This window comes from Pseudoalteromonas sp. Z9A6, assembly GCF_011378805.1.
GTDB classification, from domain to species: Bacteria; Pseudomonadota; Gammaproteobacteria; order Enterobacterales; family Alteromonadaceae; genus Pseudoalteromonas; species Pseudoalteromonas distincta.
This window is the reverse complement of record NZ_WTKZ01000035.1, coordinates 1-45095: the sequence shown is the minus strand read 5'-3', so window position 1 is coordinate 45095 and position 45095 is coordinate 1. Positions and strand designations below refer to the sequence as shown.

The 45095-nt window shown below is 40.3% G+C and carries 41 protein-coding genes; 17 read left to right on the top strand and 24 right to left on the bottom strand.

Annotation, left to right across the window (positions count from 1 at the left end; genetic code table 11):
- The first annotated feature begins 328 nt into the window (after positions 1-328).
- From GQR53_RS13485 to GQR53_RS13460, 6 genes are all read left to right on the top strand, one after another.
- Entirely contained in the window at positions 329-814 is a 486-nt protein-coding gene (locus tag GQR53_RS13485) for a hypothetical protein (protein ID WP_165744185.1), read from the top strand.
- 2 nt (positions 815-816) lie between these two features.
- Positions 817-1950, top strand: coding sequence for a DUF1570 domain-containing protein (locus tag GQR53_RS13480; protein WP_165744184.1), 1134 nt, complete (start codon positions 817-819; stop codon positions 1948-1950).
- A 270-nt stretch (positions 1951-2220) separates the two neighbouring features.
- A complete protein-coding gene (locus GQR53_RS13475; protein WP_165744183.1) occupies positions 2221-2547 on the top strand; it encodes a helix-turn-helix transcriptional regulator in 327 nt (108 codons plus the stop codon).
- Entirely contained in the window at positions 2531-2914 is a 384-nt protein-coding gene (locus tag GQR53_RS13470) for a HipA N-terminal domain-containing protein (protein ID WP_240917477.1), read from the top strand. Before GQR53_RS13475 ends, GQR53_RS13470 begins: the two co-directional genes overlap by 17 nt.
- 196 nt (positions 2915-3110) lie before the next feature.
- Complete coding sequence (locus tag GQR53_RS13465; RefSeq protein WP_240917476.1) at positions 3111-4196, top strand: HipA domain-containing protein; 1086 nt, start codon at positions 3111-3113, stop codon at positions 4194-4196.
- Positions 4197-4590: 394 nt separating this feature from the next.
- Positions 4591-5685, top strand: a complete 1095-nt coding sequence (locus tag GQR53_RS13460) for a Fic family protein (RefSeq protein WP_165744186.1) — start codon at positions 4591-4593, stop codon at positions 5683-5685.
- A gap of 173 nt (positions 5686-5858) precedes the next feature.
- Here the strand turns inward: GQR53_RS13460 and GQR53_RS13455 are convergent, their stop codons facing one another.
- The 6 genes from GQR53_RS13455 to GQR53_RS13435 form a co-directional block, all read right to left on the bottom strand.
- Complete coding sequence (locus GQR53_RS13455; protein WP_002962076.1) at positions 5859-6284, bottom strand: DUF86 domain-containing protein; 426 nt, start codon at positions 6282-6284, stop codon at positions 5859-5861.
- Positions 6277-6666 carry a nucleotidyltransferase domain-containing protein gene (locus GQR53_RS13450; protein WP_165744182.1) on the bottom strand — a complete coding sequence of 130 codons (390 nt, stop codon included), beginning with the start codon at positions 6664-6666 and terminating at the stop codon, positions 6277-6279. The genes GQR53_RS13455 and GQR53_RS13450 overlap by 8 nt, the downstream gene beginning before the upstream one ends.
- Positions 6667-6938: 272 nt before the next feature.
- Positions 6939-8438, bottom strand: a complete 1500-nt coding sequence (locus GQR53_RS13445; protein ID WP_165744181.1) for a DUF2235 domain-containing protein — start codon at positions 8436-8438, stop codon at positions 6939-6941.
- A gap of 95 nt (positions 8439-8533) precedes the next feature.
- A complete protein-coding gene (locus tag GQR53_RS13440; protein ID WP_240917475.1) occupies positions 8534-9955 on the bottom strand; it encodes a hypothetical protein in 1422 nt (473 codons plus the stop codon).
- A 163-nt stretch (positions 9956-10118) separates the two neighbouring features.
- A complete protein-coding gene (locus tag GQR53_RS21155) occupies positions 10119-10622 on the bottom strand; it encodes a hypothetical protein (RefSeq protein WP_240917474.1) in 504 nt (167 codons plus the stop codon).
- 137 nt (positions 10623-10759) lie between these two features.
- Complete coding sequence (locus GQR53_RS13435; RefSeq protein WP_002962796.1) at positions 10760-12064, bottom strand: NAD(P)/FAD-dependent oxidoreductase; 1305 nt, start codon at positions 12062-12064, stop codon at positions 10760-10762.
- Between the two features lie 249 nt (positions 12065-12313).
- Between GQR53_RS13435 and GQR53_RS13430 the strand changes: the two genes are divergently transcribed.
- Together GQR53_RS13430 and GQR53_RS13425 are read left to right on the top strand one after the other, a co-directional pair.
- Positions 12314-14242 (top strand): RecQ family ATP-dependent DNA helicase, encoded by a 1929-nt coding sequence (locus GQR53_RS13430; RefSeq protein WP_165744180.1) that lies wholly within the window; start codon positions 12314-12316, stop codon positions 14240-14242.
- Positions 14243-14287: 45 nt separating this feature from the next.
- Complete coding sequence (locus tag GQR53_RS13425; protein WP_002962790.1) at positions 14288-14596, top strand: YkgJ family cysteine cluster protein; 309 nt, start codon at positions 14288-14290, stop codon at positions 14594-14596.
- Between the two features lie 120 nt (positions 14597-14716).
- On the opposite strand, the gene GQR53_RS13420 is transcribed toward GQR53_RS13425, so the two are convergent.
- The 3 genes from GQR53_RS13420 to GQR53_RS13410 form a co-directional block, all read right to left on the bottom strand.
- Entirely contained in the window at positions 14717-15334 is a 618-nt protein-coding gene (locus GQR53_RS13420; protein ID WP_165744179.1) for a glutathione S-transferase, read from the bottom strand.
- A gap of 50 nt (positions 15335-15384) precedes the next feature.
- Entirely contained in the window at positions 15385-16413 is a 1029-nt protein-coding gene (locus GQR53_RS13415; RefSeq protein WP_165744178.1) for an NADP-dependent oxidoreductase, read from the bottom strand.
- A gap of 173 nt (positions 16414-16586) precedes the next feature.
- Positions 16587-17087: a GNAT family protein gene (locus GQR53_RS13410; RefSeq protein ID WP_165744177.1), complete on the bottom strand. Its 501-nt coding sequence runs from the start codon at positions 17085-17087 to the stop codon at positions 16587-16589.
- Between the two features lie 149 nt (positions 17088-17236).
- On the opposite strand from GQR53_RS13410, the gene GQR53_RS13405 reads away from it, so the two are divergent.
- On the top strand, positions 17237-18442 hold the full coding sequence (locus GQR53_RS13405) for an anhydro-N-acetylmuramic acid kinase (RefSeq protein WP_165744176.1): 1206 nt from the start codon (positions 17237-17239) through the stop codon (positions 18440-18442).
- Positions 18443-18478: 36 nt separating this feature from the next.
- On the opposite strand, the gene GQR53_RS13400 is transcribed toward GQR53_RS13405, so the two are convergent.
- The 3 genes from GQR53_RS13400 to GQR53_RS13390 all read right to left on the bottom strand — a co-directional run bounded on the left by GQR53_RS13400 (position 18479) and on the right by GQR53_RS13390 (position 21399).
- The gene (locus GQR53_RS13400; protein WP_165722883.1) at positions 18479-18964 is read right to left on the bottom strand and encodes a hypothetical protein; all 486 of its coding nucleotides are present in this window, start codon (positions 18962-18964) and stop codon (positions 18479-18481) included.
- Between the two features lie 523 nt (positions 18965-19487).
- Positions 19488-20615, bottom strand: a complete 1128-nt coding sequence (locus tag GQR53_RS13395) for a zinc-binding dehydrogenase (protein ID WP_165744175.1) — start codon at positions 20613-20615, stop codon at positions 19488-19490.
- A 106-nt stretch (positions 20616-20721) separates the two neighbouring features.
- Positions 20722-21399, bottom strand: a complete 678-nt coding sequence (locus GQR53_RS13390; protein WP_165744174.1) for a glutathione S-transferase family protein — start codon at positions 21397-21399, stop codon at positions 20722-20724.
- Positions 21400-21573: 174 nt separating this feature from the next.
- Between GQR53_RS13390 and GQR53_RS13385 the strand changes: the two genes are divergently transcribed.
- The 4 genes from GQR53_RS13385 to GQR53_RS13370 all read left to right on the top strand — a co-directional run bounded on the left by GQR53_RS13385 (position 21574) and on the right by GQR53_RS13370 (position 26031).
- Complete coding sequence (locus GQR53_RS13385; protein WP_165744173.1) at positions 21574-22500, top strand: LysR family transcriptional regulator; 927 nt, start codon at positions 21574-21576, stop codon at positions 22498-22500.
- Positions 22501-22680: 180 nt separating this feature from the next.
- Entirely contained in the window at positions 22681-24648 is a 1968-nt protein-coding gene (locus GQR53_RS13380; RefSeq protein ID WP_165744172.1) for a hypothetical protein, read from the top strand.
- 83 nt (positions 24649-24731) lie between these two features.
- Positions 24732-25187, top strand: coding sequence for a thioredoxin family protein (locus GQR53_RS13375; RefSeq protein WP_165744171.1), 456 nt, complete (start codon positions 24732-24734; stop codon positions 25185-25187).
- 436 nt (positions 25188-25623) lie between these two features.
- On the top strand, positions 25624-26031 hold the full coding sequence (locus GQR53_RS13370; protein WP_231619979.1) for a hypothetical protein: 408 nt from the start codon (positions 25624-25626) through the stop codon (positions 26029-26031).
- A 136-nt stretch (positions 26032-26167) separates the two neighbouring features.
- Here the strand turns inward: GQR53_RS13370 and GQR53_RS13365 are convergent, their stop codons facing one another.
- The gene (locus GQR53_RS13365) at positions 26168-27055 is read right to left on the bottom strand and encodes a LysR substrate-binding domain-containing protein (RefSeq protein ID WP_165744170.1); all 888 of its coding nucleotides are present in this window, start codon (positions 27053-27055) and stop codon (positions 26168-26170) included.
- Positions 27056-27176: 121 nt separating this feature from the next.
- Between GQR53_RS13365 and GQR53_RS13360 the strand changes: the two genes are divergently transcribed.
- Positions 27177-28247 carry a YeiH family protein gene (locus tag GQR53_RS13360; RefSeq protein WP_165744169.1) on the top strand — a complete coding sequence of 357 codons (1071 nt, stop codon included), beginning with the start codon at positions 27177-27179 and terminating at the stop codon, positions 28245-28247.
- Positions 28248-28276: 29 nt separating this feature from the next.
- Here GQR53_RS13360 and GQR53_RS13355 read toward each other — a convergent pair whose 3' ends face one another.
- On the bottom strand, positions 28277-29584 hold the full coding sequence (locus GQR53_RS13355) for a DASH family cryptochrome (protein WP_165744168.1): 1308 nt from the start codon (positions 29582-29584) through the stop codon (positions 28277-28279).
- A 119-nt stretch (positions 29585-29703) separates the two neighbouring features.
- The gene (locus GQR53_RS13350) at positions 29704-31431 is read right to left on the bottom strand and encodes a DUF885 domain-containing protein (RefSeq protein WP_165744167.1); all 1728 of its coding nucleotides are present in this window, start codon (positions 31429-31431) and stop codon (positions 29704-29706) included.
- A gap of 227 nt (positions 31432-31658) precedes the next feature.
- Between GQR53_RS13350 and GQR53_RS13345 the strand changes: the two genes are divergently transcribed.
- Together GQR53_RS13345 and GQR53_RS13340 are read left to right on the top strand one after the other, a co-directional pair.
- Positions 31659-32246, top strand: a complete 588-nt coding sequence (locus GQR53_RS13345) for a DUF4202 domain-containing protein (protein WP_165744166.1) — start codon at positions 31659-31661, stop codon at positions 32244-32246.
- Between the two features lie 27 nt (positions 32247-32273).
- Positions 32274-32774 carry a zf-TFIIB domain-containing protein gene (locus tag GQR53_RS13340; RefSeq protein WP_165744165.1) on the top strand — a complete coding sequence of 167 codons (501 nt, stop codon included), beginning with the start codon at positions 32274-32276 and terminating at the stop codon, positions 32772-32774.
- A gap of 63 nt (positions 32775-32837) precedes the next feature.
- Here the strand turns inward: GQR53_RS13340 and der are convergent, their stop codons facing one another.
- The 9 genes from der to ndk form a co-directional block, all read right to left on the bottom strand.
- Entirely contained in the window at positions 32838-34304 is a 1467-nt protein-coding gene (der, locus tag GQR53_RS13335) for a ribosome biogenesis GTPase Der (RefSeq protein WP_024597862.1), read from the bottom strand.
- Between the two features lie 93 nt (positions 34305-34397).
- A complete protein-coding gene (gene bamB, locus GQR53_RS13330) occupies positions 34398-35576 on the bottom strand; it encodes an outer membrane protein assembly factor BamB (RefSeq protein ID WP_165744164.1) in 1179 nt (392 codons plus the stop codon).
- 10 nt (positions 35577-35586) lie between these two features.
- Complete coding sequence (locus tag GQR53_RS13325; protein WP_002961300.1) at positions 35587-36207, bottom strand: tetratricopeptide repeat protein; 621 nt, start codon at positions 36205-36207, stop codon at positions 35587-35589.
- 19 nt (positions 36208-36226) lie between these two features.
- Entirely contained in the window at positions 36227-37507 is a 1281-nt protein-coding gene (hisS, locus tag GQR53_RS13320; RefSeq protein ID WP_008168943.1) for a histidine--tRNA ligase, read from the bottom strand.
- Positions 37508-37643: 136 nt separating this feature from the next.
- Positions 37644-38762, bottom strand: a complete 1119-nt coding sequence (gene ispG, locus GQR53_RS13315; protein ID WP_165744163.1) for a flavodoxin-dependent (E)-4-hydroxy-3-methylbut-2-enyl-diphosphate synthase — start codon at positions 38760-38762, stop codon at positions 37644-37646.
- A 5-nt stretch (positions 38763-38767) separates the two neighbouring features.
- Positions 38768-39634 carry a RodZ domain-containing protein gene (locus tag GQR53_RS13310; protein ID WP_165744162.1) on the bottom strand — a complete coding sequence of 289 codons (867 nt, stop codon included), beginning with the start codon at positions 39632-39634 and terminating at the stop codon, positions 38768-38770.
- Positions 39631-41469 carry a type IV pilus biogenesis/stability protein PilW gene (pilW, locus tag GQR53_RS13305; protein ID WP_165744161.1) on the bottom strand — a complete coding sequence of 613 codons (1839 nt, stop codon included), beginning with the start codon at positions 41467-41469 and terminating at the stop codon, positions 39631-39633. The genes GQR53_RS13310 and pilW overlap by 4 nt, the downstream gene beginning before the upstream one ends.
- A 126-nt stretch (positions 41470-41595) precedes the next feature.
- Positions 41596-42726, bottom strand: coding sequence for a bifunctional tRNA (adenosine(37)-C2)-methyltransferase TrmG/ribosomal RNA large subunit methyltransferase RlmN (locus GQR53_RS13300; protein WP_165744160.1), 1131 nt, complete (start codon positions 42724-42726; stop codon positions 41596-41598).
- Between the two features lie 167 nt (positions 42727-42893).
- A complete protein-coding gene (gene ndk, locus GQR53_RS13295) occupies positions 42894-43325 on the bottom strand; it encodes a nucleoside-diphosphate kinase (RefSeq protein WP_002961288.1) in 432 nt (143 codons plus the stop codon).
- 275 nt (positions 43326-43600) lie between these two features.
- Between ndk and yegQ the strand changes: the two genes are divergently transcribed.
- A complete protein-coding gene (gene yegQ / locus GQR53_RS13290) occupies positions 43601-44986 on the top strand; it encodes a tRNA 5-hydroxyuridine modification protein YegQ (RefSeq protein ID WP_165744159.1) in 1386 nt (461 codons plus the stop codon).
- The last annotated feature ends 109 nt before the right edge of the window (positions 44987-45095 follow it).

Genomic DNA, 45095 nt, shown 5'->3' with positions numbered 1-45095 from the left:
GTGTAATAAAAAACCAAGAAGCGTTTAAGCTCCAAGAAAGTTAAATACGGCCTTGAAGCTTAAAATGAGAGATGGTATCTACAGGTGTTTAGGTGAGCCTTATTTAAAAGCCAAAGCGCGATGTAAAATCGCACCTAAGCTTTTGTTGAGTGCGGTGGTTTAATTATTGTAGGTGAGGTTTTATACCTCGCGGGTGCTTTATAAAAACCAGACACAAGGTGCACTCCCATCCACAGCTTTAATTTTTGCTTTTTGGATTAGTAATGTTGATGTGTTTTTTCACATTTATAGGTACACTCTTTTAAAGCTTTAATTCAGGGAATGAATAATGATTAAATGGATTTTACTGGTATTTATTAGCGTATTTACAACTTTTCCTCAAGCTGGTGAGGCTTACACACAAGCTCAATGCGATAGCATTAAAAAGCAGCGCGAAGCTATTCGCTCTCAATTTAGAAGTGGCTACAGTAATAAAGAAGGTGAGCGTTTAACTGCGCGCGATAAAACGCTATTTACTTTACTTGCTAATCACTGCAGTAAGCCTAAAAAGAGTGGTAGCGCTTATCAGGCTTCTTCTTCTACTCCAACTCGTACGCCTAATAGCAATTGGTTACTCAATCAAAAAGTATCAAACATGTCTTTGCACAGCGATAGCTATAAAGATGCCGCTAAGCTTGATGCTTGGTCAAAATTTTATAAATTGCCCAAACGTTGCCGTAAAAAAGGGATGGAGTCGGCCGACTTTGTATGGTGTAGTGAGTATCGGGGTAAGCAAAAAGAGTTGTTTGAAGCACAGTGGCAAGGGCGCCCATAAAGATGTTTAAAACAAAATTGCGCGTGGTGTTTATATTTTTTGTGCTGCTAATTGCATCGGCGCTCATTGCTAATCATTTTACTGGACGGGTATTTAATTATCACGATCCTATAGGCGAGGTTAAACGAATTTATAATAGTTTATCGTCGCAGGTAACTACTGAACCGTTAGCAACTAAACAACTCAAAAATGTAAGCACGGCAACTTTACAAAATGTATCAGTATCTGCCGATAATCACTTATCGCAAGCTAACAATACGCGCTGCGTGGATGTGTCGTTGGGTAAGGTTAAATATAAACGAAGTGGCGATATATTTACGTGGACAGACAGTGACGGTGTGCCGCATTTTAGTGATAAAAAACCGGACTTCGCAGTAGCAACTTACGATACTGGTTTTATTGAACCGTTAGATTACTTTGACCTCACTTTAAATACGCCTAATTTACCTTCGTCATTTAACCAAGAGTTACGCATAAAACTCAATACTGTATTTAAAGTATATGGACAGATTATTGGCGTACATGCACTTAAAAAGGTAAAGCTTAATTTAACGGTATTGCCTACGCGCCGCACTTATGAGGCTGCAATAAAGCAACGCGGTGGTAACCCTACAAACACTGCGGGTATGTATTTTCACGCGAGTAATTCTGCTTTTATTCATTATGATAATGCACACAGTGCAATGCGAACTGCGGTACATGAAGCAGTGCACGCCATTAATAAAGCAGTTTTAGGTTACACCCCGAGATGGTTTAATGAGGGGGTTGCTGAATACTTTGAGCTTACTAAAAATAATATGCAAACAGCTATTGTTGAGCCGAATAGTTCATGGACGAAAAATAACAATATTACTAAAAGTGTATTTTCGATTGATTCGTTAGTGGGTTTGGATGACTCATGGAAAAAAGGTGACATCAGTAAGTTGTATGCAAGCAGTTGGGCTGCAATTTACTTTTTAATGGATACTCAAGCAGGGAGAGCGTTACTTAAGAATATAATGCTTGCTGAGCTAGAATTCCTCTGTAATAAGCTATCTGAAAGGCAATTAAAAACGATGATGTATAAGCAATTTCCTAATCTTAATCGTGAATATTCTCAGAGGTTAAAAAAGCCTTTAAAAGCGCATATATTTTAAATAAGGTAAAAATTTAAAAGCTTCGCTTTTCGCGAGCAAGCTTCGCGCCTACAGGTGTTTAGCTTGGCTATTAAGCTCAAAATGTCATTAACTTTCCATAAGTAACTTATGCTTTACTTATGGGGTTGTGTTTTATTTTACTTCCTATAAGTAAGGTAAGGTTTACTTATAGGCAGTAAATATATGTTCAAACTTAAAAGTAAGTTATATTTGACTTTTGGGTTGGCTACCCTAAAATAAATTGTATAAGTAAACTATAGTTGACCTTTCATGAGTGAATTACCAGCAAAAAAAACACTTGGAAGAGTTGTTAAACGCACTGAAATGCCTGATCTATCAAAGCCGTTTTCGTCGGTGCGGCTCGCTAAAGCGATTACTTCAAAGCGAACTGGCATGAAGCTTACGCTGGTTGATGTATCGCAAGCACTTAATATTTCAAAGCCTACGCTGATAAAAATAGAAAAAGGTGATGTGAATGTGCAGTTTTTTAATGTACTCAAAGTGATGGAATACTTGGGGCTGTCGTTTAGACTTGTCAGTGATGACGAGTCGCACCACAATAACAAGGATGAGGTGAGCGATGAGCAGTGGTATTAAAAAAAATAGCTTAGATGTATTTATTGGGCATACGCAGAAGATAGGTGCGATAACTCTTGATATAGGCTCTGAAAATGAAATTGCATTTACCTATGAGCCTGAGTGGATTAATAAGGGTTTTGCTATTTCACCACACTTACCGCTCAATGGTGATTTTGACTCACGTGATGTGCGTAATTATTTACAAAACTTATTACCCGAGGGCAAAGGTCTTGATGAAATTATAAGTAGTACTACTATCTCTAAAAATAATACGTTTGGTTTGATTAAAGTAATTGGCGAGGAAACGTCAGGCGCTTTGTCGTTTAGAGCAAGTAACAATACTTTAAAGCAAACATTTTTTCGTGAAGTAACTAGGGTCTGTTGATCTTTGCGGATTAAAATTTGTCCAAACTAGGAGCTATTTAATCGCGGCGCGAGATTTGCAACCTAGTGGGCTAAGTAAAAACCGAGCAACAAAGAGTAAATAGCTCCTAGGAAGAACCCTTTGGGCAGCGCCTGTTTGGCATTAATGCTACGTTATCGCCCATTTATGGGGAATACCACACTGCATAGGCTCTGCCTTGCCTAAATACCAAACAGGCTGCTGCAAATTTAACCTTGAAAGAACAACAGACCCTAGTGACGAGCTAAGCCAAAAACTTAAACGCTTTGTACAAGTTGGAGAGCCAATTACTCATTGGGATGGCCGAACTCGGCTCTCTGTTGCTGGCGTTCAAGACAAACTAAACCTACTCGAAATCAATAATAAATTAGGATTTGGTGAAGGGGAGCTATGTTCTAATAAAATTTTTAAATTCGAAACAGGTACCGCGCCTTTCATTGCAGTAAATGAACTTTTTACCATGCTTTTGGCAAAAGAGTCGGGGCTCAATGTTCCCCATGTTGAGTTGCGTACTTACGCAGATGTAAGAGTATTTGTAATAGATCGTTTTGATAGGCGCGTTACACAAGATCAAAGCCGTGTATTACGTCGTCATATTATTGATGGTTGCCAAGCCACTAATTTACCTCCTTCTTATAAATATGAGCGTCAGCATGGTGATGATGGGGATGGTATTTATATTCGAGATGGCGTTTCTTTTGCAAAACTCTTTAGTGTTAAAACAACGAATGTACAAGCGTATGAGGCTCAGCTTATTCGTTGGATGACATTTAATATTTTAGTACGTAATTACGATGCTCATGGCAAAAACATTAGTTTTTTTGTTGGTAAAAATGGTTTAGAGCTTACGCCGTTTTACGACTTGGTAAATATAGAGGCTATTATTGAGCAGGGAAGCATTGACCGTGATATGGGCTATTTACAGCCTAAAATATCAAGGTGTTATGCTATGTCAGTGGGGGAGCATAATTCGCAAAGTGCGGGCAATTTTACTAATGAGATTACAGCTTACATGTTAGCTGATTTTGCTGATGAATTTGCTATTTCACTACCACGGATGCAACTACTTATGAGTCAAACCGTTGATTCTGTATTAGCCGCAATTGATACGGCTAAAGTTTCTGCTGTTAAAAATAACTTATCTTCTGCTGAATTAGCACACATTGATTTGTGCATAAAAATAATTAATAAAGCTGCAAATAAGCTGAGTGAGCAAATAATACAACTACCAAATATGGATGCATTTATAAATTTCAGAAAATAAATACACGCATTTTGAGTGATAAATTCATATATTGGTTGCCATCGCCAACGCGATATAAGTAAATTAAAAGCGCGAGATAAATTCCGGCTTACAATTTAAAAGCTACGCTTTTCGCGCGAGCAAGCTTCGCGCCTACAGGTGTTTAGCTTGGCCTTATTAAAAAGCCAAAGCGCGATATAAAATCGCACCTACGCTTTTGTTAAGAGTGGTGTTTACATTAATGTAGGTGAGGTTTTATACCTCGCTTAAAAATACATTTTTTACCACAGGAAAGTGAATTACTGTTCAATGTAACGCTTAAAAGTAATGAGGCAATTAACTCTACTATTCGCCTCATTGAATGAGGCAAATAAATAACATAGACTGAAGCTAATTACCTTTAGGACTAATGATTATGTGGATATGGCAACTGCAAAACTGGCCAAACTTTACGTGGGATGCTGCAGCGCTTGCTCCTTTACTAAGGGATCTTTCATATAATCAAGGTTTATTAGTAGGGCGTATGGGCGTGCAAAGTGCTCAACAAAAGCAGCAAGCCCTTGATACTTTACTTGCAAATATTATTCACTCCAGTGCGATTGAGGGTGAAAAGCTTAATGCATTTTCGGTTCGCTCTTCTCTTGCTAAAAAGCTCAATATTAATGAGCAACCTTACCCAACAACAGTGCAAAGCGATAATCTTGCAGAGATTATGCTTGATGCAATAAATAACACAGACTCACCGCTTAATTTAGAGCGAGTGCTTAATTGGCATCGCTTATTGTTTGCTGGTGAGCAAAGCTTATTTACTAAAATTGAGGGCGGGCAATTGCGTGGTGACCAGCCAATGCAAGTTGTGTCGGGGCGTTTAGATAAACCGGTATTACATTTTACGGCGCCTCCTAAAGAGCGAGTAAATAAAGAGCTTTCGCTATTTTTTAACTGGTTTAACAAAATGCAAAACGAACCTCAAATAGATCCTTTTATTCGGGCAGCTATCGCACACTTATGGTTTGTAACAATACATCCACTTGAGGATGGTAATGGGCGTATTACACGCCTTATAACCGACCTGGCATTAGCGCAAGAACATGCTGAGTCAATTCGGTTTTACGCTATGTCGGTGGCTATTTTAGAAGACAGAAAAAGCTACTACGAGGTGCTTGAAGCCACTCAACGTGGAGAGCTTTGTATTACCCAATGGGTTAAATGGTTTTTATGTACGCTTAATAATGCGATACACCATACGCTTAATAATATTGAGCAAACAATTTTTAAAACCAATTACTGGGCAAGTAAAGATCAAACAAAGCTAGGTGAGCAGCAAGTAAAAGTGCTTAATAAGTTACTTGATGGCCAATTTGAACAGGGTATTAGTGCGAGTCAGTATCAAAAGGTAGCTAAGGTTAGCCGTGCAACCGCAACACGCCATTTATCGGACTTGCAAACGCTTGGATTTTTAACGAAAACCGCCGCAGGTGGGCGTAGTACACGTTACAAAATTGCCTAATGAGGCAATTACACATATTATTCGCCTCATTGTGTGAGGCGAATAGGTGTTTGAATTGTTGTAGGGGAGGTTTTATACCTCGCGGGTGTTTTTATAAGAACAAAGCGCGATGTAAAATCGCACCTACGGTTTTGTTCAGTGCAGTGGTTTAATTATTGTAGGTGAGGTTTTATCTATGAATCTTTGTTTAGCTCTGTAATCGCTTTAATACTAAATGCGTGCATAGTTGTGTAGTGTTGCTTTTTAATGATTGTTTTAACGATACTTTGGTCAATATTTAAGTAATCGTGAACAAGAGCATTTCGTAAGCCTATAATTTTACGCCATGACAGTAGTTCTGCCTCGCTCAAAAAGCCCAAATTAGTAAGTTCGCTAAATGTTTGATAGGCGTTGCTACTGGTACTACTTTTGTGCTGCTTTAGCCAATGCTTTGATAAACCAATACACACCTCGGTCATTAACTGTAGTAATCGCTCTGCAGCTCGGTAGTCTCTACTATTAAGTGAATCGATTTGACTGAGTTCGTCGAGTTCTTGCATATATTCGTCAATATGGCGTGTTACTTCACTTAAATAAAGTGTAATTCCGGTATCAGTCATGTTTACTCGCTATGGTTTCAAATTCGAACTGGCTATATATACGCTGCTGCTCTCTCATCGCTCTAACACTATTATTGCTTATAATTATTTTTCCATATTCAATAACGTTGAAAGCTAAATAACTTGGAATAATATTTATATCAACAATCGAAATAAGTTGTTCGTTAAGATTAAGTGCATTACTTATTTCAAGCTCAAGCTCTTTTGGCCTAAGGCGCTTATCGAACGATTCCAGATCAAAGTTTTTAAATGCTATGGCTAAGTCAATGTCACTATGAGGCTGAGCTGTCCCTTTTGCATGGGAGCCATATAGCCAAACTACATCAATGTCGGTGTTTTGATGTAAATACTCAATTATTTTTTGTATAACTTCATTTGCCACGAAAAAGTAACCATTGATAAAAACAGTAATAATAACCTATCAGTTTTATAGTGAACATTAAAACTGATATTTGTTTTATTTAATTTAAAAGCTTCGCTTTTCGCGCGAGCAAGCTGTGCGCCTTGTATCTACAGGTGTTTAGGCGGGCTTTGTAGTGTTGATTGTGGTGTTTGAATTATTGTAGGTGAGGTTTTATACCTCGCATGGTGTTTTTTATAATGCCAAAGCGCGATGTAAATTCCAGCCTACAATTTAAAAGCCTCGGTTTCCTCTTATTTCAACCGCGTTACTTTCACTTTTATTTTTCCGGCATTAGCGCCATAAAAGCGGCTTAGGTCGTTTGCGAATGGGCAAAACTCGCCAGATTTATCCATTTTAATGTCAGCGCCGTTGGCTATTTCAAAAAGGTGGTCGTCGTTTTTATTTATAGCACCAATAAGTGAAAACCATTGTGCGCGAGGAAACCGTCTAAATGGTTCAAGCACGGCCATGGGGATTTCTTTTACGCCAAGTTGTACGTTGTCGCGGTTCCAGCCTAATGGCGTGCACTTTATGCCATCGTCAAACCAGTATTGATTTGGGTATGGGGTAAAGCGGTACGTAGCGCCTTGCTCTAGCATAAGGCCGGTTGCATTGTATTGCTCAGAGGCAAATACCATTACATCTTGGCTTTGGTTAATGCTCAGCACACTCATGTTTTGATTAGCCAGTTCTATATGTTGGCTTAAACCAATAAAACTGAGCGTGGTGTTGTCGTTGTAGCTAATTTTGTAATGCAGTTTTTTAAGCGATTCAGGGCGATAACTGGTTAGCTTATTAATACGTTCGGCTACGCTGTAGTGCACTAAAGGCTCAAGGTTGCTGGCTTCGTCATCAATTAATACATAACACTGCCTATCTACTAATTTAAAAAATGGGTTAAACCAAAAGTAATTTTGTTGATGGCTTAATGCGAGCGGATCGGGCGTTACGGTTACGTCATCTTGTGCTACTAAGTTGCTATCGGGGAGTAGGGTTTCGTAATCTATATCGTGGCTAGTGAGTAACGAAATATTAAGCGGTTGTTCTATTAACCACTCAAGTGCATAGCGCAAGCAAATATCGGCTAGGCCATCGCGGTAGTAACCGCCGCCAATGTCTGAATGCGCACCTGCAAACCATAGCTCGGTAATATTGCTTTGATGGTTCATGAGTGTGGGTTCAAAGGCGCGGCGTTTTTCGTCAAGGGCTACGCAGTGCAGCGCGTGAGTAATGTTGTTGGCAATGGTGTGGTTTTCAAAAATAACGTGCTCTGCGCCGCGTGTGGCTTTACTTACTTTTGATAAGCCAATAGAGGCGACGGTATCAAACACACATACGTAAACATTATCAGCAATTAAAGGCTCTAGGATTTTGGCAAAACGCCTAGCAAGTGCACCGCCTCGGCTAAAACCCGTTAGCAGTATGGCATCGCCTATTAGGTAGTGAGCTTTAAAGTCGCTTAATGCTTGATTTAAAATACTGGCTACGTCGTCACCACGAGGTGCAAGGGTTTGGTTTAAAATGCGTTTAAGGCGGCTGCCTTTAGTGCCAATACCTTGATAATAAAAACTGAGTTGGTTAGCAAAAGGAGTAATGGGGGAGTCTTCTAATTTACCGCCAAGCAGTAAATGCAATTTTAGAATGTTGGTAATATTAGAGTCTTCTTTAAAATGCTCTGAGCTAAATTGCTCTGCATCACGGGGCTCGTTTCCTGTGCCGTCAAAATTAAAAATTAGCGTTTTACCCGTCATAACCCAATTTCCTTAGTTGTTTTAAATACTCTACACAGACAATGTTAAAAATTAAAGACAATATTCATCAAGTAATGGCTCGCCTGTTATGTAGATCAGTGATTATTAAAAATATAGTGATTTAGCTCTGTGCCCTCAGCGGGTTTTAGTGCAGGGTTAAGTTGTACTAACTGCTGATAAACTTCAGGATAAAATGTTTTTAATCGGGCAACGCGAGAAAGGTGATTCGGTTCAATTTTTTCAACAAGCTGCAGGGCTAAAGGAATCATTGGGCTTAACTCCCCTTGGGTGTAGCTTTGCTCAAGCGCTAAGTCGAGTATATCTACGCCAAGTTTACTGGGAACAGTCGGTATTTTATTATCAATTAGAAATTGGACTACTTCGACAGAAGATGATGCAGCTTGTATATAAACGTCGCGTCCACGTATATCGGTAATCGAAAAATCAAAACCAAGTTGTGCAAGTTCTTGCCATTTTTTTAGTGGAAACCAGCTTAGTCTAACCAAATCCTTTGGAGGGACGGGTAGTGTTCGGCTATTCCAAATAGGAACTAAGTCATATGGATTTTCAAGTAACCTAATAAATAGCACGTTTGTTTCTGTTTGGTTTAGTGGAGTTGTTTGGCTGTATTCAAGTGCTTTTTTAAATTCTTTTTTAGCTAAATACTCACGAAATACATTATCGCTTCTATCTGAAGAGGTACGACCGGCAAGAGTGTTCCACCAATAATTCACTAAAACAGGGTCTATATCTTGTAATACGTCTTCAAAGTTGCTGCCATATTCTTTTTCAATTTCGCGAACTTTTGCGTAAGCGTCTCTATCTTGTATGAGCTTTTGGGCTGCAAATAGCTCCTTTGGTAGTTGACTACAATTGCTTGAGTATGAATCTAGTTCTTCTTTTTTAAGTTGTATTTCTTGTAAAAATTGAGATATTTCAGAACTATCTGGCTCAGTTACTTGTGGCAATGTGGCGTTGTCTATTTTACCAATAGGGCTAAAGTAAGCATATTGCTCAGGGTTTTCCTGCCCATTAATATAGGCGCCTTGCTGGTAAATAAAATCACTTACAAAAGAAACGCCTTTGCCATTTAGGTCGTCATTAGCATTGCCGCTATGAGCTTTATAGCCCTGCTCTGTGAGGTAGTCCAACATTTGAGTATGCTTTGCATCTAAAGGGGCTGGCGTTAAGTTACCACTTCTAGGCAGGTTTACTATTGCAACATCTAAACCAGTAAATAAGCCAGGCCGATTGGTTGGTGTTACGCCTAGTTGTTGTAGTGCTTTTACAAGCGGTAAATTAAACTGGCTTACGGCAATATCAGCCATGTTATATAAAACAGAATTTTCTTCGTACAGCGGCATAGCATCCAGTGCCGGCACCTGCTTCATAAGCGCAAAAATATACTCATTAGGAATGTTGTTTTTAATCGCAGTAGCCACTTCATTTACTGTAAATTGATTAGATGAAATTGCCTGCTCAAACTCTTTTGGCGTAAATTTATTTGCATTAAGCACAAACAATGTAGCCGGAGAAATAACCTCACTGCCTTCAAGTTTAATAAACGTTTTAGAATAAGTGGTAAATGTATCTGTGTTGTTTAATAAAGCATAAAGGGTTTCTTTTTGTACATTTTCATCAAGGGGTACACTCAGAGTAAGTCCTGGAGGGCTATGCTTATTATCTCCAAGCTGTTGAATCTTCTTTTACTTTATCATTGGTGAAGCCTTTAATTGCCTCAATGCCTTGCCAATTAGCTAATTCGTTTAAAGAGCTAGTAATATTAAGCTGCTGTTTTTGCTCAGTAACTATGGCATCTCTTAAAAAGGCAATGTATTGACGTTTATTGATTTCTGATAGGTTTGCATACTTTAAAATCGTAGGGACCGACGTCCCTTTTTTAAGCTCACTCACAAAAAATGAAACAAGCGATTGGTTTAAATTATTTATTTTTATATGTTGTTGCTGTGATTGATCTCTGCAAAGGCGAATATCTTTTTTTAGATCTGTGACTATTCGTAGCGGGGTGCCTTCTGCAGGCTGCTTTTTATTAGCTAAGTTAGGCTCAGTGGCATTTGGTGCAGCCACGTTGGGCTGCTCTACAGCGGCTGTGTTAGGCTGGGTTTTAAATAGATATACTGCCAAAGCCGCTATAATTATAAGTCCGAGAAGTCGCTTTTTCATAACCGCCAATCCTTTGATGTTATTAAAATATTCTCACATCGTACTACTTTAGGTACGCAAAGTGCAAAAAAGCTTTAAGAGATAATACTTATTAACTCTTAAAGCTTTTTTGTGGTTTTGTGAGCGTACTTAATTTATTAGTGCAACTTCATTTTAGGGCGCACTACCCGCAGCACTTTTTCGCTTATCCATAATGCAAAGGTTTTTGCGCTGCCATGTATGGCGCGTTGGTGCATACGGTATAAAGATATATACATAAAACGGGCAATTTTACCTTCAATAAAAAAGGTATTACTGGTTAGGTTACCCATTAAGTTACCCACGGTGCTGTAGCTTGATAAGTTAACAAGTGAGCCATGGTCGCTGTATTTAAAGCCGCGCAGTGGTTGCTGCTTTAGCGTTGCGATTAGATTTTTTTCGACGCACTGCGCCATTTGATGCGCCGATTGTGCGCGTGGTGGTACTTGCTTGCCGTCGGCTTGGGTAAATGCGCAGCAATCGCCTAATACAAAAATGCTTTCGTCTACGGTGCTTTGTAAAAACTCGTTTACTTGAATTTGGTTGCTGCGTGTCAGCTCAAAAATACCTAAGTCTTTAATAAAATCTGGTGCTTTTACGCCTGCTGCCCACACCATAATATCGGCATCAATGTGTTCTTCGTCTTTGGTGATAAAGCCTTGTGCGGTGCCTTCTTTTACTTGTGTTTGCTCGCGCACGTTTACGCCAAGTTTTAATAGCTCACGTTTTGCACTTACGGCAATACGCTCAGGTAATGCTGGTAAAATACGTGGTCCGGCTTCTATTAAATGAATATGCAAACGCTTAGACGACATATTTGTTAAGCCATAAAGCTTTAATAGTTCAGACACATGATAAAGCTCAGCTGAGAGTTCAACACCGGTAGCACCGCCGCCTACAATAGCAATATTAAGTGATTGCTGTTGGTTGTCGTCTTGGTGAAGGCGTGTAAAGCTGTCGAGTAATGAATGCTGAAAGCGCTCTGCTTGTTGGTTTGAATCTAAAAAGTAGCAGTGATCTTTTATACCTGGGGTATTAAAGTCGTTACTTACGCTGCCAATGGCAATGACTAGGTGGTCGTAGCGCACGGTGCGCTCGGGTAAAATTGTGTGGCCTAGCTCATCTAAAAGTGGTGCAAGGGTAACTGTTTTATTGCTTTGATCTATATTGCAAAAAGTACCAAGTTGAAAGTTATAGTGGTGTTTTGCAGCATGGGCTGAATACACAACGCCATCTAAATCGGGGTCAATAGAGCCTGTCGCTACTTCGTGCAGTAACGGCTTCCATATGTGAGTACGGTTTTTGTCTATTAGTAGAATTTCAGCTTGTTTTTTCTTTCCTAATTTATGACCTAATTGCGTTGCGAGTTCTAATCCGCCAGCACCACCGCCAATAACGACGATTTTAGGTGTAGTAATATTCATAACGTTGCCCTCAAAAATAATATACCCAAGTGATCTGTATTTTTATTAGTTTTTTAAGATGACTTGGGTATCAATAAATTATTTTGGCAACAAGCAGTTACTACTCATTTTATAGTGCTCTAGTTTGCGCTTAAATAAAGATGATGTCAGCAATAAATAATGTTATTTGTTGTATACTGAGTTGCAAATATTTCATCTACACCGCATTTTTATAAGCATGACTATTGTTTAGCCATCAAAAGGACATTTATGACCACGCCACTAATTCAATCACTTGAGCAGCACTTTGGTTTTAGCCAATTTAGAACAGGGCAACAACAAACTATAGAGCAGCTTTTAAATGGTCAATCGTCGTTGGCTATATTTCCGACCGGCTCGGGTAAATCGTTGTGCTATCAATTAACTGCGTTGCATTTACCAAATTTAACGTTAGTGGTTTCGCCTTTACTAGCATTGATGAAAGATCAAATTAGCTTTTTAAATAGCAAAGGTATTTATGCGGCTAGCCTTGATTCGAGCCAAGATCAAATGCAAAGCAGCACCGTAATGAACGATGTGCGAAATGGTAAAATTAAAGTATTAATGGTGTCGGTTGAGCGTTTTAAAAACGAGCGTTTTAGAGAGTTTATAAGCCAGGTGGCGCTTTCGATGTTAGTGGTAGACGAAGCGCACTGTATATCTGAGTGGGGCCATAACTTTAGACCCGACTACCTTAAACTGCCACGTTACCGCGAAGAGCTTAATATTCCTTTAGTATTGCTGCTTACGGCAACGGCGACTAAAAAAGTTAAACGCGATATGGCAGAGCGATTTGCTATATCACCCGAGTGCATTGTGCAAACGGGCTTTTACCGCGCTAATTTAGATTTAAGTGTGTTGAGCGTTAAAACCGCCGATAAAAATACCGAGCTTACCAACATTGTGCGCGCGCAAAATGGCCCTGGTATTGTGTATGTAACGCTACAGCAAAGCGCCGAGCAAGTTGCTAATGTGCTAAGTGCACAAGGTGTGCACGCGGTGGCGTATCATGCGGGGCTTGAAGATACGCTACGCTGGCAAATTCAAGATGACTTTATGGCGGGTAAAATTAACGTAGTGGTGGCAACCATTGCCTTTGGTATGGGCGTTGATAAATCGGATATTCGCTTTGTTATACATTATGATTTACCAAAATCGATTGAAAACTACAGCCAAGAAATTGGCCGAGCAGGGCGCGATGGCAATCCATCAAACTGCTACACCCTTGCCAATTTAGATGGGCTAAATACGGTTGAAAACTTTGTATATGGCGACACCCCTGAGCTTAGCGGTATTGAATACGTAATTAACGATATTCGCCAAAGCCACCAGCAATGGGAAATGCAAGAATACAGTCTTTCAAGTGAAAGTAATATTAGGCAACTGGCACTTAAAACCTTACTTGTACAGCTTGAAATGGAAGGCGCTATAACGCCGCAATATGCCTACTACGCTGATTTTAAATATAAATTTTTGGTTGATAAAAACGAGCTACTAAGTCAGTTTGACCAGCAGCGCCAAGCATTTTTAACACAAATATTTAGCCATACCGATTTTAAAAAAATATGGGGCACGCTAAATTTTGACTCCCTTACGCAAGCCGCGCAGGTTGATCGAAAACGCGTAGTGGCAGCCCTTGATTACCTAGCCGAAAAAAACCTAATAACGCTCGAAACCAAACGTATTACCCAAGTATACAAAGTGCATAGCGAGGTTATAAATAACCCAGAACTTGCCCAGCAACTACACGACTACTTTAGTGATAAAGAACAAGCCGAAATTAAACGTATTGCTGCACTGGTACGCTTTTTTGAGCTACAAAGTTGCTTAAGCTATAACTTAGCGCGCTATTTTGACGATCAAAATGCACCTGAGCAATGTGGGCATTGTAGTGTGTGTAGAGGCCATGCGGTTAAGCTTGAATACTCTATAGAGCCTGTATATATTGACGAGCAACTTATTTACCAAAAGGTAGATGAGTTTTTAGCGCATATGGCAGACAAAGGTAATCATAATGTGGGTATTGAAACCCAATGCCGCTTTTTAGCGGGGATGAGTGTGCCATTATTTGCGCGTAATAAAGTGCGCCAATTGAGTGGTTTTGCACTGTGCGAGCAGATGCGTTACAGCGATATTAAAGCAAAACTACTAGCGCGTTAAATTAGTTACTGTATCCTAGTGGCTTATTCAAAAAAGTAAGCCACTATGCCTCATATTGTTATCCCCGTTGAAAATATTTCTACTACCCCAGAGCCTGTTACGTGTGCTAACTGCCAAGCCTGTTGTTGCCAATTAGAAGTGCGCATAGTAACCGACACCGGCGTGCCTTTTAACTACATTGAATACGATAAATGGGGCAGCGAAGTAATGAAACGCGCTGACGACGGTTGGTGCCAAGCACTCGACCGCAATACGCTTATGTGCTCCATTTACGAAAACCGCCCATTAGTTTGCCGCGAGTTTGAAATGGCCTCAGACGAGTGTATTACTGAACGCGATTTAGCGGGTATATAGTCCGCTATTATTAAAGTACATAAACAACAAAGGGGCTTAAAAGCCTAATGCCAGTCAGCTTAACTGACTGGCATTAGGCTAAATGCCCCTTAGTGTTATATAAAAAGATTATATAAAGGTTTAGTCGTACTTTGCTTCTAGCTCATTAGCTGTATGAAACTTCTCATGGCTTTGTAATTGCTCGTCGTACTTAACGAGGTTTTTAAAGTGTGCTAATTGACCTGAGTTTTTAACAATTTCAACAATAAACGACATCATAAAGTCAGCGCCGGTTAGAGTATCGCCCACTAAATAACGCTTACCTTCTAGGCGGTCATTAAAGTAGCTAATTACTTTAGCTGTTTCAGCGTCGGCATAGCCTTCTAAAAACTGTGTTTTAGCGCCGTCTTTTAGTACAAACATTTTAAGTAAAAGCGGTAAAATTGCTGAGCTTTCTGCAAAGTGCAGCCATTGCTGGTAGTCAACATATTCAGCGGTATCTACTTTTGGAGCAAATTTACCGTTGCCGTATTTAGAAATAAGGTAGTCGGTAATAGCGCCTGATTCAGCAATAATTAAACCGCCATCTTCAATTACCGGTGACTTGCCAAGTTGATGAATATGCATTAGTTCGTCAGGTGCTAGGAATGTGTCTTTATTACGCTGATAAGCCACAATTTCGTAGTCAACATCTAGCTCCTCTAAAAGCCAAATTATACGTTTAGAGCGGGATTTATTTAAATGGTGTAGTTTAATCATGTCAGTCCTTTTGTGGCTTGTAAGGGCTTTGCCTTACAAGCCGTATAAAATTAAAGTGGGTTATTAATTTTAACCACAGTTTTACCAAAGTTTTTACCGGATATCATATCGTTGAACGCGTCTACTGTATTTTCGATGCCTTCTACCATGTGCTCCCGGTATTGAATTTTTCCGTCTTGTAGCCATTTTTGCATGTCTTGTGCAAACTCGTCGTAACGGTCGCCGTAATCATCAAAAATAATAAAGCCTTGCATTTTAATACGCTTAGTAAGCAATTGACCCATTAGCATACCTAAACGGTCTGGGCCTTCTGGTAAGCTAGTTGCGTTATATTGCGATACTAAACCACACAATGGTACGCGCGCTGCTGTATTTAGTAATGGTAATACGGCGTCGAATACTTTACCGCCCACATTTTCGTAGTAAACATCAATGCCTTTATCACAGGCTTTTTCTAGCTGTTCTTCAAAGTCATCAGCTTTGTGATCAATACAGGCATCAAACCCTAGTTTTTCAACGGCGTGTGCACATTTTTCGCTACCACCAGCAACACCGACTACTTTACAGCCTTTAATTTTAGCTATTTGACCAACCGTTGCACCTACTGGGCCTGTTGCTGCTGCAACAACTACGGTTTCGCCTTCTTTAGGCTGGCCAATATCAAGTAAACCCATGTAAGCCGTAAAGCCAGGCATACCCATAATACCTAATGCGTATGAAGGATTTGCAGGCTCTTTACCTAATTGCATTAAGCCTTCGCCATCGGTAATGGCGTAGTCTTGCCAACCTGTGAAGGCAAGTACCCATTCGCCTTCGTTAAACTTATCGTTTTTAGACTCTTCTACTTGGCACACGGTTGCGCCAACCATTACATCGCCAATATTAACAGGATCAGCATACGACTTAGCATCGCTCATACGACCACGCATATACGGGTCTAACGATAAGTAAATAGTGCGTAGTAAAACTTCGCCATCTTTTAATGCAGGAAGCTCTACCGTTTTAAGTTCAAAGTTTTTTTCGTTCGGGGCGCCATTAGGGCGTGATGCTAAAGTAAGTTGACGACTAGTTGCAGACATAAAAATCTCCTCTTAAAGTGAATGTACTTAGCGAATGTTTATGCGTTAAATTAATATCTAACCTAAACAATAATGCGCGCTAAGCAGTGTAAATATATATTTTTACCTCAATACATTAGCTTTGGGCGAGGTACTGGTAATTCAAGCTTTGCAGAGTATTTATTCTAAATGGCTTATTTTAGCTTGCTAAAAATATGACTATTGTAAAATACCCCGTTTTTATAAATGGCCTGTTTAAGCACAGCCTCTTGCTCAAAGCCGCTCTTAGTAAGTGCTTTCATAGAGCCGGTATTACCAGCAAACACGGCACCAAAAATTCTATTTAAGTGTGAGCTTGCAAACGCTTCATTGCATATAAGTTCAATAGCGCGAGTAATAATACCTTGCCCCCAATAGGCTTTATTAAGCCAATAACCAATTTCGCCACTGTAGCTGTATTCAAATTCGCCGGGAGTTATACCAATACAGCCCGCAAATTGCCCATTTACAACAATGGCCTTAGCCGTTGCATCAATTACGCCGTTTTTTGAGCCTTGGCTTATCCACCAATCGGCGTCGACTTGCGTATACGGAAACGGAATTTTTGACGATAAATAACGCGTTACCTGTTCATCATTTAAGGTGTTAATAATAAAAGGCGCGTCTTGGGCTTTGAACTCTCTGAGGGTGATCATATTTTTTCATAAATTTTTAGTATGCACACTAACTTAACAATCATTTAAGAGTTAAACAATCAGAACCTAAATTAAGCTCTTTACGGCTATTACTTTGTTTTAAAGTCCTCTAATATAAGCAAAATATTACACCTATTTTAGATGCCATTATGCACCCTCACATTAAAGCGCTTTATAACAGCGCCCTAAAACCAAGCCGTTTAATTATTGGTTTAATGAGCGGTACCTCGTTGGACGGGCTTGATGTTGCACTGTGTAAAGTAACGGGCGCGGGCTTAAATACTCACATTGAGGTTTTAAATTTTACCACCGTTGACTACAACGACGATTATAAAACTAAAATAAAGCAGGTATTTGCCAAACGAGAGTGTGATTTAGAGCTTGTAACTTTACTGCACCCGTGGGTAGGTAAACTCCATGGCAATATGGTTAATCAGTGCTTAGCTAAGTGGAATATAAACCCAGCAAGTATTGATGTAATAGCAAGCCACGGGCAAACCATTTACCACTGCCCGCAGTCGCAGCATAACCACAAAAGCTTTACTAATGGCACCTTACAAATTGGCGATAGCGACCAAATAGCCGTTACTACCGGCATTACTACCATTGGTGATTTTAGACAAAAACACATAGCCGCAGGAGGCGAGGGTGCACCACTTGCTGTGTATGGCGATTATTTGTATTTTTCGAGCGCTGCTGAGAGTCGGGTTTTGCTAAATATGGGCGGCATAGCTAACCTAACATTTTTACCCAAAAGCGGCGATGCCAGCGTCGTATTTAGCTCCGATATTGGCCCAGGTAATACCATTATGGATGCCTACGTACAGCAATATTTTAAAGATATGCATTATGACGATGACGCAAAAATAGCAAAAGCAGGCAAGGTAAATACATCATTATTGAATGCATTGTGTAATAACGCATTTTTTAAACTTCAAATGCCTAAAACTACAGGGCCTGAGGTATTTAACTTAGCGTATTTAAACGCCGCACAGCAGCTTACAAATACACACCATTTAAGCCATGAAGATGTAATGGCCACCTTAAATACCTTTACTGCAACAGCTATAGCAAATGCATTAAACGAGTGTGCAGAGCGCGAACAAAATTGTGTGGTGTATGCAAGTGGTGGGGGTATTCATAATCCATTACTAATGGCGCAACTTACAGCGCTTTGCCCACGTATTAAGGCTTTTAAAAATACCGACGATTTAGGTATAAATCCCGATGCAAAAGAGGCTGTGTTATTTGCTATTTTAGCAAACGAATGCCTAGCAGGTGAGCAGCAGCACCTAAATAATACTGCGCAGGGTATTGCTGGGGTCACTATGGGTAAAGTGAGTTTTGCAGACTAATAACTTCTAAGTCGCGTAATTCAAGTGCTGTCAGTACTAAAACAGCGATAAAAACGTAGAGCCCATACTTGCAAAGTAGCTACGAACGCCCTGTGACTTGGTATGTTCAGTTTTTATTTGCTCAGGAATATAGCCTTGCTCAAATGCTTTAATGTACACATCGAGTTGCTGGCTTTCTTTTAAAGTCGTGTTTTTTCCGTGCAGCATCATTTGCACTACAAAACATTGGCTTTGTGTAATGTTACTTAAAGTAAGATTTACAGTACCAGATTCAAGGTCCGCATTGCTCAGCGTTTTTTCAGTAAAATACTGCGCTCCACGGGCACTGGGCTGCGTTGCACTTAGTGAAATAACATCGCTCTCATTTGCGCCATCAGGCAACACACACTGCAGCGTAATGTTATGCGCAGCATTGGCTTTTAGCGATAGCTTTTCATATTCCATAGCGTGGCTCATCGCCGCAGACATAGAATCATCAAATGATTGCTGTGCAAATGTTAGTTGCACTAAAGGTGTACTCATCTTACTTAATCTTCTTGAGTGTATTCATTTATCGGATAGAGATTATCGCGGATCAAAGTTACAGAATTATGACTCTTATGGTATAAAAAATACGCGTTAAGTTGGTTTGATCAAAAATGATCTTTTTGTTCTAGGTTTGGGATTACATGGTCAGCTCTAGAACAAGAGATAGAACTCAAGTCTGAATGTAGTTTAAAGTTTGGATTAAAGTCATCGCCAAAAAAATAGCAACACCGATAAATGAGAACCTACTGATTATTAACAACAGAAGTATTTAATTTATTAGGGGCGTTTACAAGGCAGAGAATAAGAATGAACGTTAGCGATTAGCCAGTTTGATAAGTGCTATTTAGTAAAAGTCATAGAAATCCACGATTGTAATTTATTAGCCAAAGTAAATACTCCGAGCTCGCTTTTACAACGACCAAATAAAAAAGCAGATACCTAATTAGCATCTGCTTTTATATTTAAAAACCACAGTGCTTAGCGCTGCGGTCTTTAATACTTACTTAAACCTATTTAATTAAGCTTGAGGTTTAATCAAGTACTTTTCGCCTGTTGCTTGTTTGGAATAAGCCGCAATTGACTGTAAATGTAATACCTCAGTTAGTGACACTTCGTGCGTGTAGTTACTCGCAAATGTTGTGGTGATTTCGTCTGCAATACGTTTGCGCATTTTTATTACTGTATCTGTGCCTAATTTACCTAAGGCATTAAATAATAAGAACCCGTTTACACCCCACGCAAAACCAAAGTTACGGTTTAATGTAATAGGGCCGCGGTCTAGTGCGCCATAAATGTACACTTGTTTGAATGTATCAGAGCCATAAATTGTGTGCTCTTTCATATCGCGCGCAGCTGCAACTTCCATACAGTTAAGAATGTCACTTGTAAGTTGGCCGCCACCAATAGGGTCGAACGCTATAGTTGCACCGGTTTCGATTATTGCAGCTGTTAGGTCAGCAAGAAAAGTGTCGCTGCTTGAGTTAATAATGTATTTTGCACCCATATCGCGCAGTAATTTTTCTTGTTCTGGTTTACGAACAATATTAATTAAATCAACGCCATCAGCAATACAAATACGGTTTAGCATTTGGCCAAGGTTAGAAGCTGCAGCCGCGTGAATAATAGCTTTATGACCTTCAGCGTGCATGGTTTCTACCATTGCTAGTGCGGTAAGTGGGTTAACAAAAGATGATGCACCTTCTTTAGCGGTAGTCCCTTCTTTTAGCTCTAAGCAACTTTGTACATTGGCACATATAAATTGACGATACGTACCGCCGCCAATTACTGCAACGGTTTTACCCATTAATGCTTGTGCGGCTTGTGATGAGCCTGCTGCTACTACGGTGCCTGCACCTTCATTACCTACTTGTGTTGCTTTACCAACACGTGTTTTAAGTGATGGCATAAATTGAGCTGGAACATCAGCAGTAATTACTGGGTTTTCATCAGTACCCGATTGTTTTGCAGTAGACATATCAGCTGCGCTGAATAAAACGCCTAAGTCTGATGGATTTAATGGTGCAGCTTCAATACGAATAACTACTTCATCGGCATTTGGCTTTGGCATCTCGATGTTTTTTAAGGCAAGTGTTAGTTTATTGTCTTCGCTGATAGTTGAAGTAAGTTGGATGTTTTTATCTGTCATAGGTGTCTCCTGCAAGGAATTAAATTTGTTAAGCCAATAACATTATTGTATTGGCGATACTGAGTTAGTAATTGAAATTTAGAATAGATACTTTTATAGCTACGCGTTATTTAGCGTTTGCTGCTTGAATTTGCGCTTTCACTTTTTGCATAAATTCAGCCATATTTGATTGGCGATCGGCCTCTATGCCTTGGGTAATGGCTAATTGGCTCATTGATTCGTTCCACTCTTTCATGCCGGGTACTTGTGCAAGTACATCCCAATCAAGCTGGCTTGAGCCAAAGGCGCTAACTATGGTGTTTACGTAATAAACGTAAATGTCTGCCATTGTAAATTGCTCGCCTGCAATCCAAGGTGAAAACTTACACACGCTACTCAAAGCGGTTACACCACGCGTTAATACTTGGCGTACTTCGGCTTTAGTTGTGTCGGTTACTTCAGCGCCTGAAAATACATAAGGGATAAACCGCCTGCTTGGCAGTTCAAAATAAAGCTCACTTATTTTCATAATTTGGCGAACAAAAGCACGCTCGGCTGAATCTTCAGGGTATAGCGTGTTGCTTGGGTAAGTTTCTTCAAGGTAGTCGCAGATAACGCTCGACTCTGCAATATTTAGCCCATCAGCGGTGGTAATAGCCGGTACTTTTCCCATAGGGTTTATAGCTAGTAACTCTTCACTACCGCCGTAAACAAGGTGTTCTTTAAATGGCAGTTGTTTGTGTAAAAGTACATGTTTAACTAGGTTGTAATAGTTGCTAGCAGCAAAACCGTGCAAAGTAATCATAAGTCAGCTTTCCATTATTAACGTGAGGATACTCATTGCCAAATAATGCAATTTTGGTCACCGTGTTTAAGTTGAACCTATTATTACTTGTTTTAATTTGCTTATATATAAGGGAAAATGCGAATCACTTTTGTCTTTAAGACAATAAAGGATTTTATTTAGTGGAGAAGCGACTTGGATCAACTAAAAGCCATACGGTATTTTATTAAAGTGGTTGAAACGGGCAGTTTTACCAAAGCCGCAAAAGCATTTGGTGTGCCGCCTTCGTCTTTGTCGAGGCGAGTTGCCGATTTAGAAAAAAGCCTAGGGGCTACGCTTTTAAAACGCTCAACCCGCATAGTTAAGCTGACCGAAGTAGGGCAAATTTACTACAGTGATGTACAAAAAATAGTGAGCCAGCTTGAGCAAAGCCACGAAACTGTACGCAGTTACCAAACAACCCCAAAGGGGCGTTTATCTATAAGTTGCATGGTAGGTTTTGGCGACAAAATACTCATGCCGCTGCTTGATGAGCTTAGCGCGTTATACCCCGAAATAATACTCGATGTAAGCTTAAGCGATGAGCTGTCGACACTTGGCCGTGACGATGTTGATATTGCTATTCGTGGTGGTTATGCACCCAATGAGCGCGTGATAGCAATAAAACTTATGGATAATGGTTTTATCCCTGTGGCGTCGCCCTGCTATTTACAAAAACACGGAGTGCCAAGTAACGCCATGGAATTAAAGCACCATAATGGGCTTTATTTTAAAACGCCTTCAGGGCCAACGCCGTGGTTATGTAAAGTAGATGATCAATGGCATGAAGTTTCTGGGCCTGCGGTCGCTATTTCAAATAACGGGTCGTGGCTTGCCAAAAAAGCATGTAACGGGGAAGGTATTTTAATGTCAACTCGATGGGCACTGGCTTCATATCTTGAGTCTGGCCAGTTGCAAGAGCTTAAGTTTGAGCATGAATTAGCTATAAGCCAAAATGCGACTATGGCGGTTTATTTGTTGTATCAAAAGCAGCGCTATTTAGTACCAAAGGTAAAAGCGGCGGTCGACTTTTTAGTAAAAAGAATTAAAGAAACAGATGGAAGTGTTAAGCGAATAGAATAGTGAATTGTCGCATGGCGCTGCGCTTATCCGACCTACGCTTATTCGATTTAGATTTATGCTTATTTAATTTATTAATGGGTTGTTTGTATAAATAATAGGTAAAAAACGTTTCCTTAAGCTAAAGCTTTTAATGCTGCGTCCGATAAATTACTTAATAGGGTTTAGCGATTAAGGATAATCATGGTTAATAATGCACTTGGCAGCCACGCTAATTTAAGCACTTTACTTGCCCAATCAGTTAATAACGCTAACCAAACCTCTGTGAGTCCTTCACTACTAACCGGTAGCGACCTTCAAGCTATTAATGATTTACAAACTAACGAGTCAAAAATAACCGATGGGTTATTAAGCCAGTTAAATAATAAAACTCTTGATGAAGAACTAGCTAGTAATCAAAAGGTAGAGAACGTTTTAAAGCAGCAACTTACCTCGTTATTTACTATTTCAAGCACGCCCAGCATGCTTAACTATAAACTCTCCGATGAAGAACTCGCCCTGCGCACCGTAATAAGCTCTCAGCATGAGGGGTTATTAAAAAACGAAAATAGCACCCAATTAATTGAGCGATTAAATACGTCGGTTAAAAATATTCAGGGTGCTTATGCTAATACCAGCGATATTTTATCGAGTTTAGGTCAGCTTGGGCATGAGCAAAAAACGTTTTTAGCCTCAAGCCAGCAACGTGTTGAGCGTTCACTTAATCCATACATGGAAAGCCTTAATCGCACAAAATACGAGGATGACGATAACTACCTGTTTGAGCTCTCGGTAAAAACTAAAGAGGGTGATGTTATAAACATTACCTTTAACTCATCGCAAGGTTATGACGAAAAAACAGGTGAAGCGATAGATGGCTTTGGCATAAGTTACGAAGTTAATGGTAATTTATCTGAGGCTGAACATGGCGCTTTAACGCAGGTTATGGCGGGTGTTGGCGAAATGGCCGATGAATTTTTTAAAGTGAGCGAAAACTCATTTAACCCTCTTATAGTGCCAAATCAAACAGACATGAGCTTAGATTTTTTAGCGGACTTTAATAGTGAACAGTTAGCCGGTTTTAATGTGTCGTTTTCAACAACGCAAAATGATGCGCTTGATACTGCCCAGAACACGCTTGATTTAAGTTATTCCATTGATGAAGCATCAAACCAGCAAGCACTTGTGTTTAAAGCCGTAGGTGGGCAAAACGACATTGATTTTGCACTTGATATGTCAACCATTGGCGCTAAAGACACGCAGCAAATGCAGCAGTATTTAGCGTCGCTCGATCAAAGCCTAGAAGATAGCCGAGTAAACAGTACTGAAGATGATAAAGAGTCGGCATTTGGGCGCAAAGGCGACGAGGCAATGCAGCAAGGTTTTGCATTGTTTAAAGGCGCTTTTGCGAGTATGTCGTCGGCTGCTGAGCGTTATAGCAATTTGGAGTCACTTGCAGAACAGCACTTTAATGACGGGCGCGCCATGGTTGCCGATTTGGTTGATAACATGATTACAAACGATGCCCGTTACCAAGGGCTTGGTAATAAAGCCCCAAATACATTGGGTGCGAGTATTTCTAAGCTCGCTGATTTTTATGCCACTTTTTCATATGCGCTGGATAACGGCGACTATCAGCCTAAAAGTACTATTGAGCTAAGCCAAGTAACTGAACAAGCCCAATTAGGGGATCTTAGCGGTGTAACGCAAAGTAAAAATGTAAGCAGCCACTTTGATTATCAATACAGTCGCCCTGATTACTACAACAAAGAAGAGAGTTATAACGTAAACACCGCCGTTAAAAATAAAGAACTTGTGGGGCTCGATCAGTCTCACGAGGTTGATGTTGATACAAAAATGTTTGAGTTTAATCCGCAAACCAATCAATACGAGCTGCAAATGGCGATGCAAGAACAAACCGTTAGTAAAAGCAACATTCGCTTAATTGACGATATTTGGCTTGAAGAAAACGAAAACAGCTACAACATGAATAAAAAAGAGCGTGTTGAGAGTGACGAAAAGCAAGACGAGTTTAAAAAAACAAGCAGCCATTCTCATAATAAACTAGTTACCCTAATTGGTGATTTAGACAAGCTAGCTGAGAATAAAGACGTAAGGCGAGAATATTTAACTAACTTATCGCAAGTTAACTTTTTTATGGATAAAAAGTAACGGTTTTGAGTTGTTCACTCCACACTCAATATTGGGTATAGTCGTTTAATACCTAAATTAATACCTAAATTAAGAGCAACCTTATGTTTAAACAATTAATTTTACTGTGCGCTTTAAGCATGCCGCTTGTAAGCTATGCTACAGCGCCATTTTCGGGCGAGATAAGTACGCAAGCACTGCTAAGCGACTACGACAAGTTTAACGAGCAATACAAAGCGTATACACCAACAGCACAAGATATAGCCCTAATGCAAAAGCTAGAAGGCAAAGAGCTTATTGTATTATTTGGAACGTGGTGCCACGATAGTGAGCGCGAAGTGCCAAAACTCATTAAGTTAATTGATGCATCGAAAGTACAAATTGCAAGCATTGACTATGTGGCCGTAGGTTACAACAAGCAAGACGATGCAGGCATTGCACAGGCTCACGACTTACAATACACACCAACGTTTATTGTTAAACAAAATGGCAAAGAGTTGGTACGCGTAATTGAAAAGCCAACGGGTACGTTAGCGCAAGACTTAACTCAGGGTTTGTAAGGTCTATTCTTATGTTATGGCAATTCAATTAAAAGGATGTATAAAGGTTGGTTTTCTGTGATTTGTTGCTAATTATAGCCTGTCATTTAACGTCAATTAAGTAAGCGTTTTGTGAGCATCAACCCGCGATTTTATTTATAATTAATATGGATATTTATGAAGTGCGAAAAGTGTAAATCAGGAATTACCTCCCCAATTGTTAAAACGACAAATATTAACGGGACTCCAATCGCGTCATCATTTTGCCCAGTCTGCGGTGAAAATTTAGATGATTCAAAAAGGTATTGGGTTTTATTAATTATTTTACTTATCGGCATTGGTGTAGCATCAAGATATTTTTCTTAACCCTAGTTATATTACCCACACATGTGAATGAGCAAGACTTTGGTTTTGATTATTAGTCTTTTACTTAAAAGTTATGTGACTTAGGAAATTAATGCGAACTGAAAAAGTTCAATTGTGGTTTATGATAAATGCCAACAAATTGTATGTATCTGCAGCTGTTTTTGGTGCTATTTTTGTCTTGATCTGGGGGGATGCTTCTCAATGGGAATACGAGGAAGATAAAAACCACTTCAGCACTTTTTTTTCATCAATTGATAGCCGAATTAGTTTTGTAAGGCATGGTTATTCAGGTACCAGTTTAAGAGTTGTTGTGAATTTTGATGCCGAAGGGCTCACTCTGGATGAAATAAAAAATATAACGCCAAAATATAAACATCTGATTCTTGAGCGCATTTGCAATGATTTAGAGAGTTTGAAAGTTTTAGAAGACGGCTACTATTTTGATGTGGATTTAAGGATACCAGCTTTGAACACATGTTTAAAAATTATTTTAATTTAATAGTAAAGCATGAAAGGTGTATCACGTGACACAAGTGAGTTTTAACTTAGCTAATAGGCATTAGAAAGACTAAAGGGCTCAAATTTTGACTTAAAAGATTAAACTTTATGTAAATTTGCTACTAGTGCCTTACTACTTACAGATTGCGATCACTAAACAGGCTTTTTTCAAACGCTTGTGCAGCGTGTGAAGAGGGTCTGTCCTTATAGTGTAATTGATAAAGTGGCCGAGAGAGTTGCTCGTTATTTTTTTGGCTCAAGCGTGTTAATTTGCCTAGTTGCACTAAATCCTCAGTAACTACATTTGGCAATAAAGCGACCCCCATACCTTGAGCGACGGCCCTTGCTATGGCTTCGTTGCTGCCTAATTGCATACTTTGCTCTGCTTGCACGCCATGCTCTGCTAATAACTTAACCGACACATCTAAAGTGCCAGAGCCTGGCTCGCGCAGTAGCCAAAACTGCTCGTTTAACCATGCTTTTAAGTTTTTAGTGGGCTTAAAGTTACTAGGTATAACAACACTCATTAAATCGTTTTGCCAGTGCTTACTTATAATATGCGGCTCGGTTGGTGTGCCTTCAACCAGTGCTAAATCTATAGTGCATTCTAGTAAGGCAAGCTCAATTTGCGCGGTATTGGCAACTTGTACTTCTACTTTTATATCTGGGTACTGCGCGCAAAATTTAGCTAAATAGGGCGGTAGCCAATAGCTGGCAATGGTTGTACTAGTGCCTATAACGAGCGTGCCACGCTTAAGCCCTGTACGCGATTTAATATCTTCAATGGCGGCTTTTTCAATGGCAAAAATGCTACGTGCATGATCATACAAGGCTTGGCCGCCCTCGCTTAAGGTAAGTTTTTTGCCTTTAGATGCACGCTCTATAAGTTGAATATTTAATTGGTGCTCAAGCTCTTTTAGCGCTTTAGATACAGCCGGTTGGCTTATAAAAAGCGCCTCGGCTGCGCCTGAAAAACTACCAAGCTTTGCTACCGTATAAAACACCCGAAGTGCATGCAAGTTCATCGTGCCTCTCAAATTACATAACCTTAAGTTATCGAATCATGATTTTAATGTATTGGAGTTATATTTTGCGCTTTCTTAAAATGAAGTCAACAGTTTAACGTTGTTCAATTGAGAGAATATTATGCTTAGCGCTATTAAAAATTTGGGTATTAATACTAAGCAATACGGCGATACGCGCTGGTGGTTAGGTATGCTGCTGGTGGTTGTTTTGGCGGGAGCATCTGTTGCATTAAGTAAGTTACCCATAATGCAAAGTGCGCAATTTAGCTCTTTAACGATTGGTATAGTGCTTGGCATTATTGTGGGTAACAGTGTGTTTTCGCGTATTGCTACGCAAACCGATATAGGTGTTGATTACGCTAAAAGTATATTGCTTAAAGCGGGGGTTGTGTTGTTTGGGTTTAGAATTACCTTTGCGCAAGTAGCGGGTGTAGGCTGGGAAGGCTTATTAATCGATGTTGTAATGCTGTTAGGCACATTTATTTTGGCAGTGCAGCTAGGTAAGCGCGTATTTAAGCTTGATGAACAAACAACCATATTAATTGGCGCGGGTAGTTCTATTTGTGGTGCCGCTGCGGTTATGGCAACTGAGCCTGTAATAAAAGCACAGGCGCATAAAGTATCGGTAGCGGTGGCAACGGTGGTGGTGTTTGGCACGTTAAGCATGTTCGCCTACCCAATTATGTTTGATTACATGGGGCTGAGTGAACACGCTTACGGTATTTTTGTAGGCTCAACTATTCATGAAGTAGCGCAAGTGGTTGCAGCGGGCACTGCTGTAAGCGCCAATGCTGCAGATACCGCCGTTATAGAAAAAATGCTAAGGGTGATGATGCTTGCACCATTTTTAGTGGGCTTATCGTTTTGGCAAAGTAAAAAGCATGCTAAAACAAACAATAACGAGCATGGCGGCGAGCAAAAAGCAGGTATTACGATCCCTTGGTTTGCGGTGTTATTTATTGTGGCAAGTGGTGTACATTCGCTATCAGTTATTCCTCAAGTGGCTACAAGCGCAGTTGTTTGGTTTGATAATATATTACTCACCATTGCGATGGTGGCTTTAGGCTTACGCACACATGTAGGGGCAATTCGCCAAGCGGGTATTAAACCGCTGTTACTGGCGCTGTGTTTATTTTTGTTTTTAACATTGGGTGGTTACGCTATTAATATAGGCATTGCTGAGCTGTTTTAAACGTTACTTTGTAAAAGTTGATTGGCGGTTTAAATTGGCCAATCAACTTCGTTTAAGGTATCCAGCTGCGTGCTGGTATTTTCATTGCCTTGCCATTTATTAGTGTAAACAGCGTGCGGGTCAAACTGTAACGTTTGTTTTTCAATATTGAAGTGCCTACCACCACGCGGATCAACGCCTACACCTACTATATATTGCCAATTACCCCAATTAGCGGCTACATCGTAATCAATCAATTGTTGTTCAAAATAAGCTGCCCCATAGCGCCAATCAAGGCCAAGCTCGTTCACTAAGCAGCTTGCTGCAATTTGCCTTGCTCTATTTGATATATAACCCGTAGCGTTTAGCTCGTTCATAATGGCATTGACTAATGGGTAGGGTGTTGAGCCATTACACCATGCAGCAAAGCGGTTTGGCATAAATGTAGTAAGGGGTTTTGTTTGTTTTTGGCCTTTAAAATTAAACAGGCTTTTACCTGCCTTAAGTGCATGCCATTTAAAATATTCTCGCCATAGCAATTCAAATTTAATCCAGTAAGTAGACTCGTTTGTTATTTGGTTATGTTCGTACGCCTCAACTGCTTTATAAACTTGCCGCGCACTTACACAGCCAAAAGCAAGCCAGGTACTAAATTTTGTGGTGTTATTAAAGCCATCAAGCTCGTTTCGAGTTATTTTATAAGTACTTGGTAGTAAACCTGAAAAGTATTGCTTTAAGTGTGTTTGCGCACTTTTAAACCCGCCATGCATTACACCATTATTTGCTATACGCTCTAAAGGTTTTTTAGCGCACAGGGTTATTGGCTGAGGGAGCAAACCGTTTGGTAATGTTGAAAGTGAAATGGGGCTAGTGGCGGCCTCTACCTTTTTACGAAACGGGGTAAAGTGTTTAGGTAATTCGCTTAAATCAAAGGGGAGGTCACTTTGCTTAAAGAGCGTGTCTTGCTGCGCCCCTGTAAACTGTACATTGGGGCAATGTGCTTTGAGTAAGTTTATTTGGCGTTGCTCGTACAGGCCAAATTGCTCGCTGTATACAACTTCATCAATATTTTGCTTATTAATACGCGCTTTCAAAAGCGATACAGGTTCCCCTTCAAGCACATGCAGGGTTTGCCCGCGCTCAATAAGTGCTTGTTGGAGTTCGTACAAGCTTTGCATTAAAAACTGCTGTTTATGCACGCCATACGGCTTTTGTTGATAGTTATTATTTTTAAACCAGTGCGGGTTTATTACAAATACAATATCGAGCGCACATTGCTTAGTAGCAAGTTCGCTTAAAATAGGGTTGTCGTCTATTCGTAAATCGTTTTGTAGCCAATATAAAATGCGTTTGCTCATAGGTTTACTCAGGTTTTTGTAATCATTAACTTTACGAAGCAAAAGCGGGTAGGGATTAGTTTTGAGGTGTTTAAGAGGGTTTTAAAAAGAGGCGGCAAATAATACCGCCTCCTTTAATGTTAAATAGCCGATTTTTGTTTTGCTATCCAATCGTTTATTACGTCTTCTAATACTTCCATAGGCAGCGAGCCTTGGCCGATAACGGTGTCGTGAAAGCTGCGAATATCAAACTTAGCCCCGAGTTCTTTTTCGGCTTTTGCACGCAGTTCGCGTATTTTTATTTCGCCCATTTTGTACGAAAGCGCTTGGCCTGGCCATGATATATAACGATCTATTTGATCCTCCACCGCGCTTTGTGGCAAAGCAGTGTGATCTGCCAAGTAGTCAATTGCCTTTTGGCGGCTCCAGCCAAATGCATGAATACCGGTATCAACAACGAGTCTCACGGCGCGCCACATTTCGTAACCTAAACGACCAAAGTCGCTGTATGGGTCTTGATAAAAGCCGGCTTCTTTACCTAAGCGTTCGGTGTAAAGTGCCCAGCCTTCGCCAAATGCTGAGTGGCTAAGTGTGCGTCTAAATTCGGGTACATTTAACTCCATTGCAATAGCGTTTTGTAAATGGTGCCCTGGTATTGCCTCGTGCAGGCTTAGCGCTTCTAAATTATACAAAGGTTGCAACTTAGGTGTTGAGGCTAAAAAGTAAGTGCCAGGGGAGCGGTTATCAGCAGGTGGCATATAAAACGCGCCGCGACTCGCTGAGCCTTTTATAGTAAAGGTGTTTCGCGGTAAATGATTAAAGTAGGTGGGTAACTTGCCATACATTTTTTGCGTAATAAAGGCTGTTTTTTCAAGCAGGTCTTGCGCGTCTGTTGCGTAAAATTGCTCATCGGTCGCTAAAAATTCTAAAAACTCAGCATACGTGCTATCAAAACCTACTTTATCAATGATGTTTTGCATTTGCGTTTTTATACGCGCCACTTCTTTTAAGCCAAGCTCATGAATTTGCTTTGGTGTGGCATTGGTTGTGGTGTAGTAATTAACTGCATATTTGTAATACTCAAGCCCGCCTTTAACGCTTGAAATACCTGGCTGCGCTCTACAGTTAGGCATGTAGTCGTTTTCAAAAAAGTCGTAAAAGTGCTGATAAGCCGGTACTACTTTTGAGCTAATTAAGGCTTTTGCTTTGTTTTGGTATGTGGCCTTTTGCTCTGCTGTAAACGTATTTGGTATACGTGTAAAGGGCTCGTATAAGGCACTGTTTTCAGGTTGCTTAACAATATGAGCGTTAATGCTCTGGCTGTAATTTTTAAATGTTTTGCAGTAGTGCGTATACCCCAGTTCAATTCCTTCCTTCATCAAGTTAATGTTTTCTTGATTAAAGCGAGGGTAGTCGGCAAGGCTTACTAAAAATGCGTTGTAATCATCAGGTGTTAAAAATGCCATATTAGCCGGTGCTTCGGCAAAGTAGGTATGCCAGCCACTTAAAAAGTTAACCTGAAAATACTTATCTTGAAAAAGGTAACTTTGCTGCTCTGTTTCTCGCTCGTATTTAAATAAACGGTAGTTCATTAATTGCGAGCTGCTCAGCGTTTTAGGATCTATTTTACTTAAGCTTTTTAATACATTGTTATTATAAGCTTGGCGCTTTGCAATGGCTTGTTCGGTCCAATTTGGTAATGTACCACTGGGTTTCCAACCATCAGGGTCGGTACGAAAGAATATTTTTTCGGCTTTTGCATTTTGCCAATGGTTATCAATAATGGTTTTTAAATCTGCATTGCTATCGGCTGCGCTCGGCAGTGATGCTACAGCTAAGCAAATAGCTAAAATTGTTTTTTTAAACATATTATTCTCATTTTTAGCGCGTTAATTTTTATTAGTTTACGCACATGTGTCATTTTTGTTTTTAATATAGTACCAAGTTAACCTTATCAATGCGCTTACTTTTATAACCAGTATCAATCGGTTTTACTTTTGATTGAACAAATTTCACCGCTGAAATGAGTGGGCCACTAGTTTATTGTTTTATCAGCGTTTAGAATGACTAAAACTAATTACAATAAAAGACTGTCATGTTTAATAAAGTAATAGCGCTGATTGATGAAGCTAATAACCTAGACCCTAATACTGAGCAGTACAATGGGCAAAGCTTTCCAAAAGAGTATTTATACGCCTTGCGTATGAGCGAAATGTTAACTCGCTTTAAACCTAACGCCGATGCACTCATGCAAGTTGCAGTGCGCGCACAGCATATTCAGCGTTGGAAGTCGCCACGTAGCGACTTTGAAATGAACAAGCAGGGTTATCATCAATGGCGCAGCGCACTTTATATTTTTCATGCGTCACTAGCCGTTGAATTAATGAAACAGGCTGGGTTTAACGATACGGACCAAAACCGTGCTTATAACGCTGTTGCTAAAAAAGATATTAAGCGCAATCCAGATAGCCAACTAGTTGAAGATGTAGCAAGTTTGGTATTTATTGAGCACTACATGCTTGGGTTTGCCAATGCAAAACCAGATTACAATGAAGAAAAATGGATTGGTATTATTCGTCGTACATGGCAAAAAATGTCAGATGAAGCCCATGAGTTTGTACTTGCAGGTAATATTACGTTACCGGCGCCGCTTGTTGGGCTTATTCACAAAGCACTTGAGTAAAAGAAAATAAATAAAAAGGAATTTTAAATGTATTGTCCTCGTAGTAATACGCCACTTGAACCTTTACTTGTTGGCGGGATTACTGTTTTTACGTCAGCGCAAGGCGGCGTATTTTTTGATAACAGCCAAATTTTTAAGTTTAGCTCGCCGGAGTTAAAGCATGCTCAGGTTTTACTTAAGTATTTGAGTAATTATACCGAAGGTGAGGGCGAAGTCTCATCGCGAGTAAATTGCCCTAAATGTTTAAGTATTGTGATGATGCGCCGGTATTTTTCGCCGCTTAAAGTGGTTGAAATAGACGAATGCCCAGGTTGTGCAGGCATATGGCTTGATAGCGGCGAGCTGGCAAAAATACACGAAAACCATTTAACCCCCCGAGAGCGAAAGCTGTTAGCCCACGAAATGGCAACCAATCATGGGTTTATAACTATTAAGCCGCCAAAATCAAAGTATTACCCCAGAGCGCCTAAAAATGTTCAAGACACGACAGTTGAACGGCTGGTGCAATTAGCATTACTTAATTTTTAGTAATAAAAAACAGCGTACTAAAAAGTACGCCGTTTTTTTGTAATAAATTAACGCTTATGCAGTTTATTTATTACGGTTTTCTTTTGCAAATGCACGTATTTTACGTTTTTGCGAAAGCGTTACTTTGTTAGTACGCCCTGCAAATGGGTTATCACCTTCTCTAAATTCAATTTTGATTGGGGTGCCCATAATTTTCAGTGCTTTACGGTAATAGTTCATCAGGTAGCGTTTGTAGCTATCTGGTAAATCGTGAACTTGGTTACCATGAATTACAATACGTGGCGGGTTATAACCACCGGCATGCGCATATTTAAGCTTAACACGACGACCACGAACAAGCGGCGGCTGGTGATCGGCCTGTGCCATGTCCATAATACGGCGAAGCATTGCGGTGCTAATACGCTTAGTTGCTGACTCGTACGCTTCATCAACCGATTCAAATAAATGACCAACACCTGTACCGTGAAGTGCAGATATAAAGTGTAAGCGTGCAAAGTCAATAAAGCCTAAACGGCGATCAAGCTCTGTTTTAATACGATCTTTAACGTAGTCGTCAAGGCCATCCCATTTATTAACGGCAATAACCAGCGAACGACCTGAGTTAAGAGCAAAACCTAATAAGCTTAAGTCTTGATCAGAAATACCATCGCGCGCATCCACAACAAGTAAAACCACGTTACAATCTTCGATTGCTTGTAATGTTTTAATTACTGAGAACTTTTCAACTACGTCACTTACTTTTTTACGCTTACGAACACCGGCTGTGTCAATTAACACATACTCTTTGTCGTTACGCGTCATTGGAATATAAATAGAATCGCGCGTTGTACCTGGCATATCATATACAATTACACGATCTTCACCCAATATACGGTTTGTAAGTGTTGACTTACCAACGTTAGGGCGACCAATAATAGCAAGCTTTACAGGTTTGTCTGCAAACGCTTGATGATCGGTATCATCACCTTCGCCTTCTTCGTAAAGATCGATTAATTCTTCGTCATCACCTGTTACTTCTTCATCTTGAGCAGCTAGTTCAGCAATAAGCGGCTGAAGTGTTTGTTCAAGTAATAGGGTAATACCACGGCCATGTGCAGCTGCAATGTGATGTATTTCACCTAATGATAATTGGTAAAATTCAGCACAGTTTGAATCTGCATCAATGCCATCGGTTTTATTGGCAACAACAAAGCACTTTTTCTCTTGTTTACGCAAGTGATTAGCAATGGCTTGGTCAGCTACGGTCATACCTACACGAGCATCTACTAAAAACAGAACAATGTCGGCTTCTTCAATGGCTAGCAGAGATTGATCTGCCATTTCGATTTCGATGCCTTCTTCTGAGCCATCAATACCGCCCGTGTCTACCACGATAAATTCATAGCCATCGTAACTAGCTTGGCCATATTTTCTATCTCGTGTTAAACCTGGAAAATCGGCTACGAGTGCATCACGAGTACGTGTTAAACGGTTAAATAATGTGGACTTGCCCACATTGGGTCGCCCAACTAGAGCGATCACGGGAAGCATAAACTACCTCTTTAAAAAACAACAAAAGGCTTCGCAGTGCGAAGCCTTACAAAAAACAATTAACTATTAGCAGGTTATACTAATAGCAGTCAGTTAGTTTGGTATTTTTACCATACTAACTTCACCATCGCGGGTGTATAAAATTAGCTTATCGTCGGCAACAACTGGCTCAACAAAAAAGCCCGAGCTGTCAAAGTCTTCTCGAGATACTAGCTCGCCAGTTTCTTTATTTAGCCAATGTAGGTTACCTTCTTGGTCGCCTAAAGCTAAGTGGCTACCTGCAACTGCAGGGCCTGTTAGGTACCAACCACGTAGAGCGGGTTGGCTCCAACGTTCAATACCTGAATTTTTATCTAATGCGTAAATAACACCATCGCTATCTACTAAATAAATTGTTTGTGCATCCATCGCAATTTCGCGGTAGCTGCTGTACTCACGTTTCCATACTACGTTGCCAGAGCGAATATCTACAGCAGCTAAGTTGCCGTTGTAAGCTATAGCGTAAGCGTATGGACCGCTAATAAGTGGTTGAGTGTCTACGTCAACTAGGCGTTCAAATTCTGATGCGCCTTTAGCAACCGCAATTTCTGCGCTCCATGCTGAGTAACCACTGTCTGAAATTAAAACGCTTAGCTTGCCTGTTTCAAGGCCTACTAATACACCACCGTTAGCAACAGTTGGCGAGCTTTGTCCGCGTAATGTTAGTGGTGGAACTTCTTGTTCAAAACTCCAACGCTCTTCGCCCGTATCTGGGTGAAGGGCTAACAATTTACCAGAGCCTAAATTTACAAATATTAAGCCATCGCCTGCTGTTGGTTTAGACAGTGATTCGCCTGGTACATTTTTACGCCAAACTTCTTCACCGGTTTCGCGATCTAGGGCAATAATAAAGCCGTGTTCAGAACCTATATAAATTTTACCATAGGCTTGCAAAATACCACCTGATAATTTTGCATTACCGTTGTCAGCCCATGGCCAAAACGATAAATCTTGGCGTACATCGGTTTCCCACTTCGTATCGCCGTTAGTAAGCGAAAACGCTTCTACTTGGCCTTCGCGGCTAGCAACATATACAGTATCTTTGTAAACAGCTGGTGTTAAACGAGAAAAGTAATGCTCTACGCCATCACCTACAGATTCTTGCCAAACAACGTCAGTTTCAAATTGGTTTACAATTTCAGGAAGTACTAGTTCATCTTCATCATCACTTGATGAACAACCCATCAGTGTTGCCATACATAGGGCAAGGGCTGCTGTTGTAAATTTTTTCATACCTAAAACCTTATGCCGCTGGGCTAGTTACTGCTAGGTCATCTAACTTAATTTGTAATAGTGGGTTACTTGTTAATCCACCCGCATCTATTGCTGCTTGGTATGCAGTACGTGCTTGATCTTTGTTACCTTGCTGTGTGTAAATGTCGCCTTTAAGCTCGGCAACGTTTGCATTGAATGCTTCAGGTAATGGTGCATTTAATGTAGTTAATGCATCGTCATAGTTAGTTTGTGCAATTTGAATTCGCGCTAAACGTGTAATCGCAATTGCTTTTAATTCTGTATTTTCAGTATTAGACACTATCCAGCTTAGCTTTTCGCTTGCTACATCTAATTTTTTTGCTTCTACAGCGTCTTTTGCAGCAACAAATGCAGCAAGTGTTGCGTAGTTTGTATCTTTATTTTCGCTAATAAACGCATCAGCTGAAGATAATACATCATCACTTTCAACAAGCGCTGTATATGAATCTGATGCTTTTTCAGCGGTAGTAATTTGGTTTTGGTTATATGCTTTCCAGCCATATAAGCCACCAAGGCCAACAAGTATGCCTAGTGCAAGTGAAATGCCGTTTTCACGGAAAAAGCGTTTAATGGCTTCTGCTTGTTGTTCTTCTGTTGAATAAATATCCATTCTTACCTCTAATGTTCGCTTAGCCGTTAATAAGCTCAGCTAATAGCGCTTTAGCTTGTTCTAATTCTAATGTGACTTGTTCTTTACGCTCGCGTAAATACTTGATGGTCACAACGCCTTTTTCTAATTCATCTTCACCAATAATCACTGCAACAAGTGCATCGCTTTTATCAGCACGTTTTAATTGTTTTTTAAAGTTGCCGCCGCCCGCATGCACCATAACGCGTAAACCCGGTACGTCTTTACGTAGTTGCGCTGCAATTGCAGGAGCTTGAATGCTTGCTTTGTCGCCCATTGCTGCTAAATATACATCAGCATTACGACGAATGTCACCTACACACTCAAGCGCTTGTAGTAATAACACTAAGCGCTCTAGACCCATTGCAAAACCAACAGCTGGGGTTGCTTTGCCGCCAAGCTGTTCAACTAAGCCGTCGTAACGACCGCCAGCACATACAGTGCCTTGTGCGCCTAAGCTGTCGGTTACCCATTCAAATACGGTACGGTTGTAGTAGTCTAAACCACGTACTAACTTTTCATTAACCGTATATGAGACGCCAGCAGCGTCTAAACGTTCACATAAATTTTCAAAATGTTCTTTTGATTCAGCGTCTAAGTTTTCAGACAATTTAGGCGCATCAGTTAAAATTGCTTGTACGTCTGGGTTTTTGCTATCAAGTACGCGTAATGGATTTGAATACATACGTCGTTTTGAGTCTTCATCAAGCACATCAATGTGTTGCTCAAGGTAGGCTACTAACGCATCACGGTAATCTGCACGCGCTTCGTTAGAGCCTAAAGAATTTAGCTCTAAACGAACGTGGTCAGTAATACCAAAGGCTTCCCATAGTTGCGCTGTTAATAAAATAACTTCTGCGTCTATGTCGGCTGTGGCAATACCAAATGTTTCTAAACCAAATTGGTGAAACTGACGGTAACGACCTTTTTGCGGACGCTCGTGACGAAACATTGGACCCATGTACCAAAGGCGTTGTTCTTGGTTATATAGTAAGCCATTTTGATTGCCAGCACGTACGCATACTGCGGTGCCTTCTGGACGAAGTGTTAATAAGTCGCCATTGCGATCGGCAAAGGTGTACATTTCTTTTTCTACTATATCGGTAACTTCACCAATAGAGCGTTTAAATAAGTCGGTTGATTCTACAATAGGAAAACGAATTTCTTGATAACCGAACGATGCTACTGTCTCGCGTAAAATGCTTTCTACTTTCTGCCAAACTTGTGTATCGCCCGGCAGACAATCGTTCATACCGCGAACTGCCTGAATTTGTTTTGCCACTGATAAATCCTAAATGCTGTTTATGTGTAATAAAAAATGCTTACACAACAAGAATGCTAAAAATTGACCCGCTATTATAGCGTTCTGGTCATAAAGGTAAACGCCAAACACCGCTGTTTGGCGCTTTATACGGTATTTATTCGACTATTTTAATATCGATAGGTGTTTGCTGCTCTTTTTGAGCAATAAAGTCGCGCACGTAGCCTTCGAGCTGGTCAACAATGTTGTTGTTGTCAATACGCGCTTTTTGGCGCTCACCATTAATGTATAAACCTGAGCGACGGTTTGCACCGGCAAGGCCAATATCACTCACAAGGGCTTCACCTGGGCCGTTTACAACACAGCCAATTACCGAAACCGATACAGGCTCAATAATATCTTCAAGGCGCTCTTCTAGCTGGTTCATGGTGCTTACTACATCAAACTCTTGACGAGAACAGCTTGGGCAGGCAATAAAGTTAATACCGCGCGAACGTATGCGCAGCGATTTTAAAATATCAAAACCTACTTTAATTTCTTGAACAGGGTCAGCTGCAAGCGACACTCGCAGTGTATCGCCAATACCTTCGGCAAGTAGCATACCTAAACCTACGGCTGATTTAACCGAGCCAGATCGCATGCCGCCCGCTTCGGTAATACCTAAATGCAGTGGTTGGTCTATTTCTTTAGCGAGTAAGCGATAGGCGCCTATCGCTAAAAATACGTCTGATGCTTTTACCGATATTTTAAATTGGTCAAAATCAAGGCGGCGTAATATATCTACATGGCGCATTGCTGATTCTAATAAGGCTTCAGGTGTAGGCTCGCCATATTTTTCTTGTAAGTCGCGCTCAAGTGAGCCGCCATTTACACCAATACGAATAGGAATGTTATGCTCGCGAGCCGAATCGACCACAGCTCTTATACGCTCTTCGCTACCTATATTACCTGGGTTTATGCGCAGACAATCTACGCCGTACTTTGCCACTTTTAAGGCTATACGGTAATCAAAGTGAATATCGGCTACTAGCGGAATAGTCACTTGTTCTTTAATACTTTTAAACGCTTCAGCTGCGTCCATAGTCGGTACTGATACACGCACTATGTCGGCACCTGCATCTTGTATTGCCTGAATTTGTGCAACGGTTGCATCAACATCCATGGTGTCGGTATTGGTCATTGATTGCACAGCAATAGGGGCGCCGTCACCAATAGGGACGTTACCTACATTGATACGGGTGGATTTTCTGCGTTTAATTGGGGATTCTGAAAACATAGCGACTACTCTGCTAGTGGTAATGTAAATTTGGCTAAACGGTTTTTAGGAAATGCAGAAACATCTACAGGTTCGCCGTTTAAAGTAATGTCTACAGCGTCATGCTTACCAAGCACAACTGAAAAAGGAGGCGTTCCGATTACGGTCATAATGTAGCCTGCTTTTTTAACGCCGAATGCTATTTTTTCGCCTTCGCCATCGTAAATTTCAACCCAACTTTCGCCGTTAAAGTTCATAACAATTGTACTGCTAGCATCTTCTTGGCTTTCGTTGTTAGATGTAATAGGAGCCGTTTCTGTAACGGCTTCTGAGCTTGTTGATGTTTCAAGCGTATCTTTTGATTCTAATAGTGATTCGTCGTTAATTTCGGCTTGTTGCTGTTGCTGTAAAATACTGGGTTGAGCTGCTTGTCGTTCACTCATTATTGAGTTGGCAACGTTTATTTTACTGGTTTGCTCTTCAATGGGGGTAGCGTTTTGCCAAAACCATAAAGCAGATGAGCCAATAACAATCGCTAAAATTAAATAACTAAAAAACATTAAACGGTTGTCGCTTGCTTCTTTTTCTGTTCGGCGCGAAAAGCTTTGCATATTAGCGGGCTTGGTCGGCTCTGGTGGGGCCGGCATCATTGCTAATATAGGTGCGCTATCGACTTTTAATTCACGGCAATAATTTTTTATATAGCCTTTAACAAAAGTGATAGGGCCTAGTAACGCAAATTCATCATTTTCAAGGCGTTTAATTTGAAGTTCAGACAGCTTTAACGGTGCAGCGATAGTTGCGATGCTAACGTTTGCTTGCTCTCTATGATTTTTTAGTATTTGTCCTACAGTTGGCTGTTCGCTCTGTGTTTGCGTATTTTCTTCATTCATAATGTGTATGAGTCTGGATCCACTAGTAAAAGTCTGTGCCCTGGTTTTAATGCTATATCAGGACTTAATTTATTCCATCGCATTAATTCATCAATTAATACATGCCGCTGGGTAGCTATATCGTAAAGGGAATCACCAGCTTTAATTTCGTAATAAATATTAGGATCGTTTAGGTATATTTTACTTCCATTCATTACCCGATCCGACTCTTTTAAACCATTCCATTGCAGGAGTTTTTGTAGTTTAACATTGTATCGCACCGAAATGCTAAATAGGTTTTCGCCAACAGCAATTACATGAAATGGCACGCGTAAAGGCGATACTTTAGGATTAAGCATTGGAAGCTCAGTTTTTTGCACTGCTTCGTAGCTTTTAAATTCAATATCAGCATTATTTTGATAGTTGCTGTTTTCAAAAACGGTTGTATTTTTAGTCGCTTCGTAGAATACCACGTCACTACTGTTTTTTTGATTCGTAACTGCAGGTGCAGAATTACTGTAGTTACTAGTTTGCTGCGAATTAAACTGGCCTGTTTTAGGTGCGCCAAACGAGATTATTGTTACCTCGTCATCGGCTTTAGCCGGTTGTTTTGTCGCTATAACTTCTTTTTGAGGTTCTAAAACGGGTTGCGCTTTTTCAGGCGCTGCTACTATAGAATCTGCAGAGTCGTGCTCAGTAGTAAGTGCAAGCATAACAGCCGATGTATCGGTAGGGTTGCTTGGCGCGACGACTTTAGGAGCTTCTTCTTTTTGGGTCGTTACTTGTTTTGCTATTACGGTTGCTTCGTCGGCTTGCGTAATGAGCGTATTTGGCAATGCTTGAGCTTGCTTTTCTCTTGCTATAACTGGATTTACATCTTGGTTATTTGCTGTTGCGAGCTTTTTATCTGTTTTTTGTTCGTTGTTTGTTACCAAGCTTGTTGAACCGTCCTGTGGCGAACGTTTCTTTCTAATAACTTTTATTTTTGGTTTTGAACTAACGTGTGCGCCGCTTGCGTCATTTTTTAGTTCTTTTAACTGCGCTTTACGGTATTTTTCTCGCAGTATTTCAAACTCATTAAAGCGTGTTCTTTTCTCTTTTAACGCATAGGCTTCGTTGCTGGTAGAGTAAGTTTGCAAAATAGTGTTGGAAATTTTTTCAGCTTCTTCAATTCTGCCCATTCGGTTTTTTACAAGGTAGCTAAGCATTAATGCGCGAGAAGATACTCGGCCCGTACTTTCATAGCGTTTTATAAGTTCACTGGCTTTGTACAAGTCACTTTTAGCGTAATACAGTGCGGCTAAGCTAATTAATGTAGATGTTCGCTGAGAGCTGTGATTAAGTGCCTGTTGAAAGTAGCTTTCTGCATTTTCAAAATCATCAAATTCAATAGCACACAAGGCTAAATTTTCGTAGCTTTCGGCAACGCGAATATAACTTGGTACTTCAATAGCTTTTAAAAATTGATCAGTTGCACGATCGTATTCATCAATACCACATAAAAACACACCGTAGTTATTGAGGGTGTTAGGATCGTCTGGCTTGATTTCAAGTGCTTTTTGGTAGGCTTTATCAGCTAGCGGGTTTTCGCCCACTTGTTGGTAGTAATAAGCAAGAGAGTAATGTACTTCAGGTAGGTCAGGAGCAAATGCTGCTGCACGTTCTAAATTGTATTTGGCTTGAGAATTATTACCCGTTTTTAAATACTGTAGGGCTAAAGCAATTCGTGTTCGTGCTGCGCCAGTATTATTAACTTTATTTTCGACGACGGGTTTATTACTGCCGTTATAACTACTTTCGCTCACACAGCCACTTAGGGCAAGTGTTGATAGTGTTATAGCAAGTATAGATCGCATTACCTTATCTCTTTATTTTTAGTCCATGTCGCCTATCTTACCTAAAAGCTTTACTCTTGCATCATTTATTTAAAAATAAACAACTTAACAGCCTTATATGGTTTATTCATATAAGGCTGTTACAGATTATGCTTGGTGGATATTAACGGCAATCGCGTTATCGTCGCGGATTTTCTTTTTAGCTAAGCGTTTAGTACGGTCAACTACGTCACCGACTAACTGACCGCAAGCTGCGTCAATATCATCGCCGCGAGTACGGCGCACAATACAGGTTACACCTGCAGCTTGTAGTACTTTTGAAAAGCGGTCGATACGGCTATTACTTGAGCGTGTGTACTCGTTACCCGGGAACGGGTTAAACGGAATAAGGTTTACCTTAGACGGTGTGCCTTTTAACGTTTGTACTAATGCATGCGCTTGGTCAGTGCTGTCGTTAATGCCATTAAGCATAACGTATTCAACAGTCACGTCTTTATTAGCCTTTGAACCGTCGATATAACGACGACACGCCGCTAAAAACTCTTCAATAGGGTACTTTTTATTAACAGGTACTAAAATATCACGCAGTGCGTTATCTGGTGCGTGAAGTGATATAGCCAGTGCTACGTCAATTTTTTCTTTTAGTAAATCAAGAGCAGGTACAACGCCTGAAGTACTTAATGTTACGCGGCGCTTAGATAAACCAAAGCCCCAATCGTCCATCATTAGTTCCATTGCTGGCACTACGTTTTTAAGATTAAGTAAAGGCTCGCCCATACCCATCATTACAACATTAGTCACTGGGCGCTTTTCGCTATGACCATCAAGGCCTATATCTTTAGCTACACGCCAAACTTGGCCAATAATTTCAGATACTTTTAAGTTACGGTTAAAGCCTTGTTGAGCAGTAGAACAAAAAGTACATTCAAGCGCACAACCCACTTGTGATGATACACATAACGTAGCGCGCTCTTTTTCAGGGATCCAAACGGCTTCTACTTCTTGGCCGCCTTCAAGAATAAGCGCGTACTTAATAGTGCCGTCGCTTGCTTGCTGGCGAACGGTGATCTCTGGCGCTACAATTTCGCATTCAGCTTTAAGTTTTTCTTTAAGCTTTTTATTTACGTTGCTCATATCGTCGAAGTTATCTACGCCAAAATGATAAATCCATTTCATCACCTGGTCACTACGAAACGGCTTTTCACCGAACGATGCAAATAGCTCGCGCATTGCTTCTCGGTTTAAATCTAATAAGTTAATCTTTTTTTGCTCGGTCATGAAACAACCTCAATCGGTGACGGTGGAGATAAAATTTACGAGGACGAATTGTACACAATTCACTCACTTTAATCATTAAGTAAAACATCATGAGTTTCTGATTAATACTTTACGTAATGACTAAAAAAGGGCCCGAAAGCCCTTTTCAATATGTTAACGAATTCGAATTAACGAGTACGTGAACAAAGCTCTTCGTCAGCGAAGAAGTACGCGATTTCGCGAGCAGCAGATTCAACAGCGTCAGAACCGTGAACAGCATTTTCGTCGATGCTATCAGCGTAGTCTGCACGTAAAGTACCAGCTAGTGCTTCAGCAGGGTTAGTAGCACCCATGATTTCACGGTTTTTAAGAACAGCGTTTTCGCCTTCAAGAACTGTAACCATTACTGGACCAGATGTCATGAAAGATACTAAAGCGCCAAAGAAAGGACGTTCGCTATGTTCTGCGTAGAAACCTTCAGCTTTCTCTTGTGAAAGGTGAACCATTTTAGCTGCAACGATTTTAAGGCCAGCAGTTTCGAAACGGTTGTAGATAGCGCCAATGTGGTTTTTAGCAACTGCATCAGGTTTTACGATTGAGAAAGTACGCTCTAAAGCCATCTTTATGCTCCAATAATTTTAAGTAAAAGTGTGAATATTAACGGGCGCGAATTATACGCGTTTTAAGTGAAAAATCCTAATTTTATTAAAAACCAGTTTGATTGCTGTTTTATGATCTCGATCAAATTTAAATTATTAGCCATATTTATACTGCTGCGCTTGTGTTTATGTATTTTTCAATAACACCAATTTCACTGGATTAATGCTTAATTTTTCAATCAAATTGGTAAAACTCATGCAACTGGTTTAAACCCAGTTCGATGTATGGAGCGCACATGTTACCCGTTATTTCTTCAATGCCTTTTATTCCTGAATTATTATGCCCCGCAGGCAGTTTAAAAAACATGCGCTACGCGTTTGCTTATGGCGCAGATGCGGTTTATGCGGGGCAGCCTCGTTATAGCTTGCGTGTGCGTAATAATGAGTTTGACCTAGACACTCTGCAAGTCGGCATTAGTGAAGCCCATGCGCAAAATAAAAAGTTTTATGTGGTGTCTAATATTGCGCCGCATAATGCCAAAGTTAAATCGTATTTACGTGACATTGAACCTGTTATTGCTATGGGGCCTGATGCGCTGATTATGTCAGACCCTGGTTTGATTATGCTTGTTCGTGAAAAATGGCCAGCCATGCCTATTCACTTATCAGTACAGGCGAATGCGGTAAATTACGCAAGTGTACAATTTTGGGCAAAACAGGGGATTGAACGTGTTATTTTATCACGGGAGTTGTCGCTCGAAGAAATAACCGAAATACGCACACTCTGCCCAGACACCGAACTTGAAGTGTTTGTACATGGTGCGCTTTGTATGGCGTATTCGGGGCGTTGTTTGCTCTCTGGTTACATAAATAAGCGCGATCCAAATCAAGGCACGTGTACTAATGCATGTAGATGGGATTATGATGTAAAACCAGGGGTTGAAAACGAAACCGGCGAAATGGTGCATAAAATTGACCCCAAACAGGTGATTCCTACTCTGGGTGAAGGCGCGCCAAGTAACGATGTATTTATGCTAGAGGAACAAGGTCGCCCTGGTGAGTATATGCCTGCGTTTGAGGATGAACACGGCACGTATATTATGAACTCAAAAGATTTACGCGCAGTACAATACGTAGAGCAGTTAACAGAAATGGGTGTACATAGTTTAAAAATAGAAGGGCGTACTAAGTCATTTTATTATGTAGCGCGCACAGCACAAGTTTATCGCAAAGCAATAGACGATGCTGTTGCGGGTAAACCATTTGATAATAACTTATTTAAAACTCTCGAAAATCTAGCGCATCGTGGTTATACAGAAGGCTTTTTAAAACGCCATGCCCATCAAGATTATCAAAACTATGAGTACGGTCATTCTGTATCAACTAAACAGCAATTTGTGGGTGAAGTACTTGGGCGCTGCGAAAATGGATTAGTTGAAATAGACGTTAAAAATAAATTTTGTACAGGTCACTCCTTAGAGCTTATGACACCACAAGGTAACTTTACTTTTAAGCTTGAATATATGGAAAACAAAAAGGGCGAAAGTATTAGCGATGCTAAAGGCTCTGGTCACATTGTAAAAATACCGCTAAATGAAGGCATTAACTTAGCGCATGCTATTTTAATGCGTAATCTTGAGGAACACCAAGATACTCGTAATCCATTTAAACAAGCTGTTTAGCTACAGCTGAATATAGTTTTTTCAAAAAACTCGGGGTTATAAAAACCCCGAGTTTGCGACTTTAGAGGGCGTTCAGAATTCTGTGTCAGCCTAAATTGCTAAATATCTA

What these genes read in the sequence shown, in the direction of transcription:
- yegQ (WP_165744159.1), top strand. Translation starts at nt 43,601, where the DNA reads ATGTTACCCGTTATTTCTTCAATGCCTTTTATTCCTGAATTATTATGC.
- GQR53_RS13475 (WP_165744183.1), top strand. Translation starts at nt 2,221, where the DNA reads ATGAGTGAATTACCAGCAAAAAAAACACTTGGAAGAGTTGTTAAACGC.
- GQR53_RS13300 (WP_165744160.1), bottom strand. Translation starts at nt 42,726, where the DNA reads ATGACCGAGCAAAAAAAGATTAACTTATTAGATTTAAACCGAGAAGCA.
- GQR53_RS13360 (WP_165744169.1), top strand. Translation starts at nt 27,177, where the DNA reads ATGCTTAGCGCTATTAAAAATTTGGGTATTAATACTAAGCAATACGGC.
- GQR53_RS13480 (WP_165744184.1), top strand. Translation starts at nt 817, where the DNA reads ATGTTTAAAACAAAATTGCGCGTGGTGTTTATATTTTTTGTGCTGCTA.
- GQR53_RS13400 (WP_165722883.1), bottom strand. Translation starts at nt 18,964, where the DNA reads ATGAGTACACCTTTAGTGCAACTAACATTTGCACAGCAATCATTTGAT.
- GQR53_RS13340 (WP_165744165.1), top strand. Translation starts at nt 32,274, where the DNA reads ATGTATTGTCCTCGTAGTAATACGCCACTTGAACCTTTACTTGTTGGC.
- GQR53_RS13345 (WP_165744166.1), top strand. Translation starts at nt 31,659, where the DNA reads ATGTTTAATAAAGTAATAGCGCTGATTGATGAAGCTAATAACCTAGAC.
- GQR53_RS13425 (WP_002962790.1), top strand. Translation starts at nt 14,288, where the DNA reads ATGCCTCATATTGTTATCCCCGTTGAAAATATTTCTACTACCCCAGAG.
- GQR53_RS13310 (WP_165744162.1), bottom strand. Translation starts at nt 39,634, where the DNA reads ATGAATGAAGAAAATACGCAAACACAGAGCGAACAGCCAACTGTAGGA.
- GQR53_RS13470 (WP_240917477.1), top strand. Translation starts at nt 2,531, where the DNA reads ATGAGCAGTGGTATTAAAAAAAATAGCTTAGATGTATTTATTGGGCAT.
- GQR53_RS13485 (WP_165744185.1), top strand. Translation starts at nt 329, where the DNA reads ATGATTAAATGGATTTTACTGGTATTTATTAGCGTATTTACAACTTTT.
- GQR53_RS13435 (WP_002962796.1), bottom strand. Translation starts at nt 12,064, where the DNA reads ATGAATATTACTACACCTAAAATCGTCGTTATTGGCGGTGGTGCTGGC.
- der (WP_024597862.1), bottom strand. Translation starts at nt 34,304, where the DNA reads ATGCTTCCCGTGATCGCTCTAGTTGGGCGACCCAATGTGGGCAAGTCC.
- GQR53_RS13355 (WP_165744168.1), bottom strand. Translation starts at nt 29,584, where the DNA reads ATGAGCAAACGCATTTTATATTGGCTACAAAACGATTTACGAATAGAC.
- GQR53_RS13350 (WP_165744167.1), bottom strand. Translation starts at nt 31,431, where the DNA reads ATGTTTAAAAAAACAATTTTAGCTATTTGCTTAGCTGTAGCATCACTG.
- GQR53_RS13365 (WP_165744170.1), bottom strand. Translation starts at nt 27,055, where the DNA reads ATGAACTTGCATGCACTTCGGGTGTTTTATACGGTAGCAAAGCTTGGT.
- GQR53_RS13370 (WP_231619979.1), top strand. Translation starts at nt 25,624, where the DNA reads ATGCGAACTGAAAAAGTTCAATTGTGGTTTATGATAAATGCCAACAAA.
- bamB (WP_165744164.1), bottom strand. Translation starts at nt 35,576, where the DNA reads ATGAAAAAATTTACAACAGCAGCCCTTGCCCTATGTATGGCAACACTG.
- GQR53_RS13420 (WP_165744179.1), bottom strand. Translation starts at nt 15,334, where the DNA reads ATGATTAAACTACACCATTTAAATAAATCCCGCTCTAAACGTATAATT.
- GQR53_RS13405 (WP_165744176.1), top strand. Translation starts at nt 17,237, where the DNA reads ATGCACCCTCACATTAAAGCGCTTTATAACAGCGCCCTAAAACCAAGC.
- GQR53_RS13395 (WP_165744175.1), bottom strand. Translation starts at nt 20,615, where the DNA reads ATGACAGATAAAAACATCCAACTTACTTCAACTATCAGCGAAGACAAT.
- GQR53_RS13460 (WP_165744186.1), top strand. Translation starts at nt 4,591, where the DNA reads ATGTGGATATGGCAACTGCAAAACTGGCCAAACTTTACGTGGGATGCT.
- GQR53_RS13390 (WP_165744174.1), bottom strand. Translation starts at nt 21,399, where the DNA reads ATGATTACTTTGCACGGTTTTGCTGCTAGCAACTATTACAACCTAGTT.
- GQR53_RS13445 (WP_165744181.1), bottom strand. Translation starts at nt 8,438, where the DNA reads ATGACGGGTAAAACGCTAATTTTTAATTTTGACGGCACAGGAAACGAG.
- GQR53_RS21155 (WP_240917474.1), bottom strand. Translation starts at nt 10,622, where the DNA reads ATGAAAAAGCGACTTCTCGGACTTATAATTATAGCGGCTTTGGCAGTA.
- GQR53_RS13380 (WP_165744172.1), top strand. Translation starts at nt 22,681, where the DNA reads ATGGTTAATAATGCACTTGGCAGCCACGCTAATTTAAGCACTTTACTT.
- GQR53_RS13325 (WP_002961300.1), bottom strand. Translation starts at nt 36,207, where the DNA reads ATGGATATTTATTCAACAGAAGAACAACAAGCAGAAGCCATTAAACGC.
- GQR53_RS13415 (WP_165744178.1), bottom strand. Translation starts at nt 16,413, where the DNA reads ATGTCTGCAACTAGTCGTCAACTTACTTTAGCATCACGCCCTAATGGC.
- ndk (WP_002961288.1), bottom strand. Translation starts at nt 43,325, where the DNA reads ATGGCTTTAGAGCGTACTTTCTCAATCGTAAAACCTGATGCAGTTGCT.
- GQR53_RS13375 (WP_165744171.1), top strand. Translation starts at nt 24,732, where the DNA reads ATGTTTAAACAATTAATTTTACTGTGCGCTTTAAGCATGCCGCTTGTA.
- GQR53_RS13410 (WP_165744177.1), bottom strand. Translation starts at nt 17,087, where the DNA reads ATGATCACCCTCAGAGAGTTCAAAGCCCAAGACGCGCCTTTTATTATT.
- GQR53_RS13430 (WP_165744180.1), top strand. Translation starts at nt 12,314, where the DNA reads ATGACCACGCCACTAATTCAATCACTTGAGCAGCACTTTGGTTTTAGC.
- GQR53_RS13455 (WP_002962076.1), bottom strand. Translation starts at nt 6,284, where the DNA reads ATGACTGATACCGGAATTACACTTTATTTAAGTGAAGTAACACGCCAT.
- ispG (WP_165744163.1), bottom strand. Translation starts at nt 38,762, where the DNA reads ATGTTTTCAGAATCCCCAATTAAACGCAGAAAATCCACCCGTATCAAT.
- pilW (WP_165744161.1), bottom strand. Translation starts at nt 41,469, where the DNA reads ATGCGATCTATACTTGCTATAACACTATCAACACTTGCCCTAAGTGGC.